The sequence below is a fragment of the Amycolatopsis sp. NPDC006131 genome, assembly GCF_040614175.1.
In the GTDB taxonomy this organism is placed as follows: domain Bacteria; phylum Actinomycetota; class Actinomycetes; order Mycobacteriales; family Pseudonocardiaceae; genus Amycolatopsis_E; species Amycolatopsis_E tucumanensis.
Genome location: NZ_JBEXTX010000041.1, coordinates 1 through 56,311 on the forward strand (window position 1 = coordinate 1; position 56,311 = coordinate 56,311).

Annotated in this window: 57 protein-coding genes (1 of these 57 cut by a window edge); 33 read left to right on the forward strand and 24 right to left on the reverse strand. The window is 72.4% G+C overall.

Annotated features, from left to right (window positions below; translation table 11 throughout):
* Window positions 1-540: 540 nt before the first annotated feature.
* Entirely contained in the window at window positions 541-1,914 is a 1,374-nt protein-coding gene (locus tag ABZ215_RS21470; RefSeq protein WP_354951053.1) for a DUF2252 domain-containing protein, read from the forward strand.
* Between the two features lie 3 nt (window positions 1,915-1,917).
* Entirely contained in the window at window positions 1,918-2,553 is a 636-nt protein-coding gene (locus tag ABZ215_RS21475) for a phosphatase PAP2 family protein (RefSeq protein WP_354951055.1), read from the forward strand.
* On the opposite strand, the gene zapE is transcribed toward ABZ215_RS21475, so the two are convergent.
* A complete protein-coding gene (zapE, locus tag ABZ215_RS21480; RefSeq protein WP_020419987.1) occupies window positions 2,456-3,484 on the reverse strand; it encodes a cell division protein ZapE in 1,029 nt (342 codons plus the stop codon). The two genes, ABZ215_RS21475 and zapE, sit on opposite strands and share 98 nt — an antisense overlap.
* A gap of 55 nt (window positions 3,485-3,539) precedes the next feature.
* Here zapE and ABZ215_RS21485 point away from each other — a divergent pair, with 55 nt between their 5' ends.
* The 5 genes from ABZ215_RS21485 (at window position 3,540) to ABZ215_RS21505 (ending at window position 8,888) form a co-directional block, all read left to right on the forward strand.
* Entirely contained in the window at window positions 3,540-4,295 is a 756-nt protein-coding gene (locus tag ABZ215_RS21485) for a pyrimidine reductase family protein (RefSeq protein WP_020419988.1), read from the forward strand.
* A gap of 9 nt (window positions 4,296-4,304) precedes the next feature.
* Window positions 4,305-5,378: an ATP-dependent DNA ligase gene (locus ABZ215_RS21490; RefSeq protein ID WP_354951057.1), complete on the forward strand. Its 1,074-nt coding sequence runs from the start codon at window positions 4,305-4,307 to the stop codon at window positions 5,376-5,378.
* Entirely contained in the window at window positions 5,378-5,929 is a 552-nt protein-coding gene (locus tag ABZ215_RS21495; protein WP_354951059.1) for a hypothetical protein, read from the forward strand. Before ABZ215_RS21490 ends, ABZ215_RS21495 begins: the two co-directional genes overlap by 1 nt.
* A gap of 83 nt (window positions 5,930-6,012) precedes the next feature.
* Window positions 6,013-7,530, forward strand: coding sequence for an alpha/beta hydrolase (locus ABZ215_RS21500; RefSeq protein ID WP_354951061.1), 1,518 nt, complete (start codon window positions 6,013-6,015; stop codon window positions 7,528-7,530).
* Window positions 7,531-7,598: 68 nt separating this feature from the next.
* Entirely contained in the window at window positions 7,599-8,888 is a 1,290-nt protein-coding gene (locus ABZ215_RS21505; protein ID WP_237336871.1) for a glycosyltransferase 87 family protein, read from the forward strand.
* A 283-nt stretch (window positions 8,889-9,171) separates the two neighbouring features.
* Here ABZ215_RS21505 and ABZ215_RS21510 read toward each other — a convergent pair whose 3' ends face one another.
* The 3 genes from ABZ215_RS21510 to ligD are packed head-to-tail and all read right to left on the reverse strand — an operon-like array spanning window position 9,172 to window position 12,297.
* Window positions 9,172-10,182, reverse strand: coding sequence for an LLM class flavin-dependent oxidoreductase (locus tag ABZ215_RS21510; protein WP_354951064.1), 1,011 nt, complete (start codon window positions 10,180-10,182; stop codon window positions 9,172-9,174).
* Window positions 10,183-10,189: 7 nt separating this feature from the next.
* Window positions 10,190-11,251 carry an AI-2E family transporter gene (locus ABZ215_RS21515; protein WP_354951066.1) on the reverse strand — a complete coding sequence of 354 codons (1,062 nt, stop codon included), beginning with the start codon at window positions 11,249-11,251 and terminating at the stop codon, window positions 10,190-10,192.
* A 26-nt stretch (window positions 11,252-11,277) separates the two neighbouring features.
* A complete protein-coding gene (gene ligD, locus ABZ215_RS21520) occupies window positions 11,278-12,297 on the reverse strand; it encodes a non-homologous end-joining DNA ligase (protein ID WP_354951068.1) in 1,020 nt (339 codons plus the stop codon).
* 54 nt (window positions 12,298-12,351) lie between these two features.
* Here ligD and ABZ215_RS21525 point away from each other — a divergent pair, with 54 nt between their 5' ends.
* From ABZ215_RS21525 to ABZ215_RS21560, 8 genes are all read left to right on the forward strand, one after another.
* The gene (locus ABZ215_RS21525; RefSeq protein WP_354710018.1) at window positions 12,352-13,080 is read left to right on the forward strand and encodes a TVP38/TMEM64 family protein; all 729 of its coding nucleotides are present in this window, start codon (window positions 12,352-12,354) and stop codon (window positions 13,078-13,080) included.
* A gap of 19 nt (window positions 13,081-13,099) precedes the next feature.
* Window positions 13,100-14,653, forward strand: a complete 1,554-nt coding sequence (locus ABZ215_RS21530; protein ID WP_354951128.1) for a serine/threonine-protein kinase — start codon at window positions 13,100-13,102, stop codon at window positions 14,651-14,653.
* A gap of 15 nt (window positions 14,654-14,668) precedes the next feature.
* Complete coding sequence (locus ABZ215_RS21535) at window positions 14,669-14,959, forward strand: hypothetical protein (RefSeq protein WP_020422370.1); 291 nt, start codon at window positions 14,669-14,671, stop codon at window positions 14,957-14,959.
* A 22-nt stretch (window positions 14,960-14,981) separates the two neighbouring features.
* Entirely contained in the window at window positions 14,982-15,404 is a 423-nt protein-coding gene (gene msrB / locus ABZ215_RS21540) for a peptide-methionine (R)-S-oxide reductase MsrB (protein WP_020422371.1), read from the forward strand.
* Between the two features lie 43 nt (window positions 15,405-15,447).
* Window positions 15,448-16,164, forward strand: a complete 717-nt coding sequence (locus ABZ215_RS21545; protein ID WP_354951070.1) for a TIGR04222 domain-containing membrane protein — start codon at window positions 15,448-15,450, stop codon at window positions 16,162-16,164.
* On the forward strand, window positions 16,133-17,044 hold the full coding sequence (locus ABZ215_RS21550) for a TIGR04222 domain-containing membrane protein (protein ID WP_354951072.1): 912 nt from the start codon (window positions 16,133-16,135) through the stop codon (window positions 17,042-17,044). Before ABZ215_RS21545 ends, ABZ215_RS21550 begins: the two co-directional genes overlap by 32 nt.
* Before the next feature lie 145 nt (window positions 17,045-17,189).
* Window positions 17,190-17,999, forward strand: coding sequence for a DUF692 domain-containing protein (locus ABZ215_RS21555; protein ID WP_354951130.1), 810 nt, complete (start codon window positions 17,190-17,192; stop codon window positions 17,997-17,999).
* 466 nt (window positions 18,000-18,465) lie between these two features.
* On the forward strand, window positions 18,466-18,798 hold the full coding sequence (locus ABZ215_RS21560) for a hypothetical protein (protein ID WP_354951074.1): 333 nt from the start codon (window positions 18,466-18,468) through the stop codon (window positions 18,796-18,798).
* 21 nt (window positions 18,799-18,819) lie between these two features.
* Here the strand turns inward: ABZ215_RS21560 and ABZ215_RS21565 are convergent, their stop codons facing one another.
* The 5 genes from ABZ215_RS21565 to hemE all read right to left on the reverse strand — a co-directional run bounded on the left by ABZ215_RS21565 (window position 18,820) and on the right by hemE (window position 24,127).
* Window positions 18,820-19,548 carry a glucose 1-dehydrogenase gene (locus ABZ215_RS21565; RefSeq protein ID WP_354951076.1) on the reverse strand — a complete coding sequence of 243 codons (729 nt, stop codon included), beginning with the start codon at window positions 19,546-19,548 and terminating at the stop codon, window positions 18,820-18,822.
* An 86-nt stretch (window positions 19,549-19,634) separates the two neighbouring features.
* Window positions 19,635-20,954: a CoA transferase gene (locus ABZ215_RS21570; RefSeq protein WP_354951078.1), complete on the reverse strand. Its 1,320-nt coding sequence runs from the start codon at window positions 20,952-20,954 to the stop codon at window positions 19,635-19,637.
* On the reverse strand, window positions 20,955-21,647 hold the full coding sequence (hemQ, locus tag ABZ215_RS21575) for a hydrogen peroxide-dependent heme synthase (RefSeq protein ID WP_017983668.1): 693 nt from the start codon (window positions 21,645-21,647) through the stop codon (window positions 20,955-20,957).
* Window positions 21,648-21,680: 33 nt separating this feature from the next.
* Window positions 21,681-23,048: a protoporphyrinogen oxidase gene (hemG, locus tag ABZ215_RS21580; RefSeq protein WP_354951080.1), complete on the reverse strand. Its 1,368-nt coding sequence runs from the start codon at window positions 23,046-23,048 to the stop codon at window positions 21,681-21,683.
* Window positions 23,048-24,127, reverse strand: a complete 1,080-nt coding sequence (hemE, locus tag ABZ215_RS21585) for a uroporphyrinogen decarboxylase (protein WP_354951082.1) — start codon at window positions 24,125-24,127, stop codon at window positions 23,048-23,050. Before hemE ends, hemG begins: the two co-directional genes overlap by 1 nt.
* An 87-nt stretch (window positions 24,128-24,214) precedes the next feature.
* Between hemE and ABZ215_RS21590 the strand changes: the two genes are divergently transcribed.
* The 3 genes from ABZ215_RS21590 (at window position 24,215) to ABZ215_RS21600 (ending at window position 27,323) form a co-directional block, all read left to right on the forward strand.
* Window positions 24,215-24,778, forward strand: coding sequence for a DUF3000 domain-containing protein (locus ABZ215_RS21590; protein ID WP_027935123.1), 564 nt, complete (start codon window positions 24,215-24,217; stop codon window positions 24,776-24,778).
* A 576-nt stretch (window positions 24,779-25,354) separates the two neighbouring features.
* Window positions 25,355-26,008, forward strand: coding sequence for a response regulator transcription factor (locus ABZ215_RS21595; RefSeq protein ID WP_017983672.1), 654 nt, complete (start codon window positions 25,355-25,357; stop codon window positions 26,006-26,008).
* Window positions 26,009-26,099: 91 nt separating this feature from the next.
* The gene (locus ABZ215_RS21600; RefSeq protein WP_354951084.1) at window positions 26,100-27,323 is read left to right on the forward strand and encodes a ribonuclease D; all 1,224 of its coding nucleotides are present in this window, start codon (window positions 26,100-26,102) and stop codon (window positions 27,321-27,323) included.
* A 543-nt stretch (window positions 27,324-27,866) separates the two neighbouring features.
* On the opposite strand, the gene ABZ215_RS21605 is transcribed toward ABZ215_RS21600, so the two are convergent.
* Both ABZ215_RS21605 and ABZ215_RS21610 read right to left on the reverse strand, forming a co-directional pair.
* Window positions 27,867-30,134 carry an FAD-dependent oxidoreductase gene (locus ABZ215_RS21605; protein ID WP_354951086.1) on the reverse strand — a complete coding sequence of 756 codons (2,268 nt, stop codon included), beginning with the start codon at window positions 30,132-30,134 and terminating at the stop codon, window positions 27,867-27,869.
* Window positions 30,135-30,518: 384 nt separating this feature from the next.
* Window positions 30,519-30,944, reverse strand: coding sequence for a hypothetical protein (locus ABZ215_RS21610; protein WP_354951088.1), 426 nt, complete (start codon window positions 30,942-30,944; stop codon window positions 30,519-30,521).
* Between the two features lie 630 nt (window positions 30,945-31,574).
* On the opposite strand from ABZ215_RS21610, the gene ABZ215_RS21615 reads away from it, so the two are divergent.
* On the forward strand, window positions 31,575-32,765 hold the full coding sequence (locus tag ABZ215_RS21615; RefSeq protein ID WP_354951132.1) for a thiolase family protein: 1,191 nt from the start codon (window positions 31,575-31,577) through the stop codon (window positions 32,763-32,765).
* Window positions 32,762-34,870, forward strand: coding sequence for a 3-hydroxyacyl-CoA dehydrogenase NAD-binding domain-containing protein (locus ABZ215_RS21620; RefSeq protein WP_354951090.1), 2,109 nt, complete (start codon window positions 32,762-32,764; stop codon window positions 34,868-34,870). The genes ABZ215_RS21615 and ABZ215_RS21620 overlap by 4 nt, the downstream gene beginning before the upstream one ends.
* Window positions 34,871-34,907: 37 nt before the next feature.
* On the opposite strand, the gene ABZ215_RS21625 is transcribed toward ABZ215_RS21620, so the two are convergent.
* Window positions 34,908-35,918 carry a LacI family DNA-binding transcriptional regulator gene (locus ABZ215_RS21625; RefSeq protein WP_354951092.1) on the reverse strand — a complete coding sequence of 337 codons (1,011 nt, stop codon included), beginning with the start codon at window positions 35,916-35,918 and terminating at the stop codon, window positions 34,908-34,910.
* A 197-nt stretch (window positions 35,919-36,115) separates the two neighbouring features.
* Between ABZ215_RS21625 and ABZ215_RS21630 the strand changes: the two genes are divergently transcribed.
* The 6 genes from ABZ215_RS21630 to ABZ215_RS21655 all read left to right on the forward strand — a co-directional run bounded on the left by ABZ215_RS21630 (window position 36,116) and on the right by ABZ215_RS21655 (window position 42,435).
* On the forward strand, window positions 36,116-37,366 hold the full coding sequence (locus ABZ215_RS21630) for an amidase (RefSeq protein WP_354951094.1): 1,251 nt from the start codon (window positions 36,116-36,118) through the stop codon (window positions 37,364-37,366).
* 13 nt (window positions 37,367-37,379) lie between these two features.
* Window positions 37,380-38,258, forward strand: a complete 879-nt coding sequence (locus ABZ215_RS21635) for a nitrilase family protein (protein ID WP_354951097.1) — start codon at window positions 37,380-37,382, stop codon at window positions 38,256-38,258.
* 5 nt (window positions 38,259-38,263) lie between these two features.
* Complete coding sequence (locus ABZ215_RS21640) at window positions 38,264-39,442, forward strand: hypothetical protein (RefSeq protein ID WP_354951099.1); 1,179 nt, start codon at window positions 38,264-38,266, stop codon at window positions 39,440-39,442.
* Between the two features lie 11 nt (window positions 39,443-39,453).
* Window positions 39,454-40,233, forward strand: coding sequence for an alpha/beta hydrolase (locus tag ABZ215_RS21645; protein ID WP_354951101.1), 780 nt, complete (start codon window positions 39,454-39,456; stop codon window positions 40,231-40,233).
* Between the two features lie 422 nt (window positions 40,234-40,655).
* Complete coding sequence (locus ABZ215_RS21650) at window positions 40,656-41,459, forward strand: SDR family oxidoreductase (RefSeq protein ID WP_354951103.1); 804 nt, start codon at window positions 40,656-40,658, stop codon at window positions 41,457-41,459.
* 82 nt (window positions 41,460-41,541) lie between these two features.
* Window positions 41,542-42,435, forward strand: a complete 894-nt coding sequence (locus ABZ215_RS21655; protein ID WP_354951105.1) for a helix-turn-helix transcriptional regulator — start codon at window positions 41,542-41,544, stop codon at window positions 42,433-42,435.
* 1 nt (window position 42,436) lies between these two features.
* Here the strand turns inward: ABZ215_RS21655 and ABZ215_RS21660 are convergent, their stop codons facing one another.
* The 6 genes from ABZ215_RS21660 to ABZ215_RS21685 are packed head-to-tail and all read right to left on the reverse strand — an operon-like array spanning window position 42,437 to window position 46,534.
* Window positions 42,437-42,850, reverse strand: a complete 414-nt coding sequence (locus tag ABZ215_RS21660) for a hypothetical protein (RefSeq protein WP_354951134.1) — start codon at window positions 42,848-42,850, stop codon at window positions 42,437-42,439.
* Window positions 42,763-43,347 carry an LLM class flavin-dependent oxidoreductase gene (locus ABZ215_RS21665; RefSeq protein ID WP_354951107.1) on the reverse strand — a complete coding sequence of 195 codons (585 nt, stop codon included), beginning with the start codon at window positions 43,345-43,347 and terminating at the stop codon, window positions 42,763-42,765. Before ABZ215_RS21665 ends, ABZ215_RS21660 begins: the two co-directional genes overlap by 88 nt.
* A 58-nt stretch (window positions 43,348-43,405) precedes the next feature.
* Window positions 43,406-43,834 carry a MarR family transcriptional regulator gene (locus tag ABZ215_RS21670; protein WP_020422393.1) on the reverse strand — a complete coding sequence of 143 codons (429 nt, stop codon included), beginning with the start codon at window positions 43,832-43,834 and terminating at the stop codon, window positions 43,406-43,408.
* Window positions 43,835-43,892: 58 nt separating this feature from the next.
* Window positions 43,893-44,705, reverse strand: coding sequence for an aldo/keto reductase (locus tag ABZ215_RS21675; protein ID WP_354951109.1), 813 nt, complete (start codon window positions 44,703-44,705; stop codon window positions 43,893-43,895).
* Between the two features lie 15 nt (window positions 44,706-44,720).
* Window positions 44,721-45,860, reverse strand: coding sequence for a HAMP domain-containing sensor histidine kinase (locus tag ABZ215_RS21680; protein ID WP_354713047.1), 1,140 nt, complete (start codon window positions 45,858-45,860; stop codon window positions 44,721-44,723).
* Window positions 45,857-46,534, reverse strand: coding sequence for a response regulator transcription factor (locus ABZ215_RS21685; protein WP_017983685.1), 678 nt, complete (start codon window positions 46,532-46,534; stop codon window positions 45,857-45,859). Before ABZ215_RS21685 ends, ABZ215_RS21680 begins: the two co-directional genes overlap by 4 nt.
* 82 nt (window positions 46,535-46,616) lie before the next feature.
* On the opposite strand from ABZ215_RS21685, the gene ABZ215_RS21690 reads away from it, so the two are divergent.
* The gene (locus ABZ215_RS21690) at window positions 46,617-47,036 is read left to right on the forward strand and encodes a hypothetical protein (protein ID WP_354951111.1); all 420 of its coding nucleotides are present in this window, start codon (window positions 46,617-46,619) and stop codon (window positions 47,034-47,036) included.
* Window positions 47,037-47,214: 178 nt separating this feature from the next.
* Here the strand turns inward: ABZ215_RS21690 and ABZ215_RS21695 are convergent, their stop codons facing one another.
* From ABZ215_RS21695 to ABZ215_RS21720, 6 genes are all read right to left on the reverse strand, one after another.
* A complete protein-coding gene (locus ABZ215_RS21695) occupies window positions 47,215-47,889 on the reverse strand; it encodes an anti-sigma factor (RefSeq protein WP_354713048.1) in 675 nt (224 codons plus the stop codon).
* The gene (locus ABZ215_RS21700; RefSeq protein ID WP_354951113.1) at window positions 47,886-48,437 is read right to left on the reverse strand and encodes a sigma-70 family RNA polymerase sigma factor; all 552 of its coding nucleotides are present in this window, start codon (window positions 48,435-48,437) and stop codon (window positions 47,886-47,888) included. The genes ABZ215_RS21695 and ABZ215_RS21700 overlap by 4 nt, the downstream gene beginning before the upstream one ends.
* A 23-nt stretch (window positions 48,438-48,460) precedes the next feature.
* A complete protein-coding gene (locus ABZ215_RS21705) occupies window positions 48,461-49,339 on the reverse strand; it encodes an SCO0930 family lipoprotein (RefSeq protein ID WP_354951115.1) in 879 nt (292 codons plus the stop codon).
* 75 nt (window positions 49,340-49,414) lie between these two features.
* The gene (locus ABZ215_RS21710; protein WP_354951117.1) at window positions 49,415-50,824 is read right to left on the reverse strand and encodes a DUF1996 domain-containing protein; all 1,410 of its coding nucleotides are present in this window, start codon (window positions 50,822-50,824) and stop codon (window positions 49,415-49,417) included.
* A 165-nt stretch (window positions 50,825-50,989) separates the two neighbouring features.
* A complete protein-coding gene (locus ABZ215_RS21715) occupies window positions 50,990-51,679 on the reverse strand; it encodes a zf-HC2 domain-containing protein (RefSeq protein WP_354951119.1) in 690 nt (229 codons plus the stop codon).
* Window positions 51,680-51,684: 5 nt separating this feature from the next.
* The gene (locus ABZ215_RS21720) at window positions 51,685-52,236 is read right to left on the reverse strand and encodes a sigma-70 family RNA polymerase sigma factor (RefSeq protein ID WP_027936516.1); all 552 of its coding nucleotides are present in this window, start codon (window positions 52,234-52,236) and stop codon (window positions 51,685-51,687) included.
* Window positions 52,237-52,406: 170 nt separating this feature from the next.
* Between ABZ215_RS21720 and ABZ215_RS21725 the strand changes: the two genes are divergently transcribed.
* From ABZ215_RS21725 to ABZ215_RS21750, 6 genes are all read left to right on the forward strand, one after another.
* Entirely contained in the window at window positions 52,407-52,922 is a 516-nt protein-coding gene (locus ABZ215_RS21725; protein ID WP_237339413.1) for a hypothetical protein, read from the forward strand.
* Between the two features lie 58 nt (window positions 52,923-52,980).
* A complete protein-coding gene (locus tag ABZ215_RS21730) occupies window positions 52,981-53,616 on the forward strand; it encodes a DUF4142 domain-containing protein (RefSeq protein ID WP_020422404.1) in 636 nt (211 codons plus the stop codon).
* Entirely contained in the window at window positions 53,613-54,203 is a 591-nt protein-coding gene (locus tag ABZ215_RS21735; RefSeq protein ID WP_020422405.1) for a ferric reductase-like transmembrane domain-containing protein, read from the forward strand. Before ABZ215_RS21730 ends, ABZ215_RS21735 begins: the two co-directional genes overlap by 4 nt.
* Window positions 54,200-54,418 (forward strand): ferredoxin, encoded by a 219-nt coding sequence (locus ABZ215_RS21740; RefSeq protein ID WP_020422406.1) that lies wholly within the window; start codon window positions 54,200-54,202, stop codon window positions 54,416-54,418. The genes ABZ215_RS21735 and ABZ215_RS21740 overlap by 4 nt, the downstream gene beginning before the upstream one ends.
* Window positions 54,411-55,652, forward strand: a complete 1,242-nt coding sequence (locus ABZ215_RS21745; RefSeq protein WP_354951123.1) for an FAD-dependent oxidoreductase — start codon at window positions 54,411-54,413, stop codon at window positions 55,650-55,652. Before ABZ215_RS21740 ends, ABZ215_RS21745 begins: the two co-directional genes overlap by 8 nt.
* A gap of 207 nt (window positions 55,653-55,859) precedes the next feature.
* Window positions 55,860-56,311, forward strand: the 5' portion of a protein-coding gene (locus ABZ215_RS21750) for an allantoin permease (protein ID WP_020422408.1). 1,162 nt of this gene lie beyond the right edge of the window; only the first 452 of its 1,614 coding nucleotides appear in the window; the start codon lies at window positions 55,860-55,862; the stop codon falls past the right edge of the window.

Sequence of the window (56,311 nt, forward strand, 5' to 3'; positions counted from 1 at the left end):
CACCCCCCGGATCATGACCTCGACTGGGGGCATCAGTCATACCGAACCTGGCGACCACAGCTCCCTGATCAGGAACCACGAAAAAGGTAACGGGGGCGAACTCTGGCTCTCGCCGGGCGGGAGCCGGGCCTCGCCGGGGCGGGAGCGGAACCCGCCGCCTGGGCGCTGACGTGGCCCTCATCACCGCGAGCGCAACTCGCGAGCGCAGCGGGGCCACGCAGGGCGCGAGTTGGGGCCCGCCACCGCGGGCGCGGAACCCGCCACCGCGAACGTGCAACTCCCGGGCGAGAGCCGGGGCCTCGCCGGGCGCGAGCACGCAACCCGCCGCCCCGGGCACAAAACGTGGCCCCCGCCACCGCGAGCGCGCAACTCCCGAGCGAAGCGGGGCCTCGCCGGGCGCGAACGTGCCCCTCGCCGCGCGAGCGCGCAACTCGCGGCCGGGCGCGGGCGCCTCGCCGCGCGGCACCCTTGCACTCGCGCGGCGCGGCTGAAACCGTCCACCCCTCCCGTACGTTGTGCAGGCAACGGAGGGAGCAGGGGATGGAACGGGCACTGGTGCCGGGTGAGCTGAGCGATCCCGAGGAGCTGCACGCGCGGGGCCGGGAGCTGGGGGACCGCACGCCGCCGACGGCGCACGACCACGCGGCCGCCGGGGAGCACCGGCCATCGGTCGCCGAGTTCGTCGAGCACAGCAACGCCGGCCGCCTCGGCGACCTCGTCCCGCTGCGGATCGGGCGCATGATCGCCTCCCCGTTCGCGTTCTTCCGCGGCGCGGCCGGGCTGATGGCCGCGGACCTGGCCGGGACCCCGCACAGTGGACTGTCCGCCCAGATCTGCGGTGACGCGCACGCCGCGAACTTCGGCCTCTACGGCACGCCGGACGGCCAGATCGTCATGGACATCAACGACTTCGACGAGACCATCCGCGGGCCGTGGGAGTGGGACCTCAAGCGCCTCGCCGCGAGCCTGGTGCTCGCCGGGCGCGAGGGCGGGGTGTCCGAAGAGGACTGCCAGGACGCGGCCGAGGACGCGGTGAAGTCCTACCGGCGCGTGGTGCGCCAGCTCGGCGAGGCGTCGTTCCTGCGCTCGTGGAACGCGCTCGCCGACGCGGACGCGCTGTCCAAGGTGAAGGCCCACGACCTCGCCGACGAGTTCAGCGAAGCCGCCGAGAAAGCGCGCCGCAACACCAGCGCCCGCGTCGCGGCCAAGTGGACCGAGCGCATCGACGACCACACCACGGGCCTGAGCCACCACCGCTTCGTCGAGGACCCGCCGGTGCTGCGGCACGTCGACGAGCCGACCGCGGACGCCGTCGCCGACGGGCTGGTGTCCTATGTGCACACCCTGCGCGAGTCGCGGCGCAACCTGATCGCCCGCTACCGCATTGCCGACGTCGCCTTCCGCGTCGTCGGCACCGGCAGCGTCGGGTTGCGCAGCTACGTCGTGCTGCTGCACGGCAACACCGACGAGGACCTGGTGCTGCAGGTCAAGGAGGCCCGCCCGTCCGCGCTCACCCCGTACCTGCCGGAGCACCGCGCCGAGCACGAGGGCCAGCGCATCGTGCACGGCGCCCGCCTGGTGCAGGCCGAGACGGACATCCTCCTCGGCTGGACCACCATCGAGGGCAGGCCGTTCATCGTGCGCCAGTTCCGCAACATGAAGGGCGCGATCGAGCCCACCGAGCTGGGCGGCAAGGACCTCGACGACTACGGCCGCCTGGCCGGCGCGCTGCTCGCCCGCGCGCACATCCGCTCGGTCCACCCGCGGCTGCTGGCGGGATACTTCGACGGTGACGACCAGCTCGACGAGGCCATCGGCCGCTACGCGGTGCGCTACGCCGACCAGACCGAGTCCGACCACGCCGAGCTGGTCACCGCGGTCAAGAACGGCCGCTTCCCGGCGATCGCGGACTAACGCGTGAGGTGGGCCGTCGTCGCCGTGTGCGCGGCGGCCGCACTGGCGATCGGCGTCCCGTTCGCCGGGGACACCACCGCCACCGGCCCCGACGCCACGGTCACCGCGTGGATCGACGGCGTGTTCGGCGGACAGCCCGCGCTGCTGGACCTGTTCGTGCTGCCCACCGAACCGGTCGTGCTGCTGCCGCTGCTCGCGATCGTGGTGCTCGCCTGCGCGCTCGGCCGCCGCTGGGACGGCGTGGCGCTGGCGGTGCTGGGCGTCGCGGTGCCGGTCGCGCTCAACACGTGGGTGCTCAAGCCGCTGTTCGACCGGATGAAGTACGACTACCTCGCCTACCCGAGCGGGCACACGGTCAGCATGGTCGCCACGCTCACCGTGCTGGTGCTGCTCGCCCGGTCCGGGATCGCCCGGGCCGTCACGGTCGGCGTGAGCGCGGTGATCCTCGTGATCGCGGGCATCGGGCTCGTCGGGCTGGGCTACCACTACCCCACCGACGTGGCTGGCGGCGCGTGCTTCGCCGTCGCCGTGGTGCTGGCGCTCAGCTCACCGACGCGGCGTCTCGCGCCAGCGCGGTCAGCCGGCTCACCGCCCGCAGGTACTTCTTCCGGTAGCCCCCCTGCAGCATCTCCTCGGTGAACAGCTCGCCGAGCGACCCGCCGGAGACGACCACCGGGATGGCCCGGTCGTAGAGCCGGTCCGCGAACGCGACCAGCCGCAGCGCCACGTTCTGGTCCGGCGCCGGTCGCACACCCCGGATGTGCACGACGGACACGCCGTCGACGAGACGTCCGTAGCGGGACGGGTGCAGCTTCGCCAGGTGCTCGCACAACGCGTCGAAGTCGTCGAGCGTGGCGCCCTCGCGGCTCTCCGCCGACGCGAGCAGGGTCTCCTCGTCCACTGGCGGCGGCGCGTCCGGCAGGCCGCGGTGCCGGTAGTCCGGCCCGTCCACCCGCACCACCGAGAACCGCGACGACAGCGACTGGATCTCGCGCAGGAAGTCCTCGGCCGCGAACCGGCCCTCGCCGAGCTTGTCCGGCAGCGTGTTGGACGTCGCCGCGACGTACACGCCGGCGTCGGTCAGCTCCCGCAGCAGGCGGGTGACCAGCATCGTGTCGCCGGGGTCGTCCAGCTCGAACTCGTCGATGGCGAGCAGCCGGTGCTCGGACAGCCGCCGCACCGCCTCGCCGAAGCCGAGCGCGCCGACCAGGTGGGTCAGCTCGACGAACGTGCCGTAGGCCTTCGGCGACGGCGCGTCGTGCCAGGTCGAGGCGAGCAGGTGGGTCTTGCCGACACCGAACCCGCCGTCCAGGTAGAGGCCCTGCTTCCCGGGCGCGGGCGCCGAACCGCCGCCGAACAGCGACCGCAGCTTGGACTTCTTCGGCGCCGCCTTCTCGATGCGCGCCGCGAACGCCGAGCACGACTCCACCGCCTGCGCCTGGCTCGGCTCGTCGGGGTTCGGCACGTAGGTGGCGAACCGCACGGCGTCGAAGCGCGGCGGCGGCACCAGGGCGGCGATCAGCTCGTCCGCTCCCAGCTCGGGCTGCCGGTCGGTGAGGTGCGCGGGCATCTTGCGAGGGTATCGGGACCCGGCCGCGCAGCCCTGGCGGCGGCCGCGTGATGTGATGGAGATCGTGCGCAGCCTGTGGCCCGAACCCCTCGACGACGTGACCGACGACGACCTGGACCGGATCTACGGCTACCCGGCGGACCTGGACCGGCCGTTCGTGCAGGCCAACTTCACCTCCTCCGCCGACGGCGCCTCGACGCTGGAAGGCCGGTCCGAGGGCCTGTCCGGGCCCGCGGACAAGCGGATCTTCTTCCACGGCCGCCTGCTCGCCGACGTCGTGCTGGCCGGCGCCGGAACCGTCCGCGCGGAGAACTACCGCGGCGCGCGCACCACCCCCGAACGCCGCGAGCGCCGGGCCCGGCTCGGGCTCGCCGAGGTGCCACCGATCGCCGTGGTCACCGGCAGCGCCCGGCTCGACCCGGCAGCGCCGCTGTTCACCGACACGAAGGTGCCGCCGATCGTCATCACCACCGAGCACGCCCCCGCGGACCGGCGGAAGGCGCTCGCCGACGCGGGCGCGGACCTCCTGATCGCGGGCGTGGAGACCATCGACCTGCGCAGTGCGCTCGACCAGCTCGCCGACCGCGGGCTGCTCCGGGTCAACTGCGAGGGCGGGCCGCACCTGTTCGGCGAGCTCGTCGCCGAGGACCTGGTCGACCAGCTGTGCCTGACCGTCGCGCCGCTGCTGGCCGGCGGCGGCGCGGACCGCATCGCGATCGGCCGGATGGCGAGCGAGGCCCGGGACATGGATCTGGCATCGATCCTGGTCGAAGACGGTTTCACGATGCTGCGGTACCGCCGTCGCGCATAAAGTGGGCGCATGCTGCCGCTGACCCCGCCGATCCAGCCGATGCTGGCGAAACCGGCGAAGTCGATCCCGGACTCCGACGAGCTGCTGTTCGAGCCGAAGTGGGACGGCTTCCGCTGCCTCGTCTTCCGCGACGGCGACGAGCTGACGCTGCAGTCGCGCGCCGGGAAGCCGCTGAACCGGTACTTCCCGGAGGTGCTGGCGCAACTGCCGCCGCTGCTGCCGGAACGGGTGGTGCTGGACGGCGAGCTGGTCGTCGGCCGCGAGGGACACCTGGACTTCGACGCGCTCACCGAGCGCATCCACCCGGCCGAGTCCCGCATCCGGCTGCTCGCCGAGCAGACGCCGGCCACGTTCGTCGCGTTCGACCTGCTCGCGCTGGGCGACGAGGCGTTCCTCGGCGAGCCGACCAGCGCGCGGCGGGAGCGCCTGGCGAAGCTGGCCGGGCAGGACCTGAACATCACGCCCGCGACCACCGACCCGGCGACCGCGCGGCACTGGTTCGAGCTGTTCGAGGGCGCCGGGCTGGACGGGGTCATCGGCAAGCCGCTGGACGCCGGGTACGAGCCGGGCAAGCGGATCATGATCAAGTACAAGCACTCCCGCACCGCGGATTGCGTGGTGGCCGGGCTGCGGTGGCACAAGGACTCCACCCCCGGCGAGGCGGTCGGCTCGCTGCTGCTCGGGTTGTACGACGACAACGGCGTGCTGCACCACCCCGGCGTCGTGGGGTCGTTCCCGGTGAAGCGGCGCAAGGAGCTGGCGGCCGAGTTCGCCGAACTGATCACCGACGGCAGCGGGCACCCGTGGCTGGAGGGCACCACCGAGGGGCAACGCCTGCCCGGCGGCATCACGCGGTGGCGCTCCACCGAGCAGCCGTGGGTGCCGCTGCGGCCCGAGCGGGTCGTCGAGGTCGCCTACGAGCACACCGAAGGTGGGCAGCCGTCGCGGTTCCGGCACACCGCGCAGTTCATCCGGTGGCGCCCGGACCGTGAGCCGGAGTCGTGCACGTACGCCCAGCTGGAGGAGGTCGCCCGCTACGACCTGGACGCCGTCTTCCACGGCGAGGTCAAGCGGACCCGCTGATGGCAGGCCGGATCGAACGACACGCGCTGCGGAGCCGGGGACGGCTGGCCGTCCTCGCGGCGGCCCACCTGTGCCGCCGCCACCGCCGCGCGCCCGAGACGCTCGTGCGGGTGATGTGCCAGGCCCGGAACGACGAGGCGGCCGACCGGGCGCGCACCGCGCTGGAGCGCGCGTGGCACCTCAGCCCGCTGCGGCGCGAGAAGATCTGGGAAGCCATGCGGGAGGTCATGGCGGCCGAGGGCGACCGCAACGTCCGGGACGGGCGGGATCTGCCGTGGGTGGTCATCCTGGCCCTCGTGGACGTCCGGCCCGGGCTCGAGGCTCGCTACGACCAGCGTCAGCTCCGCGAAATGCTGCTGAGCGCGGTGCACGAGCCCGACGCCCCGTACGTGGTGGCCGCTGCCCGCCGCGTGCTGGACCGGCTGCCCGCCGAACCGGACCCGCCGGCGTCCCGGCGGACGTCCGCGCCGCGCCACTACACGCCCGGGGGAACCGGGACCGCGGGCTCGGGCGGCTTCAGCATGGGCGGGTTCAACGTCCACGGCGTCTGAGCGCACCGACCCCGCTCACCACGGGCAAACGGGCCTCGTGCGAACCTCGGGGGCGAACACGCACCAAGGGAAAGAGGAACGTCGTGCCGCGCCGTGGTCTCGTGCTCGCTGTGCTGCTGCCGGCCCTCCTCGCCGGCTGCACGGCGGGGCCGTCGAAACGGCCGCCGGTCGTGGAGAACGACGAGCCGGTGTCCTCCGCGCCGGCCAGCTCCGCCACGGACGTGCCGCTGCCGCCGCTGACCGAGCCGCGTTCGCCCGCGCTCGATTGGGCCGACTGCGACGCCCAGACCCGCAACCGCCTCGGCGCCGAGGCGCCCGGCTACCTGCGGTTCAGCTGCGGCACCGTGATGTCCACACTGGACGACCCGGCGCTGCCGGGGCGTGTGCAGACGCGCGTGTCCGTGCTCAAGGCGGGCAACGGCGCGATCCCGCTGGTCGTGGTCAACGACGTCGCGGGCGAGCCCGGCACCCTCTACGCCGCGCGGCTCGCGTCGGTGCTGCCGCCCGCGCTGCTGCAGCGGTTCTCGCTGATCGGGGTGGACCGGCGCGGCACCGGCGAGTCCGACCCGCTGTCGTGCGTGCCCGAGGACACCCGCAGCCAGCTGCTCAACCAGGACCCGGCCGACGACGACCTGGAACCGCTGCTGGACGCCGCCCGCAAGGCCGGGCAGCAGTGCGCGATCGACCTCGGCGGCGCGCAGCAGGCCTTCGACAGCTGGCGCACCGCGGGCGACCTCGAAGAGATCCGCGGTGAGCTGGGCGTGCCGAAGCTGCACGCGCTCGCCCACGGCGAGGGCTCGCAGGTGCTGATCTCCTACGCCGCCCGGTTCCCGGACCGCGTCGGCCGGTTCGTGATGGACGGCATCCCGGACCCGTCCAGCGACACGGTCACGGTGCTCGGCGACCTGGCCGCCGCGCAGCAGGCCACCCTGGACGCCTACGGCCGCGCCGTCGGCCAGGACGCGGCCGCGACGGTGAACGCCGTGGTGGAGCGGCTGCGCGCGGCGCCGCAGGTGCTGCCGGGCGGCGCGGTGTTCGGCGCGAGCACGGCGCTGCGGGCCGTGGTCACCGGGCTCGCCGACCGCACCCGCTGGAGCGAGCTGGCCCGCGCGCTGGACGCCGGCCGGGCCGGCGACGTCCGCGGGCTCGCCGCGTTCGTCTCGCCGATGCTCAACGGCTCGGACGTCGCGCCGTCCCGCCTCGACGCCACGCTGGCCACCGAGTGCAACGACACCGTCGTGCGGATGCCTGCGGACCAGATCGCCGGGCTGACCACGCAGCTGCGCGGCCGCTACCCCGTCTTCGGCGGGCTGGTGACGCAGCGGCTCGCGTGGTGCCTGCCGTGGCCGGCGCGCACCGAGTCGCTGCCGACGCTGGGCACGTCCGGGCTGCCGCCGGTCCTGGTCACCAGCACCCTGACGGACCCGGTCACGCCGGAAACCGGCACGGTGCGGGCGGCGCAGCAGATCCCGAGCGCGGTGCGCGTCGCGTGGCAGGGTGCCGGGCACGGCGCGCTCGGCTCGCCGTGCGCGGCCGAGGCGGTGCGGGCGTTCCTGGTCGACGGGAAGGTCCCCGCCGACGGCACGCTCTGCCCCGCTTAGGGGACCCTGCCCGGGCCCCGTTTAGGCTTGTCCTCCATCCGCCGGACCACTGAGTACTGGGAGTGACTGTGCCGTCTTCCGCGGTCGAGACGCCGGCTGTGGCGCCGGCGCCCCGGGACAGCGCGCGACGACCGATTCCCTGGATCGCCGTCTGGCCGGTCCTCGTGCTGGGCGCGGGCGCCGGCTTCTGGTACGTCAGAGAGGTCCTGGCCCAGCTCCCCGCGCTGCTGCACCTGCTGGACCTGGGCGTGTACCGGATCGCGGGCGAGCGCGTCCTGGACGGCGTGTCGGTCTACGACACGCCGCTGCTCGGCAACATCCGCGGGCAATGGGAGTTCGTCTACACCCCGTTCGCGGCGCTGCTGTTCGTGCCGCTGGCGCCACTGAAGGGTGAACTCTTCACGTGGGTGGGCGCGCTCGGTGACTACGCGATGCTGGCCGTCGGCGTGTGGGCGGCGCTGTCGCTGCTGCGGTTCCGGCGCGACGCGCGGCTCGTGCTGTTCAGCCTGCCGGTGGCGGCGCTGCTCATGTGGTGCGAGCCGGTGCGGGAGACGATGGCGTTCGGGCAGATCAACATCCTGCTGATGACGCTGGTGCTGCTCGACCTGGCGCTGCCGGACTCGTCGAAGGTCAAGGGCGCGCTGATCGGCATCGCCGCCGGGATCAAGCTGACGCCCGCGTTCTTCGTGCTGTACCTGCTGGTGACGCGGCGGTACCGGGCGGCGATCGTCGCGATGGGCACGTTCGTGGTCACGGTGGCCGTCGGGTTCGCGTTCCTGTGGCACGACTCGGTGACGTTCTGGTCCGGCGCGTTCATGGACCCGACGCGGGTCGGCGTGCCGGAGAACCCGTCGAACGAGTCGCTGCGCGGGTTCTTCGCGCGGGCGACCGGGGTGACCGGCGGGATGCAGATCGTGTGGCTGCTCGCCGCGGCCGCGACCGCCGTGGTGTGCCTGCTGCTGGCGCGACGGCTGGCCGCGCGAGGCGAGGAACTGGTGGCGGCGACGCTGTGCGGCCTGGCGACGACGGCCGTGTCGCCGTACAGCTGGGTGCACCACTGGGTGTGGCTGGCGATGCTGCTGATCTGCCTGGGCAACCTGGCGTTCCGCGGGTCGGTGCTGGGGTGGATCGGGCTGGCCGGCGCCGCGCTCGTCACGTCCGGCGGGGTGCTGCCGCTGATCGGCTTCGAGGCGGACACGGTGCTGGCGTTCAAGCCGGCGGGGCTGGAGTGGCTGTTCCAGAACGCCTACATCTGGCTGACGTTCGCGGTGTTCCTGGCGGTCGCGCTGTACTACCGGACGCCGAAGACCCCGGCGGCGCTGCCCGCGGAGCCGGACGCTTCACGTACTGCCGGCTGAGCTACACGCCCACCGGCACCGGCTGCGCCCGCCGGACGCAGGGGCGGCTCACCGTGCGGCCACCCCGGCCGCACCGGCCGCACCGCGCCCGGAAACGGCCGCGAAGCCGCCCAACGCCGGCCGGGCTGCCCGCCGAACCCCACGACGAGCCCGGCGGCCGAGATCGGCCCCGTCGGCAGACGCAGCGCCCTACCGTCCAGCCGCGTCGCGCCGGAAACGGTCGCGAGCCGCCTAACCCGGCTGAGCCGCACGCCCATCCCACGATGAGCCGGACGCCCGGCTCCTACCAGCCAGCCACACCAGCGGCACTGCGCGCGGAAACCGCCTCCGCCAGCAGCCGGTAGGACTCCAGCATCTCCGCGCGGTCGTACGTGCTCGTGGTCACCAGGACCTCGTCCGCGCCCGTGCGCTCCACCAGCCCCTCCAGCGCCGCGGCGGCTTCCGCCGGGGTGCCGGCGATCTGACCCTCCCGGGCGTCGTCGAAGTAGCGGCGCTCCCGGTCGGTCATCGGGCCCGCCAGGATCTCCGCCGCCGGGCGCAGGGGCGGGAACACGCCGTGCGTGCGCGACCACGCCGCCGACCACGCCTCCGGCACCAGCAACCGCTCCGCGGCCTCCCTCGTCCCGGCCACCGCGATCGTCGCCGAGACGATCACGTACGGCGCCGGGCAGCGGACCGACGGGACGAACGACTCGCGGTAGCGGCCGATCGCCTCGATCATGCGCCCCTCACCGCGCACGGCGCCGATCACCAGCGGCAGTCCCAGCTCGGCGGCCAGGTCCGCGCCCGCCCCGGTGGCCAGCAGGAACGCCGGGATCGGTTGCCCCTCCGCCGGGAACGCGTGCACGCCGGGGAACTCGTCCTGCGTGCCGTCGAGGTAGCCGAGCAGCAGCCGCACCTGCTCGCCGAACCGGTCCGCGTCGTCCTTGTCGTGGCCGAGCGCGCGCCGCACGCCACCGGTGAACCCGACCGACCGGCCCAGCCCCATGTCGATCCGGCCCGGGTGCAGCGCCTCCAGCACCCCGAACTGCTCGGCCACGACGAGCGGCTGGTGGTTGGGCAGCATCACCCCGCCGGTGCCGACGCGGATGGCCGAGGTGGCGTCCGCGACCGCGGCCGCCAGCACGGTGGGCGCCGACCCGGCCACGCCCGGCACGCTGTGGTGCTCGGACACCCAGAACCGGTGGTAGCCCAGCGCCTCGGCCTGCCGCGCGAACGCGACGGTTTCCCGCAGCGCCTCGGCGTGGGTGCCGCCTTCGCGGGTGCGGGACCGGTCGAGCACGGACAGCTTCACACCTTGGTCAACACGCCGGCCCCGGCGCCTGTTCCGGCTCCAGAAGCGTCGCGGCGACCGCCCGGATCGTGCTGAGCGCGGGCACCGCCAGCAGCGCCCCGATCACCCCGGCCTGCTGCACGCCGACCGCGATCGCCAGGATGACCGCGACCGGGTGCAGCCGCACCGCCTTGCTGGTGATCATCGGCTCCAGCACGTTGCCCTCCAGCTGCTGCACGGCGATCACGATCAGGACGACCAGCAGCGCGGTGAACGGCCCCTCGGCGACCAGCGCGACGAGCGCGGCGAGCAGGCCGGTGACGAACGCGCCGATCATCGGCACGAACCCGCCGAGGAACACCAGCGTCGCCAGCGGCACCACCAGCGGCACCCCGGTGACCCACAGCCCGATGCCGATCCCGACGGCGTCCACCGCCGACACGATGATCAGCGCGTACATGAACGCCGTGAGGTCGTGGAAGGCCCGCTTGCCCGCGAGGTCCACCCGGCGGCGGGCGGAACCGCGGAACGGCAGGGTGAGGAACCGCCAGATCCGCTCGCCGTCGTAGAGCACGAAGACCAGGACGAAGATCGCCAGCGCCAGCCCGGTGAGCACCGATCCGACGGTGGAGAACGCGTTCCACGCGCCGCTCGCGAGCGACTGCTGGTTCGCCGCCACCCACTCCCGCGCCTGGGTCGTCACCTGGTCCAGCTGCTCCGGGCGCACCCCGATCGAGGCGAGCCAGCCGCGCAGCTCCTGGTAGCTCCCGGCGAGCTGGGTGCGCAGGTCGGGCAGGCTGTCCAGCACGGTCTTGACCACGAACCACAGCACGGCGCCGACCGCGGCCACCCCGCCGACCAGGACCACCGCCGTCGCGAGCGCCCTCGGCACGTGGTGCCGCGCCAGCCAGGTCACCACCGGCGCGAGCAGCGCGGCCAGCAGCAGCGCGAGCGCGCCGGGGATCACCACGACGGCGAGCGTGGCCAGCACCCGGACGAGCACCCACAGCGCGGCGGCGACCACCAGCAGTTGCGCGCACACGACGGCGGAGCGGTGGAGCAGCCGGCCCGTGGCCGGGTTCTCGGTCATCCTGCACCGCCATCCTCGCGCGGCCGTCAGCCCTCCGGCCGTGCCCTGCTCGGCTGCACGCGCTTCGGTTCACCTGGCATTTTCGGGTAGTCCGGCGGGTACGGCATCTCGCCGAGCCCGTGGTCCCGCTCGTCGCGGGCGTACCACTCCAGCGCCGTCTCCAGGCCGAACGCCTCGTCGTCGATCGCGGCGTGCGGGTCGCCGTACTCGGCCAGCCAGTCCGGCACGGTGAGCACGTCGAAGTCGTCCGGGTCGGCCTCGGGCAGCTGCTCCCAGGTCAGCGGCGTCGACACCGTCGCCCGCGGGGTGCCGCGCACCGACCAGGACGAGGCCACGGTCCGGTCCCGCGCCGCCTGGTTGTAGTCGAGGAACACGCGGCCGCCGCGCTCCTCCTTCCACCACGCGATCGTGGCGAGGTCCGGGACGCGCCGCTCCACCTCGCGGCCCAGCGCGATCACCGCGTGCCGCACGTCGACGAAGTCCCACTCCGGCCGGATCCGGACCAGCACGTGCACCCCGCGCCCGCCGGAGGTCTTCGGGTACCCGGTCAGCCCGGCGTCCGCCAGCACCTCGCGCACCACCAGCGCGACCCGCACCGCGTCGCCGAACCCGGAGCTGTCCGACGGGTCCACGTCGATCCGCAGTTCGTCCGGGTGGTCCACGTCGGACCGCCGGACGGGCCACGGGTGGAAGTCGAGCGTGCCGAGGTTCGCCGCCCACGCGAACACCGCCGCCTCGGTGGGGCAGACCTCGTCCGCGGTGCGCCCGGACGGGAACGTGATCCGCGCGGTCTGCACCCATTCGGGCGCCCCCTTGGGGACCCGTTTGGCGTAGAACGGCTCGCCGGAAACCCCGTCGGGGAACCGTTTCAGCGTCGTCGGCCGCTCCCCGACCGCCCGCAGCAACGGCTCCGTGACCGCGAGGTAGTACTCCACGACCTGCCGCTTGGTGATCCCGCGCTCCGGGAAGTACACCTTGTCCGGATTGGACACCCGCACCACCCGGTCGCCGACCTGGTACTCGACCGCCTCGCCACGTCCTGCCACCGGATCACCGTAGCCCCGCCGGGCCGGTTCCGCGCGTGCCTTACCGTGGACGTCGTGCCCCGCCGCCTGAAGATGATCATCGCGCTCGTCCTGCTCGCCGGGGCGGTCGTGGCGGCGTTCACACTCCCCGTGCCGAGCCCCGCGGAACTGCGCAACTGGGCCGCGGGCGCGGGTCCGGTGACCGCGCTGGTGTTCCTGGCCGCCTATTCGGTACTCACCGTCGCGCCCATACCCCGCACCGTGTTCAACCTCGCGGCGGGACTGCTGCTGGGGGACGTGCTCGGCATCGTGGTGGCCGTCACGGCGACCGCGGTGTCCGGCGCGCTCGGTTTCGGACTGGCCCGCCTGGTCGGCCGCGACCTCGTGTCCCGCCACCTGGAACGGAAAGTGGTGCGCGCGGTTGACGAGCGGCTCGCCGACGGTGGCGTCCTCGCGGTGGCGTCGCTGCGGCTGATCCCGCTGGTTCCCTTCGCGCCACTGGGATACTGCTGCGGAATCCTGTCCGTGCGGTTCCGCCCGTACCTGGCCGGGACCGTCCTCGGCAGCCTGCCCGGCACGGTCGCGGTGGTCGTGCTGGGCGACGCGCTCACCGGCGGCACACCGCCCGCGCTGCTCGCCTGCTACGGTGCCTTCGCACTCGCCGGGGCCCTTGGCCTGGCCCGAATCGCCCGCGGGACTGCTTACGCCGGGCGCACCGGGCAGCCCGCTACACTCGACCCGGTGCGCGAGGAGATCGTTCGCGCTGAGCCAACCCAGCACTTGCGGAGAGTTTCCGAGGAGTAGTCCCATCGACACCGGTCAGCTGATCGCAGGGCACTATCGCCTCGTTGAGCACATCGGCAGCGGCGCCATGGGGGTCGTGTGGCGCGCGGTCGACGAGCGCCTCGAGCGTTCCGTGGCGGTCAAGCAGATCCTCGCTCAGCCGGGCATGTCCGAAGCCGAGCGCAACAGCATGCGGCAGCGTGCGATGCGCGAGGCGAAGAACGCGGCGCGCTTCCAGCACCCGAACGCCATCGTGGTGTTCGACATCGCCGAACACGGCGGGGATCCGTGCCTCGTCATGGAGTACCTGCCCTCGCGCAGCCTCTCCGCGGTGATCGCCGAGCAGGGCACCCTGCCGCTGGCCGAGGTCGCGCGCATCGGGCACCAGGTCGCCTCCGCGCTGGTCGTGGCGCACCGGGCCGGCATCGTGCACCGGGACATCAAGCCCGCGAACATCCTGATCGACGACAACGGCACCGCGAAGATCACCGACTTCGGCATCTCGCGCGCGGCGGGCGACCTCACGCTCACCCAGACCGGCCTGATCGGCGGCACCCCGGCCTACCTCGCGCCCGAGCTGGCGCGCGGCTCCGACCCGGCGCCGGCCTCCGACGTCTTCTCCCTCGGCGCGACGCTCTACCACGCGCTGGAGGGCCAGCCGCCCTACGGCAACAGCTCCAACCAGCTGGCCCTGCTCTACACGGCGGCGAACGGGCAGGTCATCCCGCCGCGCCAGTCCGGCAAGGCGACCGCGCTGCTGATGAGCCTGCTGCGGGTCGAGCCCGAGGAGCGGCCGACCATGCTGGAGGCCCGCGACCGGCTGGCCGCGCTGGCCAACGGCGAGAAGGACACCAAGGGCGGCACGCTGGTGTCGCCGCCGCTGTTCAACGGTGGTGGCCGCCAGCCCGCGGCCGTGGCGGCCGACGTGCCGCCGCCCGCGCCGCCCGGCGAGCGCCCGCCGTGGCAGCGCACCGGCGCCGCCACCGCCGCGCCGCCCGCCCCGCCGCAGCGCAGCCCGCGCAACCCGACCGCCGCGTTCATCCCACCGCCGAAGCCGCCCCAGCAGGCCAAGCAGTCCCCGCTGAAGCGCAAGGGCGTGCTGGCCGGATCGGCGGTGGCCGTGGTCGCCGTACTCGTCGTCGTGCTGGTCGTCCTGCTCAACGGCGACGACAAGACCAACGGCGGCGCCTCGCAGGCCAACGCGGACGGCACCACCGCCCCCACCTCCGCGCCGCCCAGCACGCCCAGCAGCGCCGCCCCGGCCGACCTCGGCCAGACGGCCAACACCGGATCGGTGGACTTCGGCTCGGCGGGCCAGGTGGTCAAGGCCTACCTCGACAGCTCGGGATCGCCCCAGGCGTGGGGCCTGCTCACGCCCGCCGCGCAGGCCGTGTTCGGCAGCCAGCAGGCGTTCCAGCAGTACTGGGACGAGCACGAGATCGAGGGCTACAACTCGATCCGCGCGGACAAGGGCGCCAACGCGGACGGTTCCGCCGACATGTCCGTTTCGATCGACGGGGTCGGCCGCGTCTCCTGGCGCGTGGTCAACACCGCGGCCGGGCTGCGGATCGACGCGAACACGAAACTCGGCTGACCTACCCTGGTCGGTATGACCGAGAGCGGCCGCAACCCGCGCTTCGACGACGACCTGGTCGGGCTCGACCCCGACGATCCGGAGGCCCAGGCGTTCGCGCGGCACCTGGACCGGATGCAGCGGTGCGAGCCGGGTTTCACGGTCGAGGGCACCCTGCACAACGTGGCGGAGTTCGCCGAGTCCAGCACCCGGGTCGGCGGGCTGCGGTGGTGGATCGCGGCCACCGTCGTGGTGCTGCTGGTCCTCGGCGTGATCGTCGCCTCGTGGGACATCGTGGTACGGGCCGTGCAGTGGCTCGCCGAGTAGCCTGAAGCATATGAAACCTCGCATGGAACCCGTCGTGGGAGCCACCCCGAAGGTGGTCAAGTCGGACCAGGAGTGGCGCGAGCAGCTCTCCCCCGAGGAGTACGCCGTGCTGCGCCAGGCGGGCACCGAGCGGCCGTTCACCGGCGAGTACACCGACACCAAGACCACCGGCATCTACGAGTGCCGCGCGTGTGGCGCCGAGCTGTTCCGCAGCGACACCAAGTTCGAGAGCCACTGCGGCTGGCCGTCGTTCTTCGACCCGTCCTCCTCGGACGCCGTGCTGCTGCGTGAGGACCGGTCGCTGGGCATGGTGCGCACCGAGGTGCTGTGCGCGACCTGCCACAGCCACCTGGGCCACCTCTTCGAGGGCGAGGGTTACCCGACGCCGACCGACCAGCGGTACTGCATCAACTCGATCTCCCTGCGCCTGGTGCCCGCGGAGTAAAACCCGCGCCACGACACGCACCCGCCCGCTACCCTGCGGGTGTATGGGGGCGTACTGGGGGTTGTCCGCCCGGGAGTTCGCCGCGCTCTACGCGGCGCTGATCCTGGTGCCGCCGGTGGTGCGGCTGCTCGGCCCGGTCCTGCTGCGGTACCGCCGGATCCGGCCCGGTGCCGAGCGGGTCACCGCGGTCGAGCTGGCGGTGCTGGCCGGTGGGCCGGGCCGGGCCGTCGACCTGGTGCTCGCGGACCTGGTCGCGCGCCGGTGGATCCGCGTGGACGCCGGTGGCCGGCTGACCACCACGACGACGCGGTCCCCAGGGGAACCACTCGCCATCGCCGTGGTGCTGGCGGTGTCGTTCTGGCGCGGCCTGGCGACCGCGCAGACCCTGCGCCTGCACCTGGCGGACAGCCCGCAAATCGGGGACGTGGTGCGCGGGCTCGCCGCCCGCGGGCTGGTGGTGCCGCCCGGCGACGTGTCCGGCATCCGGGTCGCGTCCCGGGTCCTGCTGGTCGGGGTCGTGATCAGCACGTTCGTCGGCGGCTACGCGGTGGCCGCCATCCCGGTGATGCTGGCCGGGGTGCTCGTCCTCGGGGCGGCCGAGCTCGTCCCGTCGCCGAGGCGCACCGTCGCCGGGAGCCGCTTGCTGCGTGGCGCCACGGTTCTGGGAACCACCGCCGGGCCGGTTCCGTCGAACGGCCAAGTCCGGGGGTGGATTCGGAGGTGGCGGGGTGGCTGGTCCGGTGATCCTGGCGGTCGGTGACGGGCCCGCGTTCTGGGGCCTGCCCGCTTCGACGTTCCTCCCGCTCTTCGCCGCGTTGCTGGTGCTGCCCGTGGTGGTGCGCCTGTTCGGTTCGCGGCTGCTCAAGCGGCGCGGCGGCGGGCCGCACCACCCGCCCGGGCTGATCGAGCTGGGGTTCCTGGCGGGCGGCCCGGTGCGGGCGACCGACACCGCGCTCGCGGATCTCGTGGAGCGGCAGCGGATCCGGGTGAGCAGTGGCGGGAGGCTGTCCACGACCGGCGGCCACGCCCCGGCCGACCGGCTGAGCGCGGCGGTCTGGACCGCGGTGCGCGACGGCCGCGGCACGTGGACCCTGCACGACGTGCGCGCGGCGGTGCTGGGCCGCGCCGAGTTCGACGAGCTGCGCGACCGGCTCGCCGGGGAGGGGCTCCTGGTCACGGCCGGGGCGGTGCGCAACGTCCGGCGGCTGGCGACGCTCCTGCTCTTCGCGGTCGTGGTCCTCGCGTTCCTGGCCTTCCCGGACGGCACGTTCGTGCTGGCGGTGCTGCCGGCCGGGCTCCTCTGGGCGCTGACGGACCGGCGGCCACGCGGCCCGGCCAGGACTTCGACCGGTGACACCGCGCTGCGGGTGGCGGGCATGACCACGGGCGGGGCCGCGCAGGCGGTGGCCCTCGGTGGCCTCGCCCGCCACCCGGACCAGGCCATCGCGCAGGCGCTGCTGTCGGCGCCGCCGCCGCGGAAGCCACGGCGCCGCGGAGGCTGGTCCGGCTCGTCGTCGGGCTACGGCTGCGGCTCGTCGGGCAGCTCGTGCGGAAGCAGCTCGTGCGGAAGCGGTTCGTGCGGCGGAGGCAGCTCGTGCGGCGGCGGTGGTGGTTGCGGGGGTGGCGGCGGTGGTGACTGAGCGCCTCGGACCGATCGGCTTCACCGACTACGCGGGCCTGCAGGTGGGGACCTTCCCGCGACCGGTGGCCTGGAGCGGCTCCCGGATCGGCGGGCCGGGTGGGCTTGCGGCGGGTTCGACCTCGGGCTCGACGACTGCGGCGGAGGTGGTTGCGGTGGCGGTTGAGCGGCTGGGCGTGGGCATCGGGTGGCGGCCGGAGATCGATCTATCGATCGCGCGGCTGCCGGGTGTGGAGTGGGTCGAGGTGATCGCCGAGAACCTGCACCCGGGTCGCCTGCCCGCGGCCCTGGTGGAGCTGCGGGAGCGTGGCCTGCCGGTGTTGCCGCACGCGGTGTCGCTGTCCCTGGGCGGCGCGGAACCGCTGGACACGCGGCGGGTGGAGCACCTCGCGGCGGTCGCCGACGAGCTGGACGCGCCGCTGGCCAGCGACCACGTGTGTTTCGTGCGCGCGGGCGGGCTGGACGCGGGGCACCTGGTGCCGCTCCCCCGCACGCGGGAGGCGCTCGATGTGCTGGTGGAGAACGTGCGGCTGGCGCAGTCGATCGTGGGCAGGCCGTTCGCGCTGGAGAACATCGCCGCGCTGCTGGAGTGGCCGGACGCCGAGATGAGCGAGGCCGCGTTCCTGGCCGAGCTGACGTCGCGGACCGGGTGCCTGCTGATCGTGGACGTGGCGAACCTGTACGCGAACGCGCGGAACCTGGGCGCGGACCCGGTGAGGTTCCTGGAGGAGGTGCCACTGGAGCGGGTGGCGTACGTGCACGTCGCCGGGGGCGTCGAGGCCGACGGCATCTACCACGACACGCACACCCACCCGGTGCTGCCGGAGGTGCTCGACCTGCTGAGCGAACTGCGGCGCCGACGGGAGCCCCCGGGAGCGCTCCTGGAACGCGACGGCGCCTACCCCCAGGACGACGAGCTGGCCGCGGAACTGGCCGCGATCCGGGAGCGCCTGTGAGCGGGCGAGAGGGGCTGGCCGCCCAGCGCGCCGAGCTGCTGCGCGCCCCCCCGGGACCGGCCGCGCGATGCCCGGCGAGCCAAACTGCTGCGCGCCTGGTTGGCCAGTTGAACCTGCCACGCCCCGGGAGTACCAGTGAGCGGCCGGAACGAGCGCGGCGGCCCGCCAAGCCAACTGCTACACGCCCCGCTGACCCCGCCCCGGGAGCACCTGTGCCCAGCCGGAAGGAACTCGCCACCCAGCAAGCCGAACTGCCACACGACCCGCCGGCCGCCGAACCCACCGCGACCCGGAAGCACCTGTGCCCAGCCGGGAAGAACTCGCCACCCAGCAGCCAAACGGCTGCGCGCCCGGCCGGCCACCGAACCCGCCACGCCCCGGGCGTACCAGTGAGCGGCCGGAACAACCGCGGCGGCCCGCCAAGCCAACTACTGCACGCCCCGCTGACCGCGACGCGGGAGCACCTGTGACCAGCCGGGAAGAACTCGCCGCCCGGCAGGCGGAGTTGCTGCGCGCCCTGCTGGCCGGTGAGGCTCCTCCGGCGGGCTTCGACCCCGGGCGGGTGGCCGCCGAGGTGCTCGCCCTGCGAGCCAAGCGCCGCTCCATCGTCGCCGACCTCAGGCCCGATCTCTTCCGCCTGCTCGGCGACCGGTTCCGGCCCCTGTTCGACGCCTACGCCGAAGCCACACCCCGCACCGACGGCACCGGCTACCGCCAGGACGCCGCGAACTTCGCCACCTGGCTCGCCGAGCGCGGCGAACTCCCCCGGCGGCGCTGGTGGTCCCGCTTCACCCGCTGACCGACGGCCACGCCAACCTCGCTAGTGCGCCGTGATGCCGCCGTCGACGACGATCTCCGCGCCCGTGACGAAGGACGACTCGTCGGAGGCGAGGAACAGGATCGCCGCGGCGATCTCGTCCGCTGTGCCCGCTCGTTTCATCGGGGTGCGCTGGATGTCGGCCTGCTGGTCGCCCTCGGTGTCGAGGATGTCCTGGATCATCGGTGTCGCGATGACGCCGGGGTGCACGGAGTTGACCCGCACCCCTCTCGTCGCGTACTCGACGGCCGCCGTCTTGGTCAGCAGCCGCACCGCGCCCTTCGAGGCGTGGTAGGCCGCGGCCGACCCGCCGCCGATGATGCCCAGGATCGACGACACGTTGACCACCGACGCGTTCCCGCTCGCGCGCAGCAACGGCATCGCGGTCTTCATGCCCAGCCAGGTGCCCTTCTGGTTCACCGCGATCACCCGGTCCCAATCGGCCTCGGCGGTGTCCTCGATGCCCGGCCAGTCCACGATTCCCGCCACGTTGACCAGCACGTCCAGCCTGCCGAAGCGCTCCGCCGTCCTGGCCAGGGCCGCCTGCCAGTCCCGCGCCGAGGAGACGTCGAGGTGCACGCGCAGCGCGTCCTCCCGCTCCGGCCCGCTCCCGGTGACATCACCCAGCACCAGCCGCGCCCCCTCCCGGGCGAACAGGGCCGCCGTGGCCGCCCCGATCCCACCCGACGCGCCCGTGATCAACGCGACCTTGCCGTCCAGCCGTCCCGGCATCCCGCTCCCTCCTACCGCTGCCATCACCCCCCGATCCTGCGGCGACGGGAGCGGGCCAGCCAGGGTGCGTTACTCCCAGGACGGCGCTAAAGCCACTCCGCGACCGCACTCCCCGGCAGCGGCGGCCCGGAAGTCCACATCGGACGCGGCACCATCCCACCCGGACAGGTCACGTGACGCACCAAGCCGAACTCACTCCCGGCCTCGGCAAGGAAATCCGAGAAGTCCACAGTGGATCCACCAGGCACCCGGCCCAGTCCGTCGAGCCACCGCCCGGTCCGGGCCAGCGCGAGGCGCACCCGCCTGCTGCCGCCCTCGACGGCCCGGTTCCGCAGCGCGACCATGGCGGCAGCCGCGGCCAGCCAGCCCGTCGCGTGGTCCAGCGCCTGCACGGGCAACGGCCGGGGTTCCTCGGCGCCCCAAGCGATTCCCGACGCCATCTGCACCAAGCTGTCGAACCCGCGCCGACCCCGCCACGGGCCCTCCCAGCCCCACGCGTTCAGCTCCACCAGCACGATCCCGGGCCGCGCCGTCGCCAGCCGCTCCGCCGTGAACCCCAGCCCGGCCAGCGCGCCCGGCCGGAACGACTGCAACACGACATCCGCCGAACCGATCAGGCGCCACAACGCGGAACGCCCGGCCTCGGTGCGCAGGTCCAGGTGCGCCGAGCGCTTGCCCATCCCGGTGTCGACCACCAGCGGGTGCACGACCGGCAGGTGCGCGGCCCCGATGTGCAGGACGTCCGCGCCGTGCGCGGCCAGCACCCGGCCCGCGACCGGACCGGCGATCACGTGCGTCAGGTCCAGCACCCGCACCCCGCCCAGCGGCCGCGGCGACTCCGGCAGCGGCCGCGCCGGGGCCATCCCCACCAGCTCCTGCGCCACGAGCGGTCCGTCCAGCGCCCGCCCCATCGCGCTGTCCAGCCACTCCTCGCGGGTGCGCATCGCGGCCGCCGCCCCACCCGCGGCGACCACCGCCTCCTGCACCTCCCACGCGTCCCGGGCGGCGACCGCCGACGCCACCGCCGCGCGGTCCTCGGCCACCCCGAGTGCGCGGCACACCGCCGCAGCGTGGTGGGGGTAGTTGCAGTGCAGCCGGACCCAGCCGTCGGCCGCGCGGTAGTCGCCGGACAGCGGCGCCCACGCGTCCCCGGGCGGCTCTCCGTCCACCCGCACCAGCTTCTCGCTGGAGAACGCCGCCGCGGCGTGCCGCGTGTCGGCCGACACCGCACCGGGGTCGATTCCACGCAGCCGCAACAATTCCGCGGCGGCCAGGGTGGCCGCCGCGACGCTCATCGACGCGGCCGCCGCCACCCGGTACGGCCCGGGCAGCACCGTTTTCGGGCCGGTGATCTCGACCGGGCCGGGCGCCTCACCGGTCAGATCGCGCCACAGCGCGCCGAACACCTACGGCAGGTTCAGGATCAGCTCGGCCGGAACGACCTTCGTGCCGGTGTAGAACGGGATCTCCTCCCGCACGTGCCGCCGCGCCTCGGTGCCGCGCAGGTGCCGCATCAGGTCGACGATGCGGTGCAGCTCGTCGGCCTCGAAGGCGAGGATCCACTCGTAGTCACCGAGCGCGAACGACGCCACAGTGTTGGCGCGCACGTCCGGGTAGTCGCGGGCCTCCTTGCCGTGGTCGGCGAGCATCTTGCGGCGCTCGGCGTCCGGCAGCAGGTACCACTCGTAGGAGCGGACGAACGGGTACACACAGACGTACTTGCGCGCCTCCTCCCCGGCCAGGAAGGCGGGGATGTGGCTGCGGTTGAACTCCGCGGGGCGGTGCAGCGCGAACTGGCTCCACACCGGCGTCGACACGCGGCCCAGCGGGGTGCGGCGGAACCCGGTGTAGGCGGCCTGCACCTGCTCCGGGGTCTCGGCGTGCCACCAGATCATGTAGTCGGCGTCGGCCCGCAGCCCGGCGACGTCGTACACGCCGCGCACCACGACCCCCTTGCCCTCCAGGGCGTCGAGGTACTCGGTGGTCTCGGTCGCGGCCTGGCCGCGATCCTCGGGGAGCCGCCCCGGCTCGACCCGGAACACCGACCAGGCGGTGTAGCGGATGGTGTCGTTGAGCTCCTGATAGTTCAGCCGCGCCATGCCCCCATCTTGGCACTGCCCGGAAACCCGCTGCTAGCGCACCAGCTGTGAGGTGATGCGGGTCGCGGCCGCGGTGGCCGTCGCGATGCACGCCGGCACCCCGACACCGTGCAGGGCGGCCCCGGCCAGCGCCAGCCCGGGCACCTCGGCGACGGCCCGCTCGGCGCGCTCGACCAGGCCCAGGTGACCCGGCCCGTACTGCGGCAGCCCGCCACCCCAGCGGGTCACCACGACGTCGATCGGCTCGGCGGTGATCCCGGTCAGCTCGGCGAGGTCGTCGCGCACCAGGCGGACCAGGTCGTCGTCGTCGCGGTGCAGCGCGCCGGGCTCGCGGAAGCGGCCGACCGAGCCGCGGACCAGCACCGGGCCGGTGTCCAGGTGCGGCCACTTGCGGGTGGAGAAGGTGAAGGCCTTGGCGGCGAACGGCTCGCCGTCGGCGCGGCGTTCCCGCGCCCCGATCAGCACGCCGGACGCGTCCGGCAGCTCGGTGCCCGGCGGCAGGGCCATCGCCACGACCGCCATGGACGCCAGCTCGACCTCGCCGAGCGCCGCCGACGCGGCCGGCGCGACACCGTCGAGCAGCTTGCGGGCCGCCGGCGCGGGCACCGCGAGCAGGACGGCGTCGGCGTCGATCAGCTCGTCGCCGATCTCCAGCTGCCAGCCGCGCTCCCGCCGCCGCAGCGCGGTGACCGGCCGTCCGAGGCGGATGTCCGGCTTGGCCAGCTCGACGAGCCGGTCGACGAGCGTGCCGAGACCGCCGGGCAGAGTGCCGAACACCGGCGCACTGCTGGGCTGGGACGGGATCAACCCGGCCGCCGCAGCGGTCAGCGAGGGCGCGCCGCGGTCGATCGCGGTGGCCAGGGCGGGGACGGTGGCGCGCAAGCCGAGACCGTCGGCGCCGCCCGCGTAGACGCCACCGAGGAGCGGGTCGACCAGCCGGTCCACGAGTTCGTCGCCGAAGCGCTCGCGCAGCAGGGCGCCCAGCGCGACGTCGGACTCCAGCGTCACCGGGGGCAGGTCCGGCTCGGCGGCCACGCGCGCCCGGCCCTCGTCCGAGAGCACCTCCGCGACCGCGTCCGGCGAGCCCGGGATGCCCATCAGCGTCCGGCCGGGCAACGGGGCGAGGTGGCCCCCGGCGCGCACGGTCGAGCGGGCCTTCGCCGGGTGGACCAGCTCCAGCCCGAGCTCGGCGGCCAGTCCCACGCCTTCCGGGCGCCGGGCGAGGAAGGCCTCCGCGCCCACGTCGTAGCGCACGCCCGCGACCTCCGCGGTGCGCAGCTTGCCGCCGAGGCTGTCCGTGGCCTCGACGAGGGTGATCGCCGCGCCGTCGCCGAGCGCGCCGCGCAGCCGGTACGCCGCGACCGCGCCCGACACGCCCCCGCCGACGACCGCGACGTGCATCAGCCCTCCAGGCTGTGGACGAGCTCGACGACGCGGGCCAGCACGTCGGGATCGGTGCCGGGGGGCACGCCGTGACCGAGGTTGAAGATGTGCCCGGCGGCGGCGCGGCCCTCCGCGGCGATGCGGCGCACCTCGGCCTCGATGACCGGCCAGGACGCCTGCAGCAGCGCCGGGTCCAGGTTGCCCTGCACGACCGGCACCGGCTCGCCGTGCGCGGTCAGCCGCCGCACGGCTTCGTCCAGCGGGACGCGCCAGTCGACGCCGACCACGTCGGCCCCGGCCTCGCGCATGGCGGTGAGGAGCTCGCCGGTGCCGACGCCGAAGTGGATGCGTGGCACGTCCAGGTCCGCGACCGCGCCGAGCACGCGTGCCGAATGCGGGAGCACGAACTCGCGGTACTCGCGCAGCGTCAGCGCGCCGGCCCAGGAGTCGAACAGCTGCACCGCGTCCGCGCCGGCTTCGATCTGGCCGCGCAGGAAGGTCACCGCGATGTCGGCCAGCTGTCCGGCCAGGTCGTGCCACACCTCGGGTTCGGAGCGCATGAGGGCCTTGGTGCGCTCGAAGCTGCGGCTGGGGCCGCCCTCGATGAGGTAGGACGCGAGCGTGAACGGCGCGCCGGCGAACCCGATCAGGGGGGTCTGGCCCAGCCGCTCGACGAGCAGTCGCGTGCCGTCCAGCACCGGCTCGAGCCGCTCGGGCTCCAGCGCGGGCAGGCGGCGGACGGCGGCGGCGTCGCGCACCGGCTCCGCCACGACGGGCCCGGTGCCGGGCACGATGTCGACGTCGATCCCGGCGGCGACCAGCGGCACCACGATGTCGCTGAAGAAGATGGCGGCGTCCACGCCGAGGCGGCGGACCGGCTGGAGCGTGATCTCGGCGATCATCTCGGGGTCGAAGCAAGCCTTGAGCATCGGCACGCCCTCGCGCAGCGCCCGGTACTCGGGCAGCGAGCGGCCGGCCTGGCGCATGAACCAGACGGGCAGACGCGCGGGACGACGGCCGCGGGCGGCCGTCAGGAAGGGGGACCCGGCGAGGTCCCGGCGGCCCGTGCGTGGCCGCGACTGCGCAGTAGTGGACATCGTCAACCATGGTGCCACGCGGCCCTGGGGCCCCTTCCCTCGGCGCGTCTGCCGCCCGGTGCCCGTTCGCCGTCCTACAGTCGGGCTGTGACCGCGATGACGCATGCGCCCGAGATGTTCCGTGAAGCTGTCGCGGCGTTGCAAGCGATCCGGCCCCGGCCGGAGATGACCCTCGAACCCGTGCGCGCGCCGCAGCGCCTGGCCCCCTGGTCCTACGCGCTCAGCTGCGACGCGACGGGTCCGGCGGACGTGACGGCCACCGGCCGCCTGGTGCTGCTGCACGACCCGGAGGGCCCGGAGTCCTGGGACGGGGTGCTGCGGATGGTCGTCTACGTGCGCGCGGAGATCGACCGGGAACTGGCCAGCGACCCGTTCCTGCCCGCGGTCGGCTGGTCGTGGCTCACCGACGCACTGGAGACCTCCGGCGCGTCCTTCACCGCGCTGGGCGGCACGGTCACCGAGACCTCGTCGGCGCGCTTCGGCGACATCAGCGGCCCGGCCCGCACCGACGACCTGGAGCTGCGGGCGTCCTGGACGCCGTCGGACCAGCACCTGCGCCCGCACGGCGAGGCGTTCTGCCAGCTGATGTCGAGCGTGGCCGGGCTGCCGCCGGTCGGGGTCTCGCTGTTCGGCCACCGCCAGAGCGGCTGAACGACCCCCGCGACGCGCCGGGTGTGACGTAGCCCTCACTCCGCGGCCGACGGCGGCGTCGATAGAGTTCGGTCCCGCGGCCTCCGGTCACCCTGGCGATCCCGGGCGGGGGCTCTCCGTAGATCCACACGAGCCACCTACGCTGCGCAAAGAGTTCACGTCAGTCGATCTGATGACCAGACTGGTCCAATCGGTTAACGCTGTAGAACACAGTTCGTGAGCAGATGCACGGTCCGTATGCACGCGCAGCAGCCTGCCCCCAAAAAGGTCATATCGCTGGCACTCTGCGACGCGTTAGCCACGGGCAGTTTATTACTCCGAACGTGGTACAACGATGCCAGCTAGTAACTACCCGATCGAGATAGATACCCGTTCGATCCCCCCGCGGAAGGCAATCGGCGGCTAGAGTGCCTCTTCGACGACACCACTTTCGGTCTAGAGCTGGCGCGGCTGATCGGCCGAAAGTACCCGGTGCCGGTCGGGGGGCACGACCGACTCCAGGGAGGTAGTGACGTGGCTGCCGTCGGCTTGTCGCAGGCCGTCAGATCCACGCCAGCCGGTGCTTTGCCGGCGAGCATGGTCCCGCACCCGCGGGAAGAGCTGTTTTCGGTGCTGGTGGTCGACGACCACCCGCTCCTGAGGGAGGCGATTGCCGCACGACTCGCACAGATGGGTGCGGGCACCGTACACGAAGCTGCCTCGGTAGCGGAGGCGAGGGCGCGGGCGACCGCGACGGGTCCGTGCGACCTGGCCATCCTCGACCTCGGGCTGCCGGACGGGAGCGGGATCGACCTGGTCACGGAACTCCGCAGCCAGGGCTGGCCCCGCATCGTGGTGCTCGCCTCGTCCGACGACCCGTATGCCGTGCGCTCGGCCTTCCAGGCCGGTGCCCAGGCGTACCTGCTGAAGTCGGCCTCGCCCATGGTGGTGACCGACGGGGTGCGCCGGGTGCTGGACGGCGGGGTGTACGCGGACCCGAGCGTGGCCCCGGTGCTGGCGACCGGCACGCGGGTGCCGGGCACCGACAACACGCCGCGGGAGCTGTCCGCGCGCGAGGTGGAGGTGCTGCAGCTGGTCGCCGACGGCCAGTCCAACAAGGAGATCGGCGAGGAGCTCAGCCTCTCGGCGCTCACCGTCAAGTCGCACCTGTCCCGGATCGGGCGCAAGCTCGGGACCGGCGACCGGGCGCAGATGGTGGCGCTGGCGATGCGAGCCGGCGTCATCCGCTGATCCCCAGCCGATAACACGACCCAACGGACGGGCGTACCGGTGACGGTGCGCCCGTCCCGTAGGGTTGACCGACGTGGAAACCGCAGATCAAGTGCCTGATACCAGCGAACCGGACGTCCCGGTCACGCTCAAGGAGCCGGCCGACGGGACGCCGGACGTGGTGGCGGACGAGCCGGCGCTGGCGCGTGCCTGCGAACGGCTGGCGGCGGGCACGGGTGCGATCGCGGTGGACACCGAGCGCGCGTCCGGCTACCGCTACTGGCCCAAGGCCTACCTGGTGCAGTTGCGCCGGGAGGGCTCCGGCACGGTGCTGGTGGACCCCATCGCCCTGGAGGGCAGGCTGGGGCCGCTGCAGGACGTGCTGAACGGCGAGGAGTGGGTGCTGCACGCCGCCTCGCAGGACTTGCCGTGCCTGGCCGAGCTGGACCTGGTGCCGGGCAGTCTGTTCGACACCGAGCTGGCCGGGCGGCTGGCCGGCTACGAGCGGGTGGCGCTGGGCACCCTGGTGGAGAAGCTGCTGGGCTACCACCTGGAGAAGGGGCACAGCGCGGCCGACTGGTCGAAGCGGCCGTTGCCGGTGGACTGGCTCAACTACGCGGCGCTGGACGTCGAGCTGCTGATCCCGCTGCGGGAGAAGCTCGAGGCCGAGTTGGCTGCCCAGGGCAAGCTGGACTGGGCGCGCCAGGAGTTCGAGGCCGTCCGGACCGCCCCGCAGCCCCCGCCGAGGAGCGAGCCGTGGCGGCGCACGTCGGGGATCCACAAGGTCCGCACCGCGCGGGGCCTCGCGGCGGTGCGCGCGCTGTGGGAGGCCCGCGACGAGCTGGCCCGCAAGCGAGACCGCGCACCGAGCCGGGTGCTGCCCGACAGCGCGATCGTGAACGCGGTGCTGGCGGAGCCGAAGTCCGTGGCCGAGCTGCAGGCGCTGCCGGTCTTCGGCGGACGCGTCCAGCGGCGCTACACGGGCAACTGGTTCCGCCACCTCCAGGCGGCGCGCCAACTGCCGCGCGACCAGCTGCCCAACCCGGCACAACCGAACGACGGCCCTCCCCCGGCGAACCGCTGGGCGGACAAGGACCCCGACGCGGCGGCCCGCCTGGCCGCGGCGCGTGCCGGGTTGGCGAAGATCGCCGAGCACCACCAGCTGCCGGTGGAGAACCTGTTGCTGCCGGACCTGTTGCGCCGCACCTGCTGGCGCCCGCCGGAGGACAGGACCCTCGAGGCGGTCTCGGCGGCACTGGCCGCGGGCGGCGCACGCCCGTGGCAGGTGGAGCTGACGGCACCAGTGCTGGTAGAGGCTCTGCAGGCGACCGCCTGAGCAGCCCCACCGCGAAACGCAAGCCGGCAACGCAAAGCAGCCGACTACCCCAACCAGCCGGGCCGTCCGGTTCGGATGCGCGGGCGATGGTCGAGGGAATCATCTACCGGTTCCGGTGTGAGCTCGCGTGGCGGGATGTGCCGGCGGTGTTTGGGGCCGTGACAGACGATTTGGACCTGGCGCCGCCGGCGACTCCGGACCACCCCATCGGCCGCTCGCGCGGCGGCTGGACCACCAAGATCCACCGTGTCGTCGACCGGAACGGATGGGCTGGTCACCCTGCTGGCACCAGGCCAGGCCGGGAACTCACCAGTGTTCGAGCCGCTGAGGACACCGCAAAACGCCGCGGTTCCCGTCGTGGACGACCACCCGCCTTCGACGCACACGACTACCGCGGGCGCAACGCCATCAAACGCGACTTCAACCAGCTCGAACGATGGCGCCGCATCGGCCACCCGCTACTACGAGCCCGGTCACCATCTACAGCGCCGCCATCCTCATCGACGACGTCATCACCTGGACAAGGGCGTTGTTAGACACGACCTAAGCCTCGTAGCAGCTGACTCCGAGGACCGCACCCGCACCGGACCCGTTGCTCTCCAGAACCTCCAGGACGAGCTCGTCGGTCACCAGCGGTGGGTCGAACGTGTGGACAGCCCTGGTCTGGTGGTTGTCCACACACTCGGCGACGAGTTCGTCCCCGTTCCAGATGCGGTACTTCTTGACACACAGTGGGATGGTCCGCTCCTCCTGCGGCACCAGCACCGACAACATCGGCCGGTCGAAATCGGTGTCGAAGGAGAGCTGGATCGCCCGGATGCGCTTCGCCGACGTCCAGCTGAACTTCAGCGTCGGCGACTCGTCCTCCGGCGCCGCGAGCCAGGCGTTCGGTTTCGACGTGGGTCGCGTGTAGCCGTTGTGAATGTTTTCGGCGGCGAACGGGCGCAGCGGGGGATCAACTACCACCGCGAGGTTCCGTCCGTGCGGGTTCTTCTCCGCGCACCAGAGTTCCATATACGGCACACCCGCGACCTCGTCCAGTTCCTGGGTGTATTTCTCCCGGAAGACCGACAGGACGCCGGTCAGACGGGTCTCGCTCGAGCGAACGGCGACGTGGTCGTTCTCCATCAGGCAGTAGAAGACGTAACGCTCGTCGTCGAGCGTCACGTTCGCGTCGATCTTCACGAGTTGGCCGGCGCCGGAGCCGAGGTCGAATTCGGTCACGGCGAGCACTTCGCTCGGCGTGTGGTTGTCCGGGCGATCCGAAATCCGGACCTCCACCTTGAGCGTGGTCGGAGCGTCCACGTCCACGGTGAAGCTCACCTGCGGCAGCCTCCCTGGCCCCACAGGGAGTATCTGTGCGCGGGACCGGTCCAACCGCAGCATCGGGCCATCGGCCGGCAGATTCGACAGGACGTACTCGCTCGAGGCGGAAACCCGGGCGCTCCCGACGAGATCGTCATCGTCCGTCAACGGCACTCCGGGGATGTGCTGTCCCGACTTGAGCAACTCCTTGCGGAGCTCTCGCATGTGATCGGCGGCCAACAGCTCCGCAGGCTCCAGGCCGTCCCGGGCGCACAACGCCGCGGCCATGCCCACAGCCTGGCCCATGTGCGCACAGGTCGCCTGGTTCCGGGTCGAGGAGAACGCCACGTGGGAGGCGCTGATGATCCGTCCCCCGAAGAACAGGTTCGGCACGCTCCGGCTGACGAAGCACCGGTAGGGGATGTGGAAGGTGCCGGGCGGGAAGATGAGCGTCGCGCCTTGGTGCTCGCTGAACACGCCGTCGGCCGGGTGCAGGTCGATCGGATGGCCGCCGTAGGCGACGGCGTCGTCGTGTTCGGTCTGGGTGACGATGTCGGTCTGGTGCAACATGTAGTGGCCTTCGAACCGGCGGCTTTCGCGCTTGCCGGGAATGATGCCAACCCATTCGAGCGTCAGGTTCTCGGTGTCGGGGTGGTCACCGGAGTTCTTGAGGTGGTTCCAGATGCCGTAGACGACCTTCCAGAGTTCCCACTTGATCTCCTCCGTGTCGCCAACGGTGTCCAGCCGGCCGCCGTACTCGATCCACCAGAGCTGGCAGCCATTCTCGCTGGTGTCGAAGCTGCGGTAACGGGGGATCTTGGTGATGTCGTCCAGGGCGAACTTCGGTGGCACGAAGCGCACCGGACGACCGGTGTCCCTGGTGTAGAAGTAGATCGAGTGGCCGAGCAGCGCCCCGTACTCCTTCGATGGCGCGAACCCTTCGCCGAACTCCTCCTTCGCTTCGGCGCCCATCCGGAAGGGGGCCCCGCTGAGCAGGCCCACGATGCCGTCGCCGGAGGAGTCGCAGAACAACGGGGCACTGATGCGGTACCAGATCTGGTTCTGGCTGCAGAAGGCCTCCACTGAGGAGATCCGGTTGTCTGCCTTGCCGACGCCACAGACCGCGGTGTTCAGCAGCAGGGTGATGTTGGGTTCACCGCTCACCAGTTCCAGCAGGACGGTGTCGAAGATGACGGGGTTGCCCTCGGGGTTGCGGTAGGTGTTCTCGACCAGGATCTCGTCGAGCACGCCGCCCTCCCGTGACCAGCGGTTGTTGCCGTGGCCGAGGTAGGTGGCCCCGCAGATGTACAGCCGCACCTCGCTTCCCGCGTTTCCACCCAGCACGGGACGGTCCTGCACGAGCACGACCTTCGCGCCCGCACGAGCCGCGGTGATCGCGCAGCAGGTTCCAGCCATACCCCCACCCACAACCACCAGGTCGGCCTCCAAGCGCTCGACGCGCAGAGGTCGGCTGTCCGTTTCCGGCGCTGACGTGAGCTGTGTCATCCGTGAACTCCCGAGTTCGGCTGCGTCGGGCGCTCCCCCGACGCAGCGCAGCCAGTGAAACGAGAGTTTCACTGGCAGAGTTTCGTGTCAACAGCTTGCCCGGAAGTTCGCCTGCGACTCGACGTCACACAGGAACGCGGCCTTGGTCGTCGGTCGTTCCCGTTGGTATCTGGTCTCGCAAGCCGTCCGCGTGGCCGGTGTCCGGCTGGACGTCGACCCGCCGGAGAACGCGAACGACTCGCGAGTTGCTGAGCGATCGTTCGGGGCCCAGGTGTCAGGCGGGCACTCGACGGTCGAGGGTCGCAGCGCCCGGCCCACCCGCTGACTGTAGCCGCACCCAGCACCGGATCCGAGGGGAAGCGAACCAGCTCAGCGGGCTTCCCTTCAGGTCGAACGCGGTATTTCGACCCATTCCAGCTCGCTCTGGCGCCACGCCTCGCCATACCAGAGATTGCCGTACGCCTGCGTCCGCCGGCTTAGCAGGTGGTCGTAGTCGGCTTTGACCGCATGGAAGGTGTCGTCGGCCGGCTTGAAGATCACGATGCTGTTGTTGTGCGTCTGCTGCTTCACGGTTTCACACCAGCCCCACAGCAACCAGCACCGCTCGACGTCCTGGTTGTACCTCCAGAACTCGCCGATGAACCACCATTGATCCCTCAGTTTCATGTAGTGGGTGTGGTGGTTCATCTGCTCGGACTCGACACTCGGATTGAGGTTCAGCATGTAAGTCAACGCTTTGCTGCGTATGTCGGGCTGCGGACTGATGTCATAGCCGCGGAGGCACTTCTGAACGCCTGCGTCGACACGCACCTCCGGCGAATCCCGAACTTGTCCGTGAGGAGTTGCTTCACGCGGTCCGACGTGAAGAAGTCGTTCAACTCCTACCGGATCGCGCTGCGGTAGCCGACGAGCCGGTACACGATGCCGAACTCCCTCGGTTGCGGGGTGCAGCGACTTCTTGTCGGTCCCGTAGTACCAATCCAGGTACTGCTTCCGCGCGAAGTATCTTTCCCAAGAGGTAATCGAACCTGGTCGCAGTTTTCATGCTCATCGTCAAAACCCTACCGTCGTCTGCGTTGCAGGTTTGCGTGTCAGTATCAAAATTGATGTTTCGACTTGTGGCGAGAGATCTATACCATTTGATATCGTAGGCGACTTTACTTCGCGACTGCGATGCCTGAGACTATCGTGTGCACCTCGCCACCCAGCACTAGTGGCGAGCCGCCAAACGGGAGCGGACCGGCCAAGCCTCAGACCTCCAAGGCGACCTCCCGGGCGCCGACGTCCGCCGCTCGAAAAGGTGGTCCTACCCACCACACTGGTTACCCATCGGTAACCAGGGCTAGAGTGGCGTCATTACCGCCGGGTAACCGGCGGTCCCAGAGCTGACAGAGGGAGCACATCGTGGCTGCAACCCCCCTTGCGCCGACCGCGCGGGCGGTGCGCACCGTGGCCTTCGTCGAGGGGGTCCGCACCCCGTTCGGCAAGGCGGGTGAGAAGGGCATCTACGCCAACACCAGGGCCGACGACCTCGTGGTCAAGGTCATCCGCGAACTGCTGCGCCGCCATCCGGAACTGCCGCCGGAGCGGGTGGACGACGTCGCCATCGCCGCCACGACCCAGACCGGCGACCAGGGCCTGACGATCGGCCGCACGGCCGCCCTCCTGGCCGGTCTGCCGCGCTCGGTCCCCGGCTACGCGATCGACCGCATGTGCGCCGGCGCGATGACCGCGGTCACCACCGTCGCGGGCGGCATCGGCTTCGGCGCCTATGACATCGCCATCGCGGGCGGTGTCGAGCACATGGGCCGCCACCCGATGGGCGAAGGGGTCGACCCCAACCCGCGCATCGTCGCCGACAAGCTCGTCGACCCGTCCGCGCTCGTCATGGGCCAGACCGCGGAGAACCTGCACGACCGCTTCCCGGCCATCACCAAGCGCCGCGCGGACGAGTACGCCGCGCAGAGCCAGGAGCGCTACGCCGACGCCGTCAAGGCCGGCAAGATCGGCCCCGAGGTCGTCCCGGTCGCGATCCGCTCCGAGCTGGGCTGGGGCCTGGCCACCGAGGACGAGCCGCCCCGCCCGGGCACCACCGTGGAAACCCTGGCGAACCTGAAGACCCCGTTCCGCCCGCACGGCCGGGTCACCGCGGGCAACGCCGCGGGCCTGAACGACGGCGCGACCGGTGCGATCCTCGCCGACGAGGAGACCGCCCGCGAGCTGGGCCTGCCCGTCGCGATGCGGATGGTCGGCTACTCCTTCGCCGGCGTCGACCCCGAGGTCATGGGCGTCGGCCCGGTGCCTGCCACCGAGAAGCTGCTCAAGCGGACCGGGCTGTCCATCGACGACATCGGCCTGTTCGAGATCAACGAGGCGTTCGCCGTGCAGGTCCTGGCCTTCCTGGACCACTTCGGCATCGAGCAGACCGACCCGCGCGTCAACCCGTGGGGCGGCGCGATCGCCTGCGGCCACCCGCTGGCCTCCTCCGGCGTGCGGCTGATGACCCAGCTGGCCCGCCAGTTCGCCGAGCACCCCGAGGTCCGCTACGGCATCACCACGATGTGCATCGGCCTCGGCATGGGCGGCACCGTGATCTGGGAGAACCCTGCGTACGACGGGAGTGACAAGTGACGTTCACGGTTGAGCAGGCCAAGGCCGCCTTCCCGGACGAGGTGGTCACCCGCGCCACCACGCGCCTGATCCGGGTGCCCGGCCTGGACAAGCAGGTCGCGCTGATCACCCTGGACAACGGGCACGACCACACCCGCCCGTCCACGTTCGGCCCGCAGGGCCTGGTGAGCCTGAACGCCGCGCTGGACGAGGCGTTCGCCGCGGAACCGGCGGCCATCGCGGTCACCGGCAAGCCGTTCATCTTCGCCGTCGGCGCGGACCTGTCCGGCGTCGAGGCGATCAGCGACCCGAACCTGGCGCACGAGATCGCCGAAACCGGGCACGCGGTGTTCCGCCGCCTCACCGACTCGGCGATCCCGACCTTCGCGTTCGTCAACGGCGCGGTCATGGGCGGCGGGCTCGAACTGGCCCTGTCCTGCCACTACCGCACGCTGTCGGAGTCCGCCGCGGCGATCTCGTTCCCCGAGGTGTTCCTCGGTCTGTTCCCCGGCTGGGGCGGCACGCAGCTGCTGCCGAACCTGATCGGCCCGGACGCGGCGGTCACCGTGATCATCGAGAACGCGCTGAACCAGAACAAGATGCTCAAGCCGGCGCAGGCCGCGCAGCTGGGCATCGTCGACGAGCTGCTGGGCAGCGCGGACTTCCTGGAGCAGTCGCTGCTGTGGCTGGCGAAGGTCGTCAACGGCCAGGTCACTCCGCAGCGCAAGGAGATCGACCGCGGCGCCGGCTGGGACGCGGCGATCGCCCGCGCCAAGGCCATTGTGGACGGCAAGACCAAGGGCGCGTCGCCGGGCGCGACCAAGGCCGTCGAACTGCTCGAACTGGCCCGCGCCAACGATCTCGACGCAGGCTACGCGGCCGAGACGCAGGCGCTGGCGCAGCTGCTGATGGACGACACGCTGCGCGCCGGGCTGTACTCGTTCAACCTGGTCAACAAGCGCGCCAAGCGCCCGGCCGGCGCGCCGGACAAGTCGCTGGCGCGCAAGGTGACCAAGGTCGGCGTGGTCGGCGCGGGCCTGATGGCGAGCCAGCTGGCGCTGCTGTTCGTGCGGCGCCTGAAGGTTCCGGTCGTGCTGACCGACGTGGACCAGGCGCGCGTCGACAAGGGCGTGTCCTATGTGCACGGTGAGATCGACAAGCTGCTCGGCAAGAAGCGGATCTCGCCGGACGAGGCGAACCGGCTCAAGGCGCTGGTCAGCGGTTCGCTGGACAAGGCGGCCTTCGCGGACGCGGACTTCGTGATCGAGGCCGTGTTCGAGGAGATGGGCGTCAAGCAGCAGGTCTTCGGCGACCTGGAGAACTACGTCAAGCCCGAGGCGATCCTGGCGACGAACACCTCGTCGCTGTCGGTGTCGGAGATGGCGTCGAAGCTGCAGCACCCGGAGCGGGTCGTCGGGTTCCACTTCTTCAACCCGGTGGCCGTGCTGCCGCTGCTGGAGATCGTGCGCGGCGAGCAGACCGACGACGCGGCGCTGGCGACGGCGTTCGCGGTCGGCAAGCAGCTCAAGAAGTCCAGCGTGCTGGTCAAGGACGCCCCGGCGTTCGTGGTGAACCGGCTGCTGCTGCGCTTCCTCGGCGAGGTGCTGACCGCGGTCGACGAGGGCACCCCGTTCGACGTGGCCGACCGCGCGCTGGAGCCGCTGGGCCTGCCGATGTCGCCGCTGACGCTGATGCAGCTGGTCGGCCCGGCGATCGCGCTACACGTCGGCGAGACGCTGCACGCCGCGTTCCCGGAGCGGTTCCCGGTGAGCGAGAACCTGAAGAAGTTCGTCGCGTCGGGCAAGACCGCGGTGTGGCAGTGGGACGACAAGGGCAACCCGAGCGTCGACCCGGAGGTCGCGGCGCTGTGGCAGCAGGGCGACCGGCCCTCGACCGCGGAGCAGCTGCGCGAGCGGGCGCTGGCCGCGATCGCCGAGGAGATCCGGATCATGCTCGACGAGGGCGTGGTCGCGGAGGCGCAGGACATCGACCTGTGCCTGATCCTCGGCGCGGGCTGGCCGTTCTGGCTCGGCGGCATCACGCCGTACCTCGACCGGACGGGCGTGTCGCAGAAGGTGACCGGCAAGCCGTTCCTGGCGCCGGGCGTGGCCTCGGTGCCGGCCTGACAGCGTGACCTGGCGGTCCCCTCGGGCGAGGGGGCCGTCAGCGCGCGGTGGAGGCCCGGACAAACAACTCCGGCTCCAGGCGCTCCGACTCCGGTGACTGTCCGTTGAGGACGGTGATCAGCAGTTCGAGCGCGCGCCGCCCCATTTCGTGCATCGGGGAGCGGACGCTGGTCAGCGGGACCGGCAGTTCGGCGGCCAGCGGGGTGTCGTTGAAACCCGCCACCGCGACGTCGGCCCCGGGGCGCAGGCCGGCGTCCCGCACCGCGCCGAGTGCGCCGATCGCCGCGAAGTCGTTGACGGCGAAGATGGCCGTCGGCCCGGTCTCCGCCAGGAGCCGCTCGGCCGCCCGGTGGCCGCCGACGGTGTCGAATCCGGAGTGGACAGTCGCGACCTCGAGACCCTCCTCGCGGTACCGGTCGGCGAACCCGGCCGTCCGGTCGATGCCGGTGCTCGCGAACGGCTCCCCGGCGATCACCCCGGCCCGCCGGTGCCCCAGCTCCAGGAAGTGCTCCGCGACCAGCCTGCCGCCGCGGTAGTCGTCGCAGGTGACCGACGGGTGCCCGCCCGCGTGGCGGCTGACCAGCACGAACGGCACGCGCCGCTCGGCCAGCTCGCCGGTGAACTCCCCGTCGTGGTGCGCGTCGCCCAGGATGAGGCCGTCCACACGGCGCGACAGCGCCAGCTCGGTGCGCGCCCGCTGCTCGGCAGGCCGGTCGTGGCTGTTCATCACGAACGTCGCCAGCCCGTGCCCCGCCGCCGCGTCCTCGATGCCCTCGTAGATCGTCGCGAGGACGACGTCGGACAGCCGCGGCACCAGCACCCCGACGAGGTTGCTGCGCTGGGTGCGCAGGCTCTTCGCGTGCGGGTTCGGCCGGTAGTCCAGCCGGGCCGCCCACTCCCGGATCGCGTCGGCGGTCTCCCGGGATGCGGCGCGCGCGGCGTCCTCCGGCGACCCGTTGAGCACGCGGGACACCGTGGAGATGTCGACCCCGGCGCTCTGCGCGATGGTCCGCAGCGTGGCCGGCCGCTTGCGCTCCGCTCGACCCACTTCCCAGCCTTCCGCCCGGCCACCCCTTGACGGCGGCTCCCGCGCTCCTTGATACTACCCAAACGATTTTCCCAAACGTTTGGGTACACCAGCAACACGGACCCAAACGTTTGCGCAAGGAGAGGAACACCGTGTCGTCATCCCTCGGGACCAGGCTCGCCCCGCCACCCGGCGCCGGCTAGTTCGCGCACCGCCCCGTGGCGGGCCTCGCCGCGGACCTGCGCGCCGGACGGCTCACGCCACGTGACCTGGTCGAGACCGCGCTCGCCGAACTCGCCCGGTGGGAGCCGGTGATCAACGCGTTCGTCACCGTGGACAAGGCCGGCGCCCGGGCCGTTGCCGACCAGGCGGGGCGCGAGCTGGCGGCGGGCGTCGACCGCGGGCCTTTGCACGGCGTCCCGGTCGCGGTCAAGGACGTGATCGACGTGCGCGGGCTGCCGACCACCGCCGGTTCCCGCCAGTTCACGGACCACGTCGCCACTGCGGACGCAGACTGCGTGCGACGGCTCCGCGCGGCGGGCGCGATCGTCCTCGGCAAGACCGCCACCCACGAAATCGCGTTCGGGCCGACGGGTGACCGCGCCGCGAACGGCCCGGCCCGCAACCCCTACGACCCGGGCCGGATGACCGGCGGGTCGAGCAGCGGCTCGGCGGCGGCGGTCGCCGCGGGCGTCGTCCCGCTCGCGCTCGGCACCGACACCGGCGGCTCCGTCCGGATCCCCGCCGCGTGCTGCGGAATCGTCGGCCTGAAGCCGACGCACGGCGCGCTCAGCACACACGGCGTCCTGCCCTTGGCGCCGTCGCTGGACACCGTCGGCCCGCTGGCCCGCACGGCCGCCGACGCGCGTCTGCTGTGGACAGTCCTGAGTGGAGCCAAGCCCGGAAACAAGACATCCCGTGTCGCGTGGCTGCCACCGGACACAATCCACCCGACCGCGCCGGAGGTGGTCGCCACCGTCCGCGAGCGCCTGCGTGATCTCGACGAAGTCGTTCTCCCGCAAGCGGAAGCGCTCCGCGCCGCGTACGCGGCGATCCAGGGCAGCGAGGCCTATGCCGTGCACGCGGAGCGGCTCGCCGACCGGCCGGACCTGTTCGGCGACGAGGTCCGCGACCGCCTCCGGGCCGGTGGCGAAGTCCGCGGCTGGGAGTACGTCCGTGCCCGCGAGCTGCGCGACCGGGTCCGCGGCGGAGTGCTGGACCTGCTGCGGGAACACGGGATCCTCGCGCTGCCCACGACTCCGCTGCCCGCCCCGCCGCTCGATGCGCGCACCTCCGACGTCGGCGACGTGCGAGCCGCGCTGCTGTCGCTGACCAGCCCGTGGAGCGTTCTCGGGCTGCCCGCCCTGTCCGTCCCCGCCGGTCTCGTCGGTGAGCTGCCCGTGGGACTGCAGCTCGTCGGCCCGCCCGGCTCCGAGCACGACCTCCTGACGATCGCCGAACACCTCTGAAGGGAACAGCCGAATGTCGACGAGCGCCATCACCGCCGCTGCCGTGCAGTGCGACCCGCAGGTCGGGCTGGAGAACAAGGACAAGAACCTCGCCCGGACCCTCGAACTGGTCACCGAGGCCGCCGAGCAGGGCGCGAACCTGGTCGTGCTGCCCGAGCTGGTCAACACCGGCTACTCCTTCGCCACCCGGGAGGAGGCCTACGCGCACGCCGAGGAGCTGACCGGCCCGACCGTGCAGGCGTGGACCGAACTCGCCCGCAGCCGCGGCATCCACCTCGTCGGCGGGATCACCGAACTCGACGGGGTGCGCCTGTTCGACACCGCCGTCCTCATCGGACCGGACGGGCTGATCGGGCACTACCGCAAAACCCACCTGTGGCACAAGGAGAAGCTCGTCTTCACCCCCGGCGACCTCGGGTTTCCGGTGTTCGAGACCCGCATCGGCCGGATCGGCCTGCTGATCTGCTGGGACATCTGGTTCCCGGAGGTCGCGCGCCTGCTCGCGGTGCAGGGCGCGGACGTCATCTGCAGCGTCAACAACTGGGTGTGGACGCCGCCGCCGCTGTTCGACGACGCCGGCCGGTGCATGGCCGCCTACCTGACCATGACCGCTTCGCACGTCAACGGTGTGCCGATCGTCGCGGCGAACCGGGTCGGCGAGGAGCGCGGCGCGAAGTTCCTCGGGTGCTCGCTGATCACCGGCACCAACGGCTGGCCCGCCCTCGAGGTCGCCGCCCCCGAGGGCGACACGATCGTCTACAGCGGACTCGACCTGATGGCCACCCGGTCGGCGGCGATCTGGAACGAGCTCAACGACCTGCCACGAGACCGCCGCACCGACCTCTACGATCCGCTGCTGGGGTACCGCGGCGGCCAGGCCTACCCGCGGTGATCCCGGTGCTCACCACGACCCGCCGGGCGACGAAGCCCGCCGGTGCGCTCGGCCGCTGGCTGGCCGGCGCCGCGCTGTTCGGGGTCACCGCGGGCATCGCCCTGCTGCTGGCCCGCGTCACCGGTTCGCTGCCGCACGTCCTGTCCGCCTACGACGAGTGGCAGGAGCAGGCCTACCACCACATCCCGCAGTTCCTGCGCTGGGTCCTGGGCGACGCCACCGAGGCGCAGTTCTACAAGTCCGCGCTCGGCGGGGTCGGCCTGCTGGCCGGTGGCTGGATCGCGCACGTCGGATGGCGGCGCGGCCGCCGCTGGGCCGGGTTCGCGGTCAGCGGGGGCAGCGGGCTGTGGCCGTGGGTCACCGCCGCGGCCCTGCTCGGGCTGCTGCTGTCCAACCTGGCCTGGGGGTGGACGATCCCCGCGACCGGCGCGTGGCAGCCGACGTTCGTGGCGTTCGTGTCGGTGCCGCCCATGGTGGTCCTGACCTACGGCGCGGGGTGGCGGGTCGCCGCCACCGGTGCCGTGCTCGGCGCCGCGTTGACCACGCCCGCCGCGTTGCTGCTGGTCAACTTCGTGTGCGTGCCACTGGGGCAGCCCGCGGTGCTGGGGTCGGTGACCGCGATGTGGGTCAGCGCGCTGATCGCGTTCCCGCTGTGCCGCCGCCTGCCGTGGCTCCCGCGGCCGGTCCCGCCGCCCGCGGCGGAACGCACCGTGCCGCGGCAAGGGCCGGTCTGGGTGGTGCGGCGCGTGCTCGCCGACTTCACCGAGGCGCCCTTCCACGGCAACGAGATCGCCTCGCTCGGACTGCTCGCCGGAACGGTGCTGACCTACCTGCTCAACCCGCTGACCCCGGTGTACGGCAGCGGTCTGCTACCCGCCCTGCTCACCGCGCAGGTGCTCACCGCCACGCTCGGCGTGCTGGTGTACCGGCGCCAGTGGGCGCGGCACGGCTGGTACCCGACTTTCGTGCCGGTGGTGTCCGTCGCGCCCGCGGTGGTGCTCACCTACGGGCCGACGTGGCCCGCCGTGCTGAGCGGCGCAGTGCTCGGGGCGCTGGCCGCTCCCCCGCTGGCCGCGTTCGCGTCCCGGCGCATCCCGCTCGGCGTGCATCCCTGCGCGGGCAACATGTTCGCCATGACGGTGTGCACCGGCGTCCTCGTTCCCCTGCTGGACATCGTTCTGTGAAAGGAAAACCGATGGAGATCCTGCGGTTCGACCGCGACGGCACGACGCTGACCGCCGAGCGGCGCGACGGTGACGGGCCGCCGGTGGTCGTGGTGCCCGGCGTGATGGCCGACGCCGCGTCCTGGCGGCCGGTCGTCGACGCCCTCGCGCTGCCGAACCCGGTCGTCGTGCTGAACCGGCGCGGCCGGGCGCCCAGCGGCCCGCTCGGCGACGGGTACTCGCTGCGCACCGAGATCGACGACCTGCACCACGTGCTGGACACCCTCGGCGGCGACGTGGAACTGTTCGGCTGGAGCTACGGCGGGCTGATCGCGCTGGAGGCCGCGGTGCGGCGGCGGGATCTGCGGTCGGTGGTGGCTTACGAACCGGTGTCGAGCCCGTTCGGTGTCCACGCGCTGGAGTCGTTGCGGGCGGCCGAGGGCGATCTGGACCGCGCGGTGGAGATCGTGAACCGCGACGTGTCCGGGTTCTCCGCAGAGTACGTGGCCGAGCTGCGGGAGAGTCCGGTGTGGCCGGTGCTGCGCCCGCTGGCCCATCCGCTCGCGGCCGAACTCGCCGCGCTGAACGCGCACGAGCCGGCCTTCGACCGCTACCACGACCTCGACGTGCCGGTCACGTTGCTGCTGGGCGAGCTGAACGAGGGAGCCGAACCGTACGGCACGGCCTTCGCGGTGTTCGAGCGGGCGCTGCCCCAGGCCCGGCGGATGGTCATGCCCGGGCAGGGGCACCTCGCGCACGCCCAGGCACCGGAGGTGCTGGCGAAACACCTCGCGGCGGCGATCCGACCCTAGGACTGCGCCCCTTGGTGAGGCGAGGGGCCAGGTCCTTGGTCGGCGGCGGCAGGCGCACCAGCATGCTGCTGGCGCCCGGAAAAGAGGGCTGCGCGCCCGGGCTCGAGGCGCTCGCGGTCGATGGGGAAGGACCCGGCCGGTCCCGCGGCCAGATTGAGCACGAAGATCCATCTTGCGATGGATGGGCGCGGGTCACCGACGCGGGTGCTGCTCACCTGCCAGGCCGCATCTCTCGACCCGGCAGGCGATGCGGGACCGGCGAGTCCGATTCACCCGCCCGGAACGGGAGGACACTTCCTAGGCGAGGGGGTCTCACAGTACCTGCATCACCAGGGTCTCCCGGACGTCCAGGACGCGTGCCACTTTGGTTGAGCCGGCTCCCAGCCGGCCGCATGCTTCCACGACAAAGGGGACGAAGACCCATGGCGGACGACCAGTTCACCACCCACGCGGATCTCTTCGATCTGAGTGGGAAGTACGCACTTGTCACTGGTGGCACCAGGGGCATCGGGATGATGATCGCGCGGGGCCTGCTGCAGGCGGGCGCCCGCGTCGTCATCAGCTCACGCAACACCAACGCGTGCACGGAGGCACAGCATCGACTCTCCGAATTCGGCGACGTCCGAGCATTCCCCGCCGACCTGTCCAGGTACGACGAGTGTCAGCGCCTCGCTGATCTCGTCGAAGGCGACTCGGATCGCCTGGACATCCTCGTCAACAACGCGGGAGCGATGTGGCGCGAGCCGCTGGAGACGTTCCCGGCCGAGGCCTGGGACGCGGTGATCGACCTCAACCTCAAGTCGCCGTTCTGGCTGGTGCAGGCGCTGCTCCCCGCACTTCGCCGGGCGGGCACCGCCGACGATCCCGCGCGGATCATCAACATCGGCAGTATCGCCGCCATCCACGTCGCCGAGTCGCCCAACTACTCGTACGCCGGCAGCAAAGCCGCGCTCCACCAACTCACCAGGGTGCTCGCCAGGGAACTGGGCCCCCAGCACGTCACGGTGAACGCGGTGGCCCCAGGAGTGTTCCCGTCGCAGATGATGGCGGCCACGCTCGACGCCATCGGCGACAAGATCACCGCGAAGGCCCCACTGCGCCGGCTCGGCCGCGACGACGACATGGCAGGCGTCGCCGTGTTCCTCGCCAGCCGCGCCGGGTCTTACCTGACGGGCGCCATCGTCCCGGTCGACGGCGGCATCGCCACGACCGCAACGGGTACGTAGGCGTTTTGCCGGCGGCCCCGGGCCTCGACGGGGGTACCAGCAGAACCTCCCTCCGCCCGCAGACAGGGCCTACGGTCAAGGCGTGGCCACGATCGATCTGCGCACCGAGATCAAGGAATTCCTGAGCTCGCGTCGCGCGCGAATCACGCCGGAGCGGGCCGGACTGCCCGCCTACGGCGGCAACCGCCGGGTCGAAGGTCTGCGCCGCGAAGAGGTGGCTCTGCTGGCGCGGGTGTCGGTCGACTACTACGTGCGCATGGAGCGCGGCAGCCTCACCGGCGCCTCCGACGGGGTGCTCGACGCGTTGGCCTCTGCCTTGCAACTCGACGAGGCCGAGCGCGATCACCTGTTCCACCTCGCGCGGCAGTCCAAGGGTCCACGCCGCCGGCGACCCGCCGTGACAGTGCGCCCGGCCCTTCAGCAGGTGCTCGACGCCATCACCGATGCGCCGGCTTGGATTTGCACTGGCCGTTATGACGTGCTGGCCATGAATCACCTCGCCCGCGCGCTGTATTCACCGGTGCTGGCCGACCCGCGACGGCCGGCGAACACCGCGCGGTTCGTGTACCTGGCCCCCGGCGCGGCGAAAACGTTCTTCGTCGACTACGACCGGATCGCCTGCGACGTGGCTGCGAAGCTGCGCATGGAAGCCGGCCGCGATCCGCACGACGAGGAGCTGATCGCCCTGGTCGGTGAATTGTCGGCGCGCAGCGAGCTCTTCCGGCAGCGGTGGGCATCCCAGGACGTCCGGCACCACCGGTCCGGGCGCAAGCGCCTGCGCCACCCGGTAGTGGGCCGGCTCGACCTGGACGTCGAGTCGATGGAGATGCCTGCCGAACCCGGCCTGCTCCTGAACGTCTACACCGCGCCCGCCGGCACGGCGACCGCGGACGGCCTTGCCCTGCTGGCGTCGTGGGCGGCCGGCCTTGGGCACCCGCGGTCGGAGCGCAGGCAAACCCAGCCGGAGTCGCCGTAGCCTAGGCCTCCTTGGCGATCGTCTCCCGGACAGCGGGCACGATCTCCCGGGCCCAGCGGCCGAGGGAGATGTCGTCGTGGGCGGCGTGGCCCGGCGGGAACAGGATGAAGCCGGACATCCCGTGCTCGAGGACGCCCGAGGTCAGCTCCTCGACCCACTGGTCCACGGACCCGCCGATCCAGCGGCCCTCGTCGTCCCGCGTCTTCGCCAGCGGCTTGTCGGTGATGCGGCCGGGGAAGTTCAGGATTGTCCGGACCTCGCTCGGGTCGCGCCCTGCCGCGGACGCCGCCTCGTCGATCACCGGCCGCGACGTGCGGTACCGCTCGCTCAGCCAGTCCGCCGCGTGGCCGGGCAGCCAGCCGTCGGCCGCGCGGCCGGTCGCGGCGAGCGACTTCCGCCGACCGACCCGGTCCACACCGGCGGCGCGGCCACCGGCGCGGGCTCGATGCCGCGCACCCGGTAGTGCCGTCCCTCGTGGGTCACCGGCTCTCCACCCCCGGCCAGGCTCTTGACCAGCAGGATCGCCTCCTCGAAGGCCTCCACCGCCTCGCCCGGGGTGAACCGCGGCCCGCCCATGTCGGCGATCCGGTCCGGGAGCCCGCCCGCGCCCACCCCGAGCACGACCCGGCCACCGGACAGCGCCGACAGGGTCGTCACCGCCCTGGCCAGCATCGCCGGGGGCCGCAGCGGCAGGTTGGTGACGTTGGCGAAACCCGCGATGCGCTCGGTGTTCCCCAGCAGGAACCCGATGGTCGCGTAGGCGTCCAGGCGGCTCCCGAAGTAGGGGTGGTCGGACAGCGAGACCAGGTCGAGCCCGTCGGCGTCCGCTCGCCGGACCATGCGCAGCAGGTCGGTCACCTCGTCGACGCCGGTGTGCGCGCCGAACCCGAAAACCACGTCAGGTGCAGTCATGATGATCCCTCCAGTTCGTACTACGAACAATAATGGTTCGCAGTACGAACTGCAAGGGTCAGCGGTCCAGGAAGACCGGGGGCACCTCGTTGTCCGTCACGACCCGGCCGAGCAGGCCCGCGAGCCGGTCGCGGTCGGCCGCGTCGAGCCCCGCGGGAAGCTGTTCGATCCGGCGGCAGGTCTCCGCGTAGAACTCCCCCGCCAGCCGCTTCCCCTCCGGCGTGAGCGCGACCAGAACCGCCCTGGTGTCGCGCGGATCCGGCTCGCGGCGGACCAGGCCGTTGCGTTCGGTGCGGTCGACCAGCCCGGTGAGGCTCGACTTCGCCAGCCGCAGCACCGCGCCCAGCTCGGTCATGCCGTAGGGCCGCGCCATCAGCACGCACAGCAGCTGCCCCTGCGGCATCGTGATGCCGTACTCCCTGGCCGATTCGGAATACACCGCGTTCACCAGGAACGTGGACCGCACCAGGGCGGTCACGATCCCCATCCGGCCGTCATCCTGTGCGGGCATTCCACCAGGTTAACAGTTCGTGGTGCGAATTACCTCAGGCATCGGGGTGGGGGCCGTGGCGGTCACCGGCCTCCAGCGTCGCCATCCCGGCGATGTCGTGCGAGTCCAGCTCGAAGTCGAAGATGTCGATGTTCTCCCGGATGCGGCTCGGGGTGGCCGACTTCGGGATGACCATGTGGCCCATCTCGATGTGCCAGCGCAGCACCACCTGCGCCGGGGTCTTGCCGTGCTTGCGGGCGATCGTGGTGATCACCTCGTGGTCCAGCTGCCTGCCGCGAGCGAGCGGGCTCCACGCCTCGGTCACGATGCCGTGCTCCTCGTGGAAGCCGCGCAGCGCCGCCTGCTGCAGTCCGGGGTGCAGCTCGACCTGGTTGACCGCGGGCACGACCTCGGTCTCGGCCATCAGCCGTTCCAGGTGCGGGATCTGGAAGTTGGACACGCCGATCGCGCGGGCCCTGCCGTCGGCGAGGATCTTCTCCAGCGCGCGCCACGTCTCCACGTAGCGGTCCTGCCCCGGCACCGGCCAGTGGATGAGGTACAGGTCGACGTAGTCGAGCCCGAGCAGCTCCAGGCTGCCGTCGAACGCCTTCAGCGCCCGGTCGTAGCCGTGCTCGGTGTTCCACAGCTTCGTGGTGACGAACAACTCCTCGCGCGGCAGGCCGGACGACCGCACCGCAGCGCCGACGCCGCGCTCATTGCCGTAGAGGGTCGCCGTGTCGAAGCTGCGGTAGCCGGCCTCCATCGCCACGTGCATCACCGACTCGACCTCGTCGTCGGGCAGCTTGTACACCCCGAACCCGAGTGCGGGCAGCTCGATCTCGTTGTTCAACCGGAGGGAAGGGACCATGCCCAGCACCGTAACTCAGCGGGTCGCGGGCAGCCGGACGGTGACGGCCAGCCCGCCGCCGACCACCGGTTCCGCGGCGACCAGCCCGTCGTGCGCCTCGACCGCCGCGCGCACGATCGACAACCCGAGACCCGCGCCGTGGCGGGCGGTGCGCGCCACGCCCGCGCGGCGGAACGGCTCGAACAGCTCGTCCACCGTCTGCGGGTCGACCAGCCCGCCGGAGGACCGCACCCGCAGCGTCGACCACTGCTCCCCGGCCTGGGTGGTGACCTCGATCCAGCCGGCGTCGACGTTGTGCCGCACCGCGTTCTCCAGCAGGTTGCCCGCGATGCGCTCGAGCAGCGCGGGATCGCCGGTGGTCCAGGCCGGCTCGACGTGGAAGGTGGTCTTGAGGCCGCGCTGGTCGGCCTCCCCGGACACGGCCCGCCACGCGCTCGCGACCAGCGCGGCGAGGTCGACCGGCTCGGTCACCACCAGCCCGGCGCCGTCGGTGCGGGCGAGCAGCAGCAGCGACCCGACGAGCTGGTTGGCCCGCTCGGTCGCGTCCCGCACCACACCGGCCATGCGGCGCAGCTCGGCGGCGTCGGCCCGGTCGTCGGCGAGCGTGACGTCCAGTTCGGTGCGGATCACCGACAGTGGGGTGCGCAGCTCGTGACTGGCGTTGGCGACGAAGTGCCGCTGCGCCTCGAACGCCGACTGCAGCCGGTCGAGCATCGCGTCGAAGGTCTGCGCCAGCTCGGCCAGCTCACCGCGCGCGTCGACCTCGCCGATGCGCTCGCCCAGCGACTCGACCGACAACCGCCGCGCGGTGCCGGTGATGTCGCGCAGCGGGCGCAGCACGCGCGAGGTGAACGTCCACGCCAGGATCGCGGTGGCCAGCACCACGCAGCAGAACGCGATGGTCCCGGCGAGCAGCATCTTGTCCCGCGCGTGGTCCCGCAGGTGCGTGGCCAGCGCGGCGGCGTCCACGTCCACGCCGTCGACGCGCACGACCGTGCCCGGCGGCATCTGCGGCACCGCGGCCACGGCGTCGCCGACCAGCGTCCAGGCCAGCCAGAGCAGCACAAGGCTCACGCCGGCCGCCAGCCCGGTCGCGAGCAGCGTGATGCGCGCCCGCAGGCTGCGCACCGGCGTGCGTGTCGAGCGCGAACTCACCCCTTCGCGGGGCCGGTGTCGCGTGCCCGGTACCCGGATCCCACCACGGTCTCGATGATCCCAGGTTCGCCCAGCTTCTTGCGCAGGGTCATCACCGTCACCCGCACGGTCGTGGTGAACGGGTCGGCGTTCTCGTCCCACACGCGCTCGAGCAGCTCCTCGCTGCTGACGACCGCGCCCTTGGCGGACATCAGGACCTCCAGGACGCCGAACTCCTTGCGGGTCAGGTCGACCGGGCCGCTCGCGCGGCGGACCGTGCGCTTGGCCGGGTCGAGCTCGACGTCGCCGACCGTGAGCAGCGGCGGCGCGGCCGGGGTGGCGCGACGGCCGAGCGCGCGGACGCGGGCGACCAGCTCCGGGAAGGCGAACGGCTTGGCCAGGTAGTCGTCGGCGCCGAGGGACAGGCCCTCGACGCGGTCGGAGACCGTGCCGCTCGCGGTCAGCATGAGGACGCGGGTCAGCTCGTCGGAGGAGACGATCTGGCGGCACAGCTCGTCGCCGGACATCCCGGGCAGGTCGCGGTCGAGCAGCACCACGTCGTAGCGTGTGATGCTCGCCTTCTCGTGCCCCTCGTCGCCGGTGAGGGCGACGTCGACCGCCATGCCTTCCCGGCGCAGCCCGCGCGCGATCGCGTCCGCCAGCGGCGCCTCGTCCTCGACAACCAGAATTCGCACGCAGACAACCGTGCCACAGTTTCCTGAGAGTTACCTGGGCGGCGGTATCCTGGCTCTTCGCGACTGGCTGGGGGTGGCCCGGATGAGCGGTCTGGAGATCTTCGTCGGCGAGTGGACGGTCGAGGTCGGGTTCCCCGGCGCGCCGCCCGCGCGGTCGGTGTTCGAGTGGATCCTGGACGGCGCGTACCTGGCGCAGCGCACCGAGGTGCCGCTGCCGGAGGTGCCGGACAGCCTGTCGCTGGTGGGCCCAGCGCGGGACGGCGGGTACACCCAGCACTACTTCGACTCGCGCGGGGTGGCCCGCCTGTACACGATGACCTTCGACGGCGCGCGGTGGACGCTGCTGCGGGAGACCGCGGACTTCACGCCACTGCATTTCGCGCAGCGGTTCACCGGGGTGTTCTCCGCGGACGGCGACCGGATCGACGGCGCGTGGGAGAAGCAGGATCCGGGCGGCGACTGGGAACTGGACTTCGAACTGGTCTACACGCGGGCGGGTTGAGTTTCCGCGGGCCAGGTGCGGTCGGCTGGCCGCGCCGCGCACATCGGCCGGACACCGTTCGGCGGGAAGCCCGCGCCTGCGCGCCGGACCAGCCGGGAGTTCGCGGCGCGCGCCGCGGCGAGGGCGCTGCATCCGAGCGGTCGGCGGAACGGCACCGATCGCGGCACCGCGCTTTGATCTAGAGCGGCACCTCCACGAACCGCCGCCCGTCGAGGGTTTCCACCGCTACCGCGGCCACCTCGGTGGGCGCCACCAAAGCGAAGCCGTCCAGCGAAGTCCCCTCCCGCTCGCCGGCCGGGGACACCAGCCAGCTGCCCGCCTCGACGCGCGAACCGTCGCGGGCGACCACCACCAGCCGGCACTTCTGGCCCGCCGGGATGCCGCCCACGGACGCCGTCAGCCGGACCCATCCGGCGGCAGGCCGGACCGCCACGGACATCGTCGCGCCGGTCGCCGCGTCCGTGCCGGACACCGTTCGCGTGCCCGGCTCCTGCGCGGTCACCGTAGGCGGCGCCGTCGTCCGGCCCAGCACCACGCCGCCGGCGCCCAGCGCGACCGCCACCGCGACCGCCGCCACCCCGGCCACCAGCCGGTTCCGCCGCACCCGCGAGTCGCGTTCGCGGCGGACCTGGCCGAGCGTGCGCTGCAGCAGCAGGTCCCCGCCGTCGGGCGGCCCGTCCAGCATCGCCTCCGGCGGGACGACCTCCAGCGCCGCCCGCGCCATCCGCAGGGACGCCACCTCGGCCTGGCAACGACGGCAGGAGTTCAGGTGCCGCTGCATCGCTCGCATCTCCTCGTGCTCGAGCGCTTCGAGCAGGTAGGCGGCGAGCGCTCCGGGATCGTGGATCGTCATCCGGCCACCTCTCCGACCGCGGCCCCGCGGCCGCCGAACGTCTGGCGCATCGCTCTGAGCGCGTAGTACGACCGCGACTTCACCGTGCCCGGCGGGACCCCGAGGGTCTCCGCCGCCTCGGCGACGCTGCGGCCGCGGAAGTAGATCTCGGTCAGCACGTCCCGGTGCTCCGGCGACAGCCGGTCCATCGCGTCGAGCACGACCATCGAGTTCAGCACCGCGTCGGAGTGGTCGGCCGCGACCGGCGGCGCCGCGGGTGCCTCCGCGACCTCCGCCGGCCGGGCGGCCTTCGCGCGGAACCGGTCGGTGACGATGTTGCGCACCACCGTCAGCAGCCAGCCGCGCACCGAACCCTTGCCGTTGACGAGGGTGTCCGGATGCCGCCACGCCCGCACCAGGGTTTCCTGCACGGCGTCCTCGGCCGCGGCGTGGTCGCCGGTGAGCCGGGCGGCGTAGGCGAGCAGCGCCCGCCCGTGCTCCTCGTACAGCGTCCGGATCAGGGCCTCGTCGGCGACCGCCGTCCGTTTCGCGGCGCGTAGCACCGGCATCCGCACTCACTCCTCGCTGGGGATCAGTAACTGCTCGGCGCGGCCGCGAGTGGTTTCTTCTCCGCGGCGACCTTGCAGCCGTTGGTCTCGATGGCGAACCAGGTGCCGCCGACGGTGTGGCCGTTCGCCTGGCCGGGCGCGGTGTCCTGGGCGTAGGTGTAGACCGGCCAGCCGCCGACGGTGACCTGCTCGGTCCCGTCCGGCCGGGTGACCGTGCCGACCAGCTCCGGGTCGACGCCCTCGATGCGGGTCTCCCCGCGCGCCATGACCGGCGGCCAGGTGGTGGCGCACTGGCCCTCGCACGTGGTCTTCGGCGGGTTCTTGCCGTCCTTGGTGAACAGGTAGATCGTGCGGCCGTCGCCGTCGGTGAGGACGGTGTCCAGGCCGGGGATGTTCGTGGTGCGGATCGCGGTCTCCGGGGTGGCGGCCTTCGCCCCGGTCGGCGTGATCGCCGCCCAGGTGCCGCCGACGCCCTGGCCCTTGGCCTCGCCGGCCACGGTGTCCTTGGCGTAGCGGTAGACCGGCCAGCCGTTGACCGTGACCTGCTGGGTGCCGTCGGCGCGCGCGACCGTGCCGACGAGCTTCGCGTCGACCCCGCGCACGTCCACCGCGCCGGTCGCGATCACCGGCGGCCACGTGGTGGCGCAGTCGCCTGCGCAGGCCGACTTGGGCGGCCGCGCGGTGTCGCGGTCGAAGCGGTAGAGGGTCAGGCCGTTGGAATCGGTGAGGACCGGGCCGAGCCCGTCGACGTCGGACGCGACCAGCCCCACGGCCGGCTGGACGGCGGCCGCCTGCTGGATCGCGACCGGGCCGGCGGCCGGGCCGGGCTCGCCCTGACCGCACGCGGTGAGCAGGGCGAGTCCGGCGAGTGCGGCGGCGGGCAGGACGATGCGCGCGGTCATGGTCGTCTCCTTCTCGGGGAATTCGCTTCCGGCGCAATGCACACGTCCGCCGCCGCCGCGCGGTTCAGACTTCTTTCACTCGCTGCAGGTGCGGCCGCGGTTGATGCACCACACGAGGCGGTTCATGATCCGTTGCGACATCACGTTGGCGAAGTCGTCGTGGTCGGACCGCGGGTTGTGGCTCTCCTCGGGGAAGGAGTCCACTTTGTACTGTCCGGCGACCTGGACGTCGCGCGGGATGTCGTAGACCAGCGTGATGCGCAGCTGCGGCACGGCCACGAACCCGCGCTTGCACCGGCCGTTCGCCTCGGGGAAGACGATGTGGTCGCGGTGGTTGGCGCTGTCGATGTTGCGGCCGTCCCAGCAGCTCGGGAAGTCGTGGATGCGCTCGACTTTGCTGCCTTCCGGGCAGATCGGGTACTTGTCGATGAGCCGGTCCTCGAACCCGGTGCACGTCCAGCTGGCGCGGGCGTTGCGCGGGCCGTTCGTGCCCTGCTTGGCGTCGCCGTAGAGCACGCGCAGGAACTTCGGCATGGCCCGCACCGGGCCCACCGGGCTGCCGCGGAAGGTGATGTTCACCGACTCGGGCAGCTGGATCTCCCCGTCGTTGCGGCCGATCTCGCTGTTGTCGTCGGCAGGCGGCTGTTCGGCGTCGTCGCCGTCGCTGTTCTCGTCGCCGTTGGGGATTCCCTGCCGCTGGGCGTCCTCGACCGCGCAGGTGGCCTGTGCGGGGTCGACGGGCTGCCCGGTCGCCTGGCTGATGCGGTCCAGGCTCGCCGATCGCTGTTGCCGCAAGGGTTCCAGTACAGCCGCCTCAGCGGCGGGGTCGGCCGCGATCCGCTCGTCGGCGGCCGCCTCCTGCTGGTCCAGCGCGTCCAGCTCGGTGTCCACGGCCGCCATCGCGTGCTCGGGGACCTCGGCGAGCTGACTGGCCACGTCCGGGCACTCGACCTGCGCGACGTCCTCGGTCTGCTCGGCCTCGGCGCGCTGGGCGTCGAGCTCGGCCTCGTCCTCGGGCGGGTTGGCCTCCTCGGCGTCCTCGCGGTCGATCCGCACCACCGGCCAGAAGTAGGCGGACTTGTCCCCGTTGCGGCAGGTGGTCCCGGCGCGCAGCAGGCTCTCGTTGGTGGAGTCGGCGTTGGTGGAGAGGTTGCCGACGTAGTCGTGCAGGTGCTGGGCGCCGTTGCGCACGCCCGGCTGCGCGATGAAGTTGTCGGGGTTGTAGTGGCCGTTCTCGTTGCGGCCGCAGTCGACCGTGAACGTGCCGGTGGAGGCGCGGCGGTTCGGCCGCACCTCGGTCACGTTCGGGGCGACCGTGGTGATGTCGACGAAGAACGCCGGGTCGACCTCGTCGGCGCCGGCCTGACCGGTGTCGCCCGCGGTGGTGGCGACGGTGACGCTCGCGGCCGCGAGCGCCAGTCCGACCGCGAGGGTCGCGATCTTGGTCCGGCGTGCGACGCGGTGCCGGCCTTCGTTTCGAGCCATGGATGTGCTCACCTCGAATCAGCCCGGCGGCGCACGCGCGCGCCGGGTTGTGGCGTGGGATTGGGACGAAACGGCTCCCCCGAGCCCGTCACAGGGGGATACGTACGTCGCGCCCGCCGAGTTCAAAACGCGATCCGCGCGTTATCGCGTCGTTATAATGACTGCTCAGCGCTCGATGCTGGCGAGCACCGCGCCGGACTCGGTGCGGATCTGGAACTTTTCGATGTCCCCTGGACCGAACGCGGTGCCGCCGGAGATGAGCAACGGGTCCACCGCGCCGGCGGGCACCGTCCAGCTCGCGACGGTCTCCTCGTGCCCGCTCCAGTCGACGGCGACGAGGTGGCAGCGCAGCGGGCCGGCGACGCCGGTCAGGTCGAGCCGGACCGCGGCGCCCCAGCTGGTCGGCATCACCAGCACCTCGGTGCGCAGCGCCTGGCCGGTCTCACTGCCGGTGAACCGGCTCGCGCCCGGCGACGACGGTGGCGGCGGGGGTGGCGGTGTACTGGCCGCGACCGGCGCCGGGGCCTGCGACGGGACGACGGCCAGCGTCACCAGCGGCCCGGCGATGATCAGCAGCAGAGCCGCGACGGCCAGCACCCGGCGCACCAGGGTGCGGCGGCGGCGGATCGCGGCGACCTCGTCGAGCATCGGCGCCAGCACCCGCGGCGCGGGAACCGGCGGTTCCGGCCAGTAGCGGCGGATCTCGTCGAGCAGGTCCGGCAGCTCGTGCATCTCCAGGAGGTCGAGCTGGCAGTTCGGGCAGTCCAGCAGGTGCGCCTCGAACGCCGCGTTGTCGTCGTCGTCCAGCACACCCAGCACGTAGGCGGCGATGTCGGTGTGCGCCGGTTTGCCCATGCCGCTCACCCCCGCTCCCGCAACGAGCGGCGCAACGCCCGCACGGCGTGGTAGATCCGGGACTTCACGGTCCCCGGCGGCACACCGAGCGTCTCGGCCGCCTCGTTGACCGTGCGGCCGTGCAGGTAGGTCTGCAGGACCGCCTCCCGGTGCTCCGCGGACAGGGTCTGCAGTGCTTCGTACAGCATCATCGCGGCCAGGGTCCTGTCCGATTCGTCCGGCACCCCGACGGAGTTCGCGTCGGGCTCCTCGACCTCCTGGGGCCGCGCGCGGCGGCTGCGCCAGCCGTCGATCACGATGCGGCGGGCCACGGTGTGCAGCCACGCCCGCAGCATCTCCGGCTCCCGGTCGAGCTTGTCGGCGTTGCGCCAGGCCCTGATCAGGGTCTCCTGCACGACGTCCTCGGCCCACAGACGGTCACCCCCGGTCAGGGTGATCACGAACGCGAGCAGGGGGCGGCCGAACTCCCGGTAGAGGGCGGTGGCCAGGTCGTCGTCCTGGCCCGCGTCGGGCACCGGCTCGACCACGGTGCGGAGAATTCGGCTGTGGCGTCCCACGGCGGACATCTTTGCGGTATTCCGGTCGCGGAGTCCAGTGCGAAATTCGCGGAAAAATTCTTTGAACCGCTTCCGCGCCGCCGTCGTATACCCCGCTGACAGTTCCCGGGCCGATCCCCCGCGACCCGGACCTTTTCCGTCCACTGTGGATTCCAGGAAGGCGTCCCGACGTGCCCCGATCCCCTGCGCTGACACCGCTGGCCACCGGTTGCGTGGTCCTCGCGGTGATCACCGCGTGCGACACCGGCTCCCCCGCGCCGCTGCCGCCGCAGTCCGTTCCCGCGGCGGAGGCCGCGCCGGCGCTCAACGCCGTGCGCGCCTTCGACCTCGGCCGCATCGTGGTCGACGGCGCGGGATTCACCTTGTACCGCTACGACAAGGACACCACCGCCCCGCCGCGGTCCGCGTGTGACAGCGCGTGCACCCGGACGTGGCAGCCCGTACCCGCGACCGCGGCGCAGCAGCTGCGCGGCATCGACCCGGCGCTCGTCGGATCCCTCACCCGGGCCGACGGCACGGACCAGGTGACGCTCGCCGGGCACCCGCTGTACCGCTACCGGCCCGACGAAATGCCCGGCGAAACGGGCGGGATGAGATCGGGCGACGCGTGGTTCCCGGTCACCCCGGACGGGAACAAAGTGCAGGCCGCGAGCGATCCGGGACGAACTGATGCGTTCGGCCTCTAGACGATTCCTGACCCTGATCCTGGTCGTGTTGTTCGTCCAATTGGCCGTACCACGGAATGTGACCGCGCAGACCGAATTGAGCGCCGCCGACCGCGATCTGCTGATCCGCGTCCGGCAGGCCGGGCTGTGGGAGATGCCCGCGGGCGACTGGGCCCGCACCCGCGCCCGCGACGAGCACGTGAAGGACGTCGGCATGACGTTGATGGTCGACCACGGGCGGCTCGACGTGCAGGTGCGCGACCTGGCCCAGCGGCGCGGCGTGATCCTGCCCGACCAGCCGACGGCCGACCAGCAGCGCTGGCTCGTGGAGATGCGCGACGCGCCGACGGCCGCCGACTTCGAGCGGGTCTTCGCCAACCGGCTGCGCGCGGCGCACGGCGTGGTGTTCGGCGTCATCGCGCAGGTGCGCGCGAACACCCGCGACGACGAGATCCGCGCGTTCGCCGCCGCCGCGAACCAGGTGGTGCTCCGGCACATCACGCTGCTGGAGAGCACCGGCCTCGTCGACTACACGCAGCTGCCCCAGCCGCAATCCGGCACGGCGTCCGCCTCCGCGGGCGCGGCCCTCGACCTGGCGGCCACCGACGTCATCACCACCGTCGTGCTGGCCGCGCTGCTGTGCGGAGCGACGGTGCTCGTGCTGTGGCTGATCCGCCACCCCGCCAGACGACTGAAAGCTGGAGACAAGACGTGACACTCGAGTCCCTGATGCCGCTCGCGCAGCAGACGGCCGACACCGGTTTGCGCGGTGTCGCGGCCTTCTCCGCGCGGCTGGCATACGCGTTCATGTGCCTGACGCTGTGCTGGGGCGTGCTGACCGCGACCGGCTGGGTCCGCAACATCACCGGCCGGAAAGCGCTGCGCAGCGGGCACATCGCGCTGGCCACGCTGGCGCTGGCCTTCGGCGCGATCCACGCCCTGTCGTTCCTGTTCCTGACCAGCGGCGCGTTCACCGTGGCGCAGCTGACCGTGCCGCTGACCGGGCTGGCGCGGCACAGCTTCGGCATCATCGGCATCGAGCTGATGCTCGCCGTCGCGCTCACCGCGGGCCTGCAGCGCTACACCGCCTACCGCCGCTGGCTGTGGGTGCACCGGCTGGCCTACCCGGCGGTCGCGCTGACCGCGTTGCACTCGTTCTTCGGCGCGATCGCCAACGGGCACCTCGCGCTGCTGTGGCTCGGCGGGATCACGCTGCTGGTGCCCACGGTGACGCTGGCCGTGCTGCGGTTCCTGCCCGCGCGGGTCCTGGAGCGCATCGGGCTGGTCGAGGAGCTGGTGTGAAGCTGCGCAAGGGACCACGCGTGAGCGTGAACAACGAGCGGTGCGAGCTGTTCGGCACCTGCCAGTGGGAGGCGCCGGGACTGTTCGAGCTGGAGCGCAACGGCCGGCTGCGGTACCGGAGCCGGCTGACGGACGAGGACTGGGAGCCCGCGGTCGCCGCCGCCCGCAGCTGCCCCATGCAGGCCATCCAGATCAAGGGGATCTCCGATGAGTGACGGCGACCGGATCGTGATCGTGGGCGCGGGCGTGGCCGGGCTGCGTGCCGCGGAACGGTTGCGGGAACTGGGTTTCGACGGCGAACTGGTGATCGTCGGCGACGAGGCGCGCAAGCCCTACCACCGGCCGATGGTGTCCAAGCAGCTGATGATGGGCACGGTCCGCCCGGCGGACGCGACGTTGCAGACCTACACCGACCTCGACGCGCACTGGCGGCTGGGCACCCGCGCGACGCACCTGGACACGCTGCAGCGCGTCGTGCACCTGCCCGGCGGCGAGGAGCTGTGGTACGACGGGCTGGTCATCGCGACCGGGGTGGTGCCGCGGCATTTGCCCGGTTCGCCGCGGCACGATCCACGGGTGCGGGTGCTGCGCACGGTCGAGGACGCGGCCGCGGTGCGGAAGGCGCTGGCGGCCAGCAACAAGCCGGCCGTGGTGATCGGCAGCGGGCTGATCGGGTGCGAGTTCGCCGCGAGCATGCGGCAGATGGGCCGCGACGTGACGCTGGTCGGGCACGCGCGGGCGCCGCTGCACCGGTTCGGCACACGCATCGCCGAAGCGGTCACCGACATCCAGCTCAAGCACCGCGCGAGCCTGGCGATGCGGTCGGAGGTGCGGCACTGGATCGAGACGAAGGACGCGTTCGGGCTGCACCTGACCAACAACAAGCTGGTCGTGGCCAGTTGCGTGATCCTGGCGATCGGCAGCGTGCCCGCGGTCGACTGGCTGCGCGGTTCCGGGCTGGTGATCGAGGACGGGGTGCTGTGCGAGTCGACGCTGTTCGCCGTCGACGCGGACGACGTCGTGGTCGCCGGGGACGTCGCGTGCTGGCCCAACCTGCGGTTCGACGAGGTGCCGCGGCGGGTCGAGCACTGGCTCAACGCGGTGGAGTCCGGTCGCGCGGCGGCGGAGAACCTGATGGCGGGCCGCCGTGCCGCGCAGCCGTTCACGCCGATGCCGCGGGCGTGGTCGAGCCTCTACGACGCGCGGCTGCAGATGGTCGGCATGCCCGCGCTGGCGGACGACACGGTGCAGCTCGCGCAGGGCGTGACGGGTTTCGTGCGCGGCGGGAAGCTCGTCGGGGCCGCCGGGTGGGACCGCCCGCGGGCGATGCTGAACTGGACCGCGGAACTGCACCGCCGGCTGCCTGCCCCGGCGACGGTTCCGGCGCCCGAACCCGCCGACACCGAGCGAGTGCCGGACTCCCCGGCGGAGTGGCTGTCGGTACGTTAACGGGCGCCGGACTCCCCCCACGGAACGGCTGTCGGTGCGTCAGCGGCTGCCGCACTCCCCCACGGAACGGCCACCGCCGGGCCAACGGCTGCGGGTGCCTCCGGTGCTCCGCCGGAGGCACCCGCGGATCGCCGGGTAACACGGGGAAACCTGGCCGTCACCGGGGGACAAACCGTTGGCAACAGCGGCTTCCTAGCGTCGCCGGTCATGGATGCGACGACGGCTCCACCGGTTCAGCGCCAGGCCACCAAGGAAACCCTGGAGGACTACACCCTCCGCTTCGCGCCGCGGACCTACCGGCGGTGGACGCCGGCGGTCGTCGGCGCCTCGGCGCTCGGCGGCATCGCCTACATGGCCGACTTCTCGATCGGCGCGGGCATCGGCCTGACGCACGGCACCGGCAACGCCCTGCTCGCGATCGGCGTGGCGGCGGTCGTCATCTTCGTCACCGGCTTCCCGCTGGCCTACTACGGCGCGCGCTACAACATCGACCTCGACCTCATCACCCGCGGCTCCGGCTTCGGCTACTACGGCTCGGTCATCACCAGCGTCATCTTCGCCAGCTTCACGTTCATCTTCTTCGCCACCGAGGGCTCGATCATGGCGCAAGGCCTCCGCTACGCGCTGGGCCTGCCGCTGTGGCTGGGGTACCTGGTGTC

Excerpts from the sequence above, each read along its gene's own strand:
- ABZ215_RS21470 (WP_354951053.1), top strand. The coding sequence starts at position 541 with ATGGAACGGGCACTGGTGCCGGGTGAGCTGAGCGATCCCGAGGAGCTG.
- zapE (WP_020419987.1), bottom strand. The coding sequence starts at position 3,484 with ATGCCCGCGCACCTCACCGACCGGCAGCCCGAGCTGGGAGCGGACGAG.
- ABZ215_RS21485 (WP_020419988.1), top strand. The coding sequence starts at position 3,540 with ATGGAGATCGTGCGCAGCCTGTGGCCCGAACCCCTCGACGACGTGACC.
- ABZ215_RS21490 (WP_354951057.1), top strand. The coding sequence starts at position 4,305 with ATGCTGCCGCTGACCCCGCCGATCCAGCCGATGCTGGCGAAACCGGCG.
- ABZ215_RS21495 (WP_354951059.1), top strand. The coding sequence starts at position 5,378 with ATGGCAGGCCGGATCGAACGACACGCGCTGCGGAGCCGGGGACGGCTG.
- ABZ215_RS21515 (WP_354951066.1), bottom strand. The coding sequence starts at position 11,251 with ATGACCGAGAACCCGGCCACGGGCCGGCTGCTCCACCGCTCCGCCGTC.
- ABZ215_RS21535 (WP_020422370.1), top strand. The coding sequence starts at position 14,669 with ATGACCGAGAGCGGCCGCAACCCGCGCTTCGACGACGACCTGGTCGGG.
- msrB (WP_020422371.1), top strand. The coding sequence starts at position 14,982 with ATGGAACCCGTCGTGGGAGCCACCCCGAAGGTGGTCAAGTCGGACCAG.
- ABZ215_RS21545 (WP_354951070.1), top strand. The coding sequence starts at position 15,448 with ATGGGGGCGTACTGGGGGTTGTCCGCCCGGGAGTTCGCCGCGCTCTAC.
- ABZ215_RS21565 (WP_354951076.1), bottom strand. The coding sequence starts at position 19,548 with ATGCCGGGACGGCTGGACGGCAAGGTCGCGTTGATCACGGGCGCGTCG.
- hemQ (WP_017983668.1), bottom strand. The coding sequence starts at position 21,647 with ATGGCGCGGCTGAACTATCAGGAGCTCAACGACACCATCCGCTACACC.
- hemG (WP_354951080.1), bottom strand. The coding sequence starts at position 23,048 with ATGCACGTCGCGGTCGTCGGCGGGGGCGTGTCGGGCGCGGTCGCGGCG.
- hemE (WP_354951082.1), bottom strand. The coding sequence starts at position 24,127 with ATGTCCACTACTGCGCAGTCGCGGCCACGCACGGGCCGCCGGGACCTC.
- ABZ215_RS21595 (WP_017983672.1), top strand. The coding sequence starts at position 25,355 with ATGGTCCCGCACCCGCGGGAAGAGCTGTTTTCGGTGCTGGTGGTCGAC.
- ABZ215_RS21605 (WP_354951086.1), bottom strand. The coding sequence starts at position 30,134 with ATGACACAGCTCACGTCAGCGCCGGAAACGGACAGCCGACCTCTGCGC.
- ABZ215_RS21635 (WP_354951097.1), top strand. The coding sequence starts at position 37,380 with ATGTCGACGAGCGCCATCACCGCCGCTGCCGTGCAGTGCGACCCGCAG.
- ABZ215_RS21645 (WP_354951101.1), top strand. The coding sequence starts at position 39,454 with ATGGAGATCCTGCGGTTCGACCGCGACGGCACGACGCTGACCGCCGAG.
- ABZ215_RS21650 (WP_354951103.1), top strand. The coding sequence starts at position 40,656 with ATGGCGGACGACCAGTTCACCACCCACGCGGATCTCTTCGATCTGAGT.
- ABZ215_RS21665 (WP_354951107.1), bottom strand. The coding sequence starts at position 43,347 with ATGACTGCACCTGACGTGGTTTTCGGGTTCGGCGCGCACACCGGCGTC.
- ABZ215_RS21670 (WP_020422393.1), bottom strand. The coding sequence starts at position 43,834 with ATGGGGATCGTGACCGCCCTGGTGCGGTCCACGTTCCTGGTGAACGCG.
- ABZ215_RS21675 (WP_354951109.1), bottom strand. The coding sequence starts at position 44,705 with ATGGTCCCTTCCCTCCGGTTGAACAACGAGATCGAGCTGCCCGCACTC.
- ABZ215_RS21690 (WP_354951111.1), top strand. The coding sequence starts at position 46,617 with ATGAGCGGTCTGGAGATCTTCGTCGGCGAGTGGACGGTCGAGGTCGGG.
- ABZ215_RS21695 (WP_354713048.1), bottom strand. The coding sequence starts at position 47,889 with ATGACGATCCACGATCCCGGAGCGCTCGCCGCCTACCTGCTCGAAGCG.
- ABZ215_RS21700 (WP_354951113.1), bottom strand. The coding sequence starts at position 48,437 with ATGCCGGTGCTACGCGCCGCGAAACGGACGGCGGTCGCCGACGAGGCC.
- ABZ215_RS21705 (WP_354951115.1), bottom strand. The coding sequence starts at position 49,339 with ATGACCGCGCGCATCGTCCTGCCCGCCGCCGCACTCGCCGGACTCGCC.
- ABZ215_RS21710 (WP_354951117.1), bottom strand. The coding sequence starts at position 50,824 with ATGGCTCGAAACGAAGGCCGGCACCGCGTCGCACGCCGGACCAAGATC.
- ABZ215_RS21715 (WP_354951119.1), bottom strand. The coding sequence starts at position 51,679 with ATGGGCAAACCGGCGCACACCGACATCGCCGCCTACGTGCTGGGTGTG.
- ABZ215_RS21745 (WP_354951123.1), top strand. The coding sequence starts at position 54,411 with ATGAGTGACGGCGACCGGATCGTGATCGTGGGCGCGGGCGTGGCCGGG.